At 72.1% G+C, this 55,330-nt stretch carries 52 protein-coding genes (1 of these 52 cut by a window edge); 23 read left to right on the top strand and 29 right to left on the bottom strand.

The window, feature by feature from the left end; translation table 11 throughout:
* Positions 1 to 17 precede the first annotated feature (17 nt).
* Entirely contained in the window at positions 18 to 806 is a 789-nt protein-coding gene (locus tag ACFULQ_RS14130; protein ID WP_383542755.1) for an SDR family oxidoreductase, read from the top strand.
* Between the two features lie 126 nt (positions 807 to 932).
* On the top strand, positions 933 to 2,513 hold the full coding sequence (locus ACFULQ_RS14125) for a sodium:solute symporter family protein (protein ID WP_383542753.1): 1,581 nt from the start codon (positions 933 to 935) through the stop codon (positions 2,511 to 2,513).
* Between the two features lie 59 nt (positions 2,514 to 2,572).
* On the opposite strand, the gene ACFULQ_RS14120 is transcribed toward ACFULQ_RS14125, so the two are convergent.
* Positions 2,573 to 3,691 carry an ADP-ribosylglycohydrolase family protein gene (locus tag ACFULQ_RS14120; RefSeq protein ID WP_383542750.1) on the bottom strand — a complete coding sequence of 373 codons (1,119 nt, stop codon included), beginning with the start codon at positions 3,689 to 3,691 and terminating at the stop codon, positions 2,573 to 2,575.
* A 692-nt stretch (positions 3,692 to 4,383) separates the two neighbouring features.
* Positions 4,384 to 5,208 carry an NAD(P)H-binding protein gene (locus ACFULQ_RS14115; protein WP_383542776.1) on the bottom strand — a complete coding sequence of 275 codons (825 nt, stop codon included), beginning with the start codon at positions 5,206 to 5,208 and terminating at the stop codon, positions 4,384 to 4,386.
* 99 nt (positions 5,209 to 5,307) lie between these two features.
* Here ACFULQ_RS14115 and ACFULQ_RS14110 point away from each other — a divergent pair, with 99 nt between their 5' ends.
* Positions 5,308 to 5,682, top strand: a complete 375-nt coding sequence (locus ACFULQ_RS14110; RefSeq protein ID WP_383542748.1) for a winged helix-turn-helix transcriptional regulator — start codon at positions 5,308 to 5,310, stop codon at positions 5,680 to 5,682.
* Between the two features lie 18 nt (positions 5,683 to 5,700).
* Here ACFULQ_RS14110 and ACFULQ_RS14105 read toward each other — a convergent pair whose 3' ends face one another.
* Entirely contained in the window at positions 5,701 to 8,211 is a 2,511-nt protein-coding gene (locus ACFULQ_RS14105; RefSeq protein ID WP_383542745.1) for a tetratricopeptide repeat protein, read from the bottom strand.
* Between the two features lie 60 nt (positions 8,212 to 8,271).
* On the opposite strand from ACFULQ_RS14105, the gene ACFULQ_RS14100 reads away from it, so the two are divergent.
* Positions 8,272 to 8,778: a DUF2165 domain-containing protein gene (locus ACFULQ_RS14100; RefSeq protein WP_383542742.1), complete on the top strand. Its 507-nt coding sequence runs from the start codon at positions 8,272 to 8,274 to the stop codon at positions 8,776 to 8,778.
* Here ACFULQ_RS14100 and ACFULQ_RS14095 read toward each other — a convergent pair.
* From ACFULQ_RS14095 to ACFULQ_RS14085, 3 genes are all read right to left on the bottom strand, one after another.
* Positions 8,771 to 9,331, bottom strand: a complete 561-nt coding sequence (locus ACFULQ_RS14095; RefSeq protein WP_383542740.1) for a hypothetical protein — start codon at positions 9,329 to 9,331, stop codon at positions 8,771 to 8,773. The two genes, ACFULQ_RS14100 and ACFULQ_RS14095, sit on opposite strands and share 8 nt — an antisense overlap.
* A 79-nt stretch (positions 9,332 to 9,410) precedes the next feature.
* Positions 9,411 to 12,023, bottom strand: a complete 2,613-nt coding sequence (locus tag ACFULQ_RS14090; RefSeq protein WP_383542737.1) for a bifunctional FO biosynthesis protein CofGH — start codon at positions 12,021 to 12,023, stop codon at positions 9,411 to 9,413.
* A gap of 58 nt (positions 12,024 to 12,081) precedes the next feature.
* On the bottom strand, positions 12,082 to 12,924 hold the full coding sequence (locus tag ACFULQ_RS14085) for an LLM class F420-dependent oxidoreductase (protein WP_383542734.1): 843 nt from the start codon (positions 12,922 to 12,924) through the stop codon (positions 12,082 to 12,084).
* A 232-nt stretch (positions 12,925 to 13,156) separates the two neighbouring features.
* Between ACFULQ_RS14085 and ACFULQ_RS14080 the strand changes: the two genes are divergently transcribed.
* A complete protein-coding gene (locus tag ACFULQ_RS14080; protein ID WP_383542731.1) occupies positions 13,157 to 14,320 on the top strand; it encodes an FAD-dependent oxidoreductase in 1,164 nt (387 codons plus the stop codon).
* 31 nt (positions 14,321 to 14,351) lie between these two features.
* Here the strand turns inward: ACFULQ_RS14080 and ACFULQ_RS14075 are convergent, their stop codons facing one another.
* Complete coding sequence (locus tag ACFULQ_RS14075; RefSeq protein ID WP_383542728.1) at positions 14,352 to 14,798, bottom strand: excalibur calcium-binding domain-containing protein; 447 nt, start codon at positions 14,796 to 14,798, stop codon at positions 14,352 to 14,354.
* Positions 14,799 to 15,211: 413 nt separating this feature from the next.
* Between ACFULQ_RS14075 and ACFULQ_RS14070 the strand changes: the two genes are divergently transcribed.
* Positions 15,212 to 15,715 carry a hypothetical protein gene (locus ACFULQ_RS14070; protein ID WP_383542725.1) on the top strand — a complete coding sequence of 168 codons (504 nt, stop codon included), beginning with the start codon at positions 15,212 to 15,214 and terminating at the stop codon, positions 15,713 to 15,715.
* A 13-nt stretch (positions 15,716 to 15,728) separates the two neighbouring features.
* On the opposite strand, the gene ACFULQ_RS14065 is transcribed toward ACFULQ_RS14070, so the two are convergent.
* From ACFULQ_RS14065 to ACFULQ_RS14055, 3 genes are read right to left on the bottom strand one after another with little or no spacing between them, the layout of a single operon-like run.
* Positions 15,729 to 16,010, bottom strand: coding sequence for a hypothetical protein (locus tag ACFULQ_RS14065; RefSeq protein ID WP_383542723.1), 282 nt, complete (start codon positions 16,008 to 16,010; stop codon positions 15,729 to 15,731).
* The gene (locus tag ACFULQ_RS14060) at positions 16,007 to 16,282 is read right to left on the bottom strand and encodes a hypothetical protein (RefSeq protein ID WP_123989945.1); all 276 of its coding nucleotides are present in this window, start codon (positions 16,280 to 16,282) and stop codon (positions 16,007 to 16,009) included. Before ACFULQ_RS14060 ends, ACFULQ_RS14065 begins: the two co-directional genes overlap by 4 nt.
* 50 nt (positions 16,283 to 16,332) lie before the next feature.
* Complete coding sequence (locus tag ACFULQ_RS14055) at positions 16,333 to 16,764, bottom strand: ATP-binding protein (protein ID WP_383542719.1); 432 nt, start codon at positions 16,762 to 16,764, stop codon at positions 16,333 to 16,335.
* Positions 16,765 to 16,967: 203 nt separating this feature from the next.
* Between ACFULQ_RS14055 and ACFULQ_RS14050 the strand changes: the two genes are divergently transcribed.
* Together ACFULQ_RS14050 and ACFULQ_RS14045 are read left to right on the top strand one after the other, a co-directional pair.
* The gene (locus tag ACFULQ_RS14050; RefSeq protein ID WP_383542717.1) at positions 16,968 to 17,822 is read left to right on the top strand and encodes a helix-turn-helix domain-containing protein; all 855 of its coding nucleotides are present in this window, start codon (positions 16,968 to 16,970) and stop codon (positions 17,820 to 17,822) included.
* A 10-nt stretch (positions 17,823 to 17,832) separates the two neighbouring features.
* A complete protein-coding gene (locus ACFULQ_RS14045) occupies positions 17,833 to 17,997 on the top strand; it encodes a DUF397 domain-containing protein (RefSeq protein ID WP_383542714.1) in 165 nt (54 codons plus the stop codon).
* A 4-nt stretch (positions 17,998 to 18,001) separates the two neighbouring features.
* On the opposite strand, the gene ACFULQ_RS14040 is transcribed toward ACFULQ_RS14045, so the two are convergent.
* Complete coding sequence (locus tag ACFULQ_RS14040; RefSeq protein ID WP_383542712.1) at positions 18,002 to 18,358, bottom strand: DoxX family protein; 357 nt, start codon at positions 18,356 to 18,358, stop codon at positions 18,002 to 18,004.
* 88 nt (positions 18,359 to 18,446) lie between these two features.
* Positions 18,447 to 19,265, bottom strand: coding sequence for an endonuclease/exonuclease/phosphatase family protein (locus ACFULQ_RS14035; protein ID WP_383542709.1), 819 nt, complete (start codon positions 19,263 to 19,265; stop codon positions 18,447 to 18,449).
* A 93-nt stretch (positions 19,266 to 19,358) separates the two neighbouring features.
* On the opposite strand from ACFULQ_RS14035, the gene ACFULQ_RS14030 reads away from it, so the two are divergent.
* On the top strand, positions 19,359 to 19,793 hold the full coding sequence (locus ACFULQ_RS14030; RefSeq protein WP_383542707.1) for a nitroreductase/quinone reductase family protein: 435 nt from the start codon (positions 19,359 to 19,361) through the stop codon (positions 19,791 to 19,793).
* A gap of 60 nt (positions 19,794 to 19,853) precedes the next feature.
* Here the strand turns inward: ACFULQ_RS14030 and ACFULQ_RS14025 are convergent, their stop codons facing one another.
* The 7 genes from ACFULQ_RS14025 to ACFULQ_RS13995 form a co-directional block, all read right to left on the bottom strand.
* Positions 19,854 to 20,390: a DUF3455 domain-containing protein gene (locus ACFULQ_RS14025; protein WP_383542705.1), complete on the bottom strand. Its 537-nt coding sequence runs from the start codon at positions 20,388 to 20,390 to the stop codon at positions 19,854 to 19,856.
* A gap of 136 nt (positions 20,391 to 20,526) precedes the next feature.
* Complete coding sequence (locus ACFULQ_RS14020) at positions 20,527 to 21,939, bottom strand: aldehyde dehydrogenase family protein (RefSeq protein WP_383542702.1); 1,413 nt, start codon at positions 21,937 to 21,939, stop codon at positions 20,527 to 20,529.
* A gap of 209 nt (positions 21,940 to 22,148) precedes the next feature.
* Positions 22,149 to 23,879 (bottom strand): amidohydrolase family protein, encoded by a 1,731-nt coding sequence (locus tag ACFULQ_RS14015; protein ID WP_383542700.1) that lies wholly within the window; start codon positions 23,877 to 23,879, stop codon positions 22,149 to 22,151.
* A 94-nt stretch (positions 23,880 to 23,973) separates the two neighbouring features.
* The gene (locus tag ACFULQ_RS14010; RefSeq protein ID WP_383542697.1) at positions 23,974 to 25,092 is read right to left on the bottom strand and encodes an LLM class flavin-dependent oxidoreductase; all 1,119 of its coding nucleotides are present in this window, start codon (positions 25,090 to 25,092) and stop codon (positions 23,974 to 23,976) included.
* A gap of 121 nt (positions 25,093 to 25,213) precedes the next feature.
* Positions 25,214 to 25,984: an SDR family NAD(P)-dependent oxidoreductase gene (locus ACFULQ_RS14005; protein WP_383542694.1), complete on the bottom strand. Its 771-nt coding sequence runs from the start codon at positions 25,982 to 25,984 to the stop codon at positions 25,214 to 25,216.
* An 11-nt stretch (positions 25,985 to 25,995) separates the two neighbouring features.
* Positions 25,996 to 26,910, bottom strand: a complete 915-nt coding sequence (locus ACFULQ_RS14000; protein ID WP_383542691.1) for an LLM class F420-dependent oxidoreductase — start codon at positions 26,908 to 26,910, stop codon at positions 25,996 to 25,998.
* Positions 26,907 to 28,136 carry an amidohydrolase family protein gene (locus ACFULQ_RS13995; RefSeq protein WP_383542688.1) on the bottom strand — a complete coding sequence of 410 codons (1,230 nt, stop codon included), beginning with the start codon at positions 28,134 to 28,136 and terminating at the stop codon, positions 26,907 to 26,909. The genes ACFULQ_RS14000 and ACFULQ_RS13995 overlap by 4 nt, the downstream gene beginning before the upstream one ends.
* A gap of 208 nt (positions 28,137 to 28,344) precedes the next feature.
* Here ACFULQ_RS13995 and ACFULQ_RS13990 point away from each other — a divergent pair, with 208 nt between their 5' ends.
* Positions 28,345 to 31,389 (top strand): BTAD domain-containing putative transcriptional regulator, encoded by a 3,045-nt coding sequence (locus tag ACFULQ_RS13990; protein ID WP_383542685.1) that lies wholly within the window; start codon positions 28,345 to 28,347, stop codon positions 31,387 to 31,389.
* Positions 31,390 to 31,603: 214 nt separating this feature from the next.
* A complete protein-coding gene (locus ACFULQ_RS13985; RefSeq protein WP_383542682.1) occupies positions 31,604 to 31,783 on the top strand; it encodes a hypothetical protein in 180 nt (59 codons plus the stop codon).
* 114 nt (positions 31,784 to 31,897) lie between these two features.
* Here the strand turns inward: ACFULQ_RS13985 and ACFULQ_RS13980 are convergent, their stop codons facing one another.
* On the bottom strand, positions 31,898 to 33,448 hold the full coding sequence (locus ACFULQ_RS13980) for a FadD3 family acyl-CoA ligase (protein WP_383542680.1): 1,551 nt from the start codon (positions 33,446 to 33,448) through the stop codon (positions 31,898 to 31,900).
* Positions 33,449 to 33,553: 105 nt separating this feature from the next.
* Between ACFULQ_RS13980 and ACFULQ_RS13975 the strand changes: the two genes are divergently transcribed.
* From ACFULQ_RS13975 to ACFULQ_RS13965, 3 genes are read left to right on the top strand one after another with little or no spacing between them, the layout of a single operon-like run.
* Positions 33,554 to 34,705 carry a lipid-transfer protein gene (locus ACFULQ_RS13975; protein WP_383542677.1) on the top strand — a complete coding sequence of 384 codons (1,152 nt, stop codon included), beginning with the start codon at positions 33,554 to 33,556 and terminating at the stop codon, positions 34,703 to 34,705.
* A gap of 1 nt (position 34,706) precedes the next feature.
* Entirely contained in the window at positions 34,707 to 35,114 is a 408-nt protein-coding gene (locus tag ACFULQ_RS13970; protein WP_383542674.1) for a Zn-ribbon domain-containing OB-fold protein, read from the top strand.
* Positions 35,099 to 35,884 (top strand): enoyl-CoA hydratase/isomerase family protein, encoded by a 786-nt coding sequence (locus ACFULQ_RS13965; RefSeq protein WP_383542671.1) that lies wholly within the window; start codon positions 35,099 to 35,101, stop codon positions 35,882 to 35,884. Before ACFULQ_RS13970 ends, ACFULQ_RS13965 begins: the two co-directional genes overlap by 16 nt.
* Before the next feature lie 24 nt (positions 35,885 to 35,908).
* On the opposite strand, the gene ACFULQ_RS13960 is transcribed toward ACFULQ_RS13965, so the two are convergent.
* Both ACFULQ_RS13960 and ACFULQ_RS13955 read right to left on the bottom strand, forming a co-directional pair.
* Positions 35,909 to 38,260, bottom strand: coding sequence for a PQQ-binding-like beta-propeller repeat protein (locus tag ACFULQ_RS13960; RefSeq protein WP_383542667.1), 2,352 nt, complete (start codon positions 38,258 to 38,260; stop codon positions 35,909 to 35,911).
* Between the two features lie 170 nt (positions 38,261 to 38,430).
* Positions 38,431 to 39,174: a VOC family protein gene (locus ACFULQ_RS13955; RefSeq protein WP_383542664.1), complete on the bottom strand. Its 744-nt coding sequence runs from the start codon at positions 39,172 to 39,174 to the stop codon at positions 38,431 to 38,433.
* A 135-nt stretch (positions 39,175 to 39,309) separates the two neighbouring features.
* On the opposite strand from ACFULQ_RS13955, the gene ACFULQ_RS13950 reads away from it, so the two are divergent.
* Entirely contained in the window at positions 39,310 to 39,945 is a 636-nt protein-coding gene (locus tag ACFULQ_RS13950) for a TetR/AcrR family transcriptional regulator (protein ID WP_123761448.1), read from the top strand.
* 57 nt (positions 39,946 to 40,002) lie between these two features.
* Here the strand turns inward: ACFULQ_RS13950 and ACFULQ_RS13945 are convergent, their stop codons facing one another.
* Positions 40,003 to 40,494: a nitroreductase/quinone reductase family protein gene (locus ACFULQ_RS13945; RefSeq protein ID WP_383542661.1), complete on the bottom strand. Its 492-nt coding sequence runs from the start codon at positions 40,492 to 40,494 to the stop codon at positions 40,003 to 40,005.
* Positions 40,491 to 41,912 carry an acyl-CoA dehydrogenase family protein gene (locus ACFULQ_RS13940; RefSeq protein ID WP_383542658.1) on the bottom strand — a complete coding sequence of 474 codons (1,422 nt, stop codon included), beginning with the start codon at positions 41,910 to 41,912 and terminating at the stop codon, positions 40,491 to 40,493. Before ACFULQ_RS13940 ends, ACFULQ_RS13945 begins: the two co-directional genes overlap by 4 nt.
* 82 nt (positions 41,913 to 41,994) lie before the next feature.
* Here ACFULQ_RS13940 and ACFULQ_RS13935 point away from each other — a divergent pair, with 82 nt between their 5' ends.
* From ACFULQ_RS13935 to ACFULQ_RS13925, 3 genes are all read left to right on the top strand, one after another.
* Positions 41,995 to 43,164, top strand: coding sequence for an acetyl-CoA acetyltransferase (locus ACFULQ_RS13935; protein WP_383542655.1), 1,170 nt, complete (start codon positions 41,995 to 41,997; stop codon positions 43,162 to 43,164).
* 118 nt (positions 43,165 to 43,282) lie between these two features.
* A complete protein-coding gene (locus tag ACFULQ_RS13930; RefSeq protein ID WP_383542653.1) occupies positions 43,283 to 43,705 on the top strand; it encodes a pyridoxamine 5'-phosphate oxidase family protein in 423 nt (140 codons plus the stop codon).
* Positions 43,706 to 43,708: 3 nt separating this feature from the next.
* Positions 43,709 to 44,374 (top strand): pyridoxal 5'-phosphate synthase, encoded by a 666-nt coding sequence (locus ACFULQ_RS13925; RefSeq protein WP_383542650.1) that lies wholly within the window; start codon positions 43,709 to 43,711, stop codon positions 44,372 to 44,374.
* 7 nt (positions 44,375 to 44,381) lie between these two features.
* Here ACFULQ_RS13925 and ACFULQ_RS13920 read toward each other — a convergent pair whose 3' ends face one another.
* From ACFULQ_RS13920 to ACFULQ_RS13900, 5 genes are all read right to left on the bottom strand, one after another.
* Complete coding sequence (locus ACFULQ_RS13920) at positions 44,382 to 45,242, bottom strand: GNAT family N-acetyltransferase (RefSeq protein ID WP_383542647.1); 861 nt, start codon at positions 45,240 to 45,242, stop codon at positions 44,382 to 44,384.
* 38 nt (positions 45,243 to 45,280) lie between these two features.
* Complete coding sequence (locus tag ACFULQ_RS13915) at positions 45,281 to 46,174, bottom strand: GNAT family N-acetyltransferase (protein ID WP_383542645.1); 894 nt, start codon at positions 46,172 to 46,174, stop codon at positions 45,281 to 45,283.
* 128 nt (positions 46,175 to 46,302) lie between these two features.
* Positions 46,303 to 46,899 (bottom strand): GNAT family N-acetyltransferase, encoded by a 597-nt coding sequence (locus ACFULQ_RS13910; RefSeq protein ID WP_383542642.1) that lies wholly within the window; start codon positions 46,897 to 46,899, stop codon positions 46,303 to 46,305.
* A gap of 8 nt (positions 46,900 to 46,907) precedes the next feature.
* Entirely contained in the window at positions 46,908 to 47,315 is a 408-nt protein-coding gene (locus ACFULQ_RS13905) for a Zn-ribbon domain-containing OB-fold protein (RefSeq protein WP_383542640.1), read from the bottom strand.
* Positions 47,315 to 47,761, bottom strand: a complete 447-nt coding sequence (locus ACFULQ_RS13900; protein WP_383542637.1) for a DoxX family membrane protein — start codon at positions 47,759 to 47,761, stop codon at positions 47,315 to 47,317. The genes ACFULQ_RS13905 and ACFULQ_RS13900 overlap by 1 nt, the downstream gene beginning before the upstream one ends.
* A gap of 192 nt (positions 47,762 to 47,953) precedes the next feature.
* Between ACFULQ_RS13900 and ACFULQ_RS13895 the strand changes: the two genes are divergently transcribed.
* From ACFULQ_RS13895 to ACFULQ_RS13875, 5 genes are all read left to right on the top strand, one after another.
* Complete coding sequence (locus ACFULQ_RS13895) at positions 47,954 to 49,579, top strand: subtype B tannase (RefSeq protein WP_383542772.1); 1,626 nt, start codon at positions 47,954 to 47,956, stop codon at positions 49,577 to 49,579.
* A gap of 233 nt (positions 49,580 to 49,812) precedes the next feature.
* Entirely contained in the window at positions 49,813 to 51,036 is a 1,224-nt protein-coding gene (locus ACFULQ_RS13890) for a flavin-containing monooxygenase (RefSeq protein WP_383542634.1), read from the top strand.
* A gap of 148 nt (positions 51,037 to 51,184) precedes the next feature.
* Complete coding sequence (locus tag ACFULQ_RS13885) at positions 51,185 to 52,684, top strand: flavin monoamine oxidase family protein (RefSeq protein WP_383542631.1); 1,500 nt, start codon at positions 51,185 to 51,187, stop codon at positions 52,682 to 52,684.
* 105 nt (positions 52,685 to 52,789) lie between these two features.
* Positions 52,790 to 55,015, top strand: a complete 2,226-nt coding sequence (locus ACFULQ_RS13880) for an acetate--CoA ligase family protein (protein WP_383542628.1) — start codon at positions 52,790 to 52,792, stop codon at positions 55,013 to 55,015.
* Positions 55,006 to 55,330: the 5' portion of an enoyl-CoA hydratase/isomerase family protein gene (locus ACFULQ_RS13875; protein WP_383542626.1), read on the top strand. Its footprint extends 506 nt past the window's final position; 325 of the gene's 831 nt are visible here — the first part of the coding sequence; the start codon lies at positions 55,006 to 55,008; its stop codon lies beyond the right edge, outside the window. Before ACFULQ_RS13880 ends, ACFULQ_RS13875 begins: the two co-directional genes overlap by 10 nt.

Genomic DNA, 55,330 nt, shown 5'->3' with positions numbered 1-55,330 from the left:
TCAGGGAGGCCGCGGGTATGTCACTTCTCTCCGGGAAGACCGTCGTGGTGTCGGGCGTCGGGGCCGGGCTCGGTCATCAGGTCGCCGCGGCCGTCGTACGGGACGGCGGGAACGCGGTGCTGGGCGCGCGTACCGAGGCGAACCTCGCGAAGAGCGCCGCCGAGATCGATCCGGACGGGGCGCACACGGCGTACCGGTCCACCGACATCACCGACGAGCAACAGTGCGTGGCCCTCGCGGAGTTGGCCCTGGAGCGGTTCGGGCGGCTGGACGCGGTGGTTCATGTCGCCGCGTGGGACAGCTACTTCGGCGGGCTGGAGGACGCGGACTTCGCGACCTGGCAGTCGGTCATCGACGTGAACCTGCTGGGGTCGCTGCGGATGACCCGGGCGTGCCTGGCCGGACTGAGGGCGGCGGGCGGGGGGGCGGTCGTGTTCATCGGGACGCAGTCGGCCGTCGCCTCTCCCTCGCAGGTGCGGCAGGCCGCTTACGCGGCGTCCAAGGGGGCGCTGACCAGCGCGATGTACTCGCTGGCGCGGGAGCTCGGGCCGGACCGGATCCGGGTCAACACCGTGCTGCCGGGCTGGATGTGGGGGCCGCCGGTGCAGGCGTACGTGCAGTTCACGGCGCATACCGAGAAGGTGCCGGAGGCGGACGTACTGGAGCGGCTGACCGAGCGGATGGCGCTGCCCGATCTCGCGACCGACTCGGACGTGGCGGACGCGGCGGTGTTCCTGGCCTCGGACCGGGCGCGGGCGATCACCGGACAATCGTTGCTGGTCAACGCCGGGGAGCTGATGCGGTGAGTTCATGTAGGTGAACGCAGGCCATCATCGCGAATATCTTTACCTCCCTTTGACCCGACGCCAGCTTGTCGTGTCCACGTAGTGGCGCCCACGATGAGCGCCGGGCTGATCCCTGGGAGGGCGCATATGAACGGTCTCGACTGGGCCGTGCTCATCGGCTATTTCGGCGTGATGGTGGCGATCGGCATCTGGTCCCACAAACGGGTGGACGACGTCAGCGACTTCTTCACCGCCGGGGGCAAGATGCCGTGGTGGCTGTCCGGCATCTCGCACCACATGTCGGGCTACAGCGCGGTGATGTTCACCGGGTACGCGGGCATCGCCTACACCTACGGCGTCACCTCGTTCGTCACCTGGTCCTTCCCCATCGCGCTCGGCATCGCCATCGGCTCGAAGCTGTTCGCGCCGCGGATCAACCGGCTGCGGTCACGGCTCCATGTGGCCTCCCCGCTCGAATACCTCAAGAACCGCTACGACTTGAAGACCCAGCAGGCGCTCGCCTGGTCGGGGATGCTGCTGAAGATCGTGGACGTGGGCGCCAAGTGGGCCGCCATCGCCACCCTGTTGTCCGTCTTCACCGGTATCTCGCTCAACCAGGGCATCCTCATCACCGGCTGCATCACGGCCGTCTACTGCACGATCGGCGGCCTGTGGGCCGACGCACTGACCGAGTTGGGCCAGTTCGTCATCCAACTCCTCGCCGGTATCGCGATGTTCGTCGCCGTGGTCCTCAAGCTCAACGACAAGGGCATCGGCTTCTTCGGCGCCTGGGACGAGCCGGAGCTCCAGGGCCACGGGGAGCCGCTGGTCGGGCCGTACGGCACGGTCTTCCTGCTCGCCTTCCTCTTCATCAAGCTCTTCGAGTACAACGGCGGCATGCTCAACCAGGCCCAGCGGTACATGGCCACGGCGAACGCGCACGAGGCCGAGCGCTCGGCACGGCTGTCGGCGGTCCTGTGGCTGGTGTGGCCGGTCGTCCTGTTCTTCCCGATGTGGATGTCGCCGCTGCTGGTCGAGTCGCAGAAGCCCGACGGCTCCGACTCCTACGGCCTGATGACCGAACAGCTGCTGCCGCACGGTCTGTTGGGTCTGGTCATCGTCGGCTTCTTCTCGCACACGATGGCCATGTGCTCCTCCGACGCCAACGCGATCGCGGCCGTCTTCACCCGGGACGCGGCGCCGGTGCTGTCCAAGCGGGCCCGGGAGTGGGGGCAGCGCACGGGCCTGATCGCGGCGCGGGTGACCACGGTGGTCTTCCTCGCCCTGTCGATGGCGGTGGCGACTCAGGTCAACTCCCCCGCCTTCAAGGACATCATCACGGTGGTCATCAAGTGGGTCGCCGGTCTGATGGGCCCGATCGCCATCCCGATGATGCTGGGCCTGCTCCGCCCGTTCCGCCGCTCCGGCCCCACGGCGGCGCTGACCAGCTGGTCGATGGGTCTGCTCGCCTTCTGGCTGGTCAACTACCCGATCAACTGGAACGTCGACGGCGGGGTCCCGCTCCAGTACCAGGTCTCGATCCCGCTGGCCGTCTCCCTGGTCCTCTACATCCTCATCGGCTTCATCAAGCCCGAGGACACCCCGGAACGCCTCGCGATCATCGAGAAGATCAACACCGACGGGGACGGCGACGGGGCGGCGGCCGCGGCGATCCCGGCTCCGGCGGGTGGGGTGGACGACGTGATCGGGACGTCGGCACGGGATTGACGGCCCGCGATGACGGCCCACGATTGACTGCCCGCGATTGACTGCCCGCGATTGACGGACTAGCCCCTCGGATAGCGGGCGAGCCAGCCCGGGGACGCGCCGGCCGGGCCGTGCAGGGCCGGGCCCTGGGTCATCTCCATCGCGAAGTCGTCGGCCAGCTCCAGCATCGTGGGACGGCCCTCCAGTTCGGCCAGCCAGGCCGGCGGGAGGGCCGTCTCGCCGTGCAGGGCGCCGAGCAGGCCGCCGGTGAGGGCGCCGGCCGCGGCGGAGGGGCCGTCGTGGTTGACGGCGAGGCACAGGCCGTGCCGTACGTCCTCGCCGACCAGGGCGCAGTACACGGCCGCCGACAGCAGCCCGTCCGCCGATCCGTCCGCGGCGAGCTCCTCCACCCGCGCCGGGGTGGGCATCCCCTGCCGTACCGCGCCCAGCGCGTGCTGGAGCGCGTCCGACACGGGTTCGTGCCCGGGCCGCGCGGCCAGCAGCGCGAGCGCCCGCTGCACGGCTCCGTCCAGACCGTCGCCGAGGGCCAGCGCGTGCACGATCACGGCGTACGCGCCCGCCGACAGATAGGCGACCGGGTGCCCGTGGGTCTGCGCCGCGCACTCCACGGCCAGCTGTACGACGAGCTGCGGCTCCCATCCGACGAGGAGCCCGAAGGGCGCGGACCGGGCGGTGGCCTCGGGCCCGAGTTCGTTCGGGTTCTTGGGCGACTCCAGCGTCCCCATGGTGTCGTCGCCGAACCCGATCAGCAGGGAGCGGGTCGGGTCGCGGCGGGCGTACAGCCACTCCTCGCGGGCCAGCCAGCCGTCGTCCTTGCGCCGCTCGTCGGGTCCCCAGTCGCGCTGGGTGGCGGCCCAGCGCAGATACGCCCGGTGCAGATCGGTGGGCGGATGCCAGGCGCCGGTGTCCCGGCGCACCTGGGCGCGGATGAGCCCGTCCACGGTGAACAGGCTGAGCTGGGTGAGGTGAGTGACCGCGCCGCGTCTGCCGTACCCGAACCCGAGGTCCACGAGCCCCTCGGCGCCGTACGCCTCCCGGATCTCGTCCAGCCCGAGCGCGTCCACGGGAGCGCCCAGCGCGTCACCGACGGCCACGCCGAGAAGTGTCCCGCGCACCCGGCTCCGAAAGTCCTGCTGCTCGGCTCGGCCCCACACGACGGCCCCGGCTGTCGCACCCACCAAGACCTCCCCGTGGCAACCGTCCGTATGTACGACGCTCAGCACTGTAATCGACGGGGGGTGCGGGGTTCAGGGGGCGTGTGAGGATGCACCGCTATTGACCGAAAGGCGCGGGCGGCCGTCGCGGAGGCCGCCGTCACGGAGGCCGCCGTCGCGGGGGCGTCGTCGCGGGGGCGTCGTCGCGGAAGCCGCGTCGCGGAAGCCGCGTCGTGGAGGCCGCCGTCGCCGAGCCGCGATCAGCGAAAGGTGGCGGCGTTGCGGGTCGCGCACTCCGCGCAGGAGCCGGGCGGGCGCCCCAGCACCGCGCCGCGATCAGCGAAAGGCGGCGGCGTTGCGAGCCGCGCACCCCGCGAAGGAGCCGAGCGGGCGCCCCAGCACCCCGCCGCGATCAGCGAAAGGCGGCGGCGTTGCGAGTCGCCCACTCCGCGAAGGAGCCGAGCGGGCGCCCCAGCACCCCGCCGCGATCAGCGAAAGGCGCAGGCGTTGCGAGTCGCGCACCCCGCGAAGGAGCCGGGCGGGCGCCCCAGCACCCCGCCGCGATCAACGAAAGGCGGCGGCGTTACGGGTCGCCCAGTCCGCCAAGGAGCCGGGCGGGCGCCCCAGCACCCCGCCGCGATCAGCGAAAAGCGGCGGCGTTGCGGGTCGCCCACTCCCCGAAGGAGCCGGGCGGGCGCCCCAGCGCCCCGCCGCGATCAGCGAAAGGCGGCGGCGTTGCGGGTCGCCCAGTCCGTGAAGGAGCGGGGTGGGCGGCCGAGGATCCGCTCGATGTCGGGGCGGACTCGCCGTAGTCCCTCCGGCGGGGCGCCGAGGATGTCGAGAGTGGCGTCCGCGACGGGCTCGGGCATGAACCGCGTCATCTCCGCCCTCGCCTCGGCCCGGCTCTGCTCGACGAACCGCACGGGCTCGCCCAGCGCGTCCCCGATCGCGGCGGCCTGCTGCCGCGGGGAGACCGGTACCGGACCGGTCAACTCATGGACCAGCCCGGCATGTTCGGCATCCCGCAGCGCCACGGCGGCCACCTCGGCGATGTCGTCCGGATCGACCGTCGGCAGCGCGACGTCCCCGAAGGGTGCCCTCACCGTCCGCTCGGCGCGCACCCCGCCGGCCCACTGGAGGGTGTTGGAGTGGAAGCCGCCGGGCCGCAGCATGGTCCAGCCGAGCCCTGACCGCCGTACGGCGTCCACCGGCGCGGAGGGGTGGTCGCCGGTGCCGACCCCGAGCGACGACAGCAGGACCACCCGCCGGACCCCCGCGGCACGGACCACTTCCAGGACCTGCCCGAGGTCACCGCCCGCCGCCATGAAGTCGCCGGAGGTCAGGAGGAACAGGGACTCCGCGCCGTCGAGGGCCGGTTTGAGGGTCTGGGGTGTTGCGAGGTCGGCCCGGTGATGCCGCACCCCCGCAGGGATCTCGCCGGGGCTTCGCCGGGACACGGCCGTGACCCTCTCCCCCGCCGCGAGCAGCGCCTTCACCAGCGGCCGTCCGACGTTCCCCGTAGCACCGGTCACCACGATCATGTTGCTCCCCTTTTCCGAGGTTCCTGTGGACACACGGCGACGCTACTGTCGGGAAGACAGTGAGTACCTAGAGGAAAGCAATGGACGAAAGGGACCCACGTGACGGAGATCACACCCGCGAACGCCTGTCCCATCGCCCCCGTGGTCGACATCGTCTTCAGCCGCTGGACCACACCGGTCCTGTGGACCCTGCACGAGTACGGCCGCCAGCGCTTCGTGGAGTTGCAGCGCCGCATCGCCACCATCACGCCCAAGGTCCTGACCCAGCGCCTGCGCCAACTGGAACGCGACGGCTTGGTCCACCGCACCTACCACGCGGAGGTCCCGCCCCGGGTGGAGTACGAGATCACCGAACTCGGCCGCAGCCTGGCCCCGTTGTTCGCGACGCTCGCACAGTGGTCACCGAATCTGGAGAGGGTGGAGGAGGCGCGGCGGGCCTATGACCTGAGGGGGACGGACGGGGACCGCGTCTGAGGAGCATCGCGGCAAGGATCAGGGCCGGGGCCGGGGTTCTCCGGCGGCCCGGCGCACCTGCTCCCGCACCGCACCCGCCCGCTCGTCGTCCGGGCTGAGTTCGCATGCGCGGTCCGCGTCGGTGAGGGCCAAGTCGATGGCGCCGAGGGCGAGATGGGCCTCGGCTCGACGGCACAGGGCCCAGGTGTAGGCGGGGTTGAGACGCACGGCGCGGTCGAGGGCGGTGACGGCCTCCTCGTGACGGCCGACGGCGGCCAGGGCGGCGCCCCGGCTCGCGTGGGCGGAGGCGTAGTCGGGGTCGAGGGCGAGGACGTGGTCGTAGTCGCGGAGGGACTCCTCGACGCGGCCGGCGTTGCGGAGCGCGTCGCCGCGTTCGCAGCGGCCCCAGGGCCAGTCCGGCTGGAGGGCGACCGCTCGGTCCAGGTCGGCCAGTTGGCGGACGGGGTCGCCCAGGCCCCGCCATACGCGGGCGCGGCGGACCAGGGCCCAGGTGTAGTCGGGGTTCAGGTCCAGTGAGCGGTCCAGGTCCGCCCGCGCGGCCTGGAGGTCGCCCCGGGTCAGGTGGACGGCGCCCCGGGACGCCCAGGCGAAGTGGTGGGCGGGGTCCAGCTCGATCCCCCGGTCCAGGTCCCGGAGCGCCTGGTCGGGGTGGTTCAGCACCCGGTGGTACTCGCCGCGGACCGAGTGGGCGGAGGGGCTGTCCGGCTCCAGCGCGAGGGCGTGGTCGAGGTCGTCGACCGCCGCCTCGTAGTCGCCGAGTTCGCCGCGGGCGTAGGAGCGGCCCCGGTAGGCGCGCGCGAGCCCGGTGTCGAGTGCCACCGCCCGGTCGTACTCGCGCAGTGCCTCCTCCAGCGCGCCGAGGCGGCGCAGCGCGGTGCCGCGTACCACTCGGGCGTGGGCCTGGGCCGGTGCGTCGAGGCCGGCGCGGGACAGCAGTCGGTCGAGGGCCGCGGGCACTCCGCCCTCGGTGAGCGCGCGGGACAGTTCGCTGCCCCACCGGGACACCGCCTCCGTGTCGCCGTCCCGGCCCGCGTCCAGCAGGACCCGTGCCCAGCGGGCGGCGGTGGCGTCGTCCGTGTCGCAGGCGGCGGTGAAGTCCCGCAGCACCTCGGGCAGGGCGGCGCGGGCCTGGGTGCACAGCAGGTGGTAGGACTCGGCGAGGCGCAGCTCCCGCCAGCTCTCGTCCGTCCACAACTCCCGCTCGCCTCGGCCGACTTCGCACTCCGCCCGCCACTCGCCGAACTTCCGTGCCAGGCCGCTGTGTTGCTGTGCCCAGCCGCGCGGGGAGCGGCCCCGCTGCATCCGCAGCATCGCGTCCCGTACCAGGTCGTGGTAGTGGAGCCGGTCGCCGCGGTCGACCACGAACGGCAGGGCCCGCAGCCAGGCGAAGAGCGCGTCCGCCTCGCCGTCCTGGCAGTCGACGGCCGCCCGGAACACGTCCATGTCGAGCTGGCGGGGCAGCGCGCACGCGAGGGCCGCGGATCGCCGTACGGGATCCTGCTCCCACCTCAGGAAGCGTTCCACGGCCGTGGCGCTGGGGTCGCCGATGTCGTCGGGGTCGGTGGGGCGCTGCTCGGCGAGGGTGGAGACCAGGACGGGCAGCCCGCCCGTGAGCCGCAGGACCTCCTCGACCACCGGCTCGGCGACGACCCCCTTGCCCGCCAGCAGCCCCCGCGCCTCCGCCTCGGTGAACGGTCCGAGGGGCACGTCCGTCATGAAGTCGGCGAAGGCGCCCCAGCGGGCGGTGTCGAAGGGGCGCTGGCCTGCCGTCACCACGACGACCGTGGCGGGGAGGGTGCCGTGACGGTCGCCGGTCATCACCTCGTGCAGCCAACCGTCGAGGAACGGGCCGGTCCGTTCGTAGGTGTCGAAGAACAGGACGATCCAGGGGGCCGTGGCCGCCGCGTCGGTGAGTTCGTTCAGCAGCACCGGAGTGAGCACCGACTCCGGCTGCATCACCAGGTGAACGTCTTCCTGGCTGCGCAGGCGCGCACTCAGCCGGGCCCGCAACCGGTCGGCGCCCTGGGCGAGTTGAGCTGCGTCAAGGACTCCCGCGAAGGCACCGGCCCCCGGCACCATCCCCAGCCCGGCCAGTCCCGCCCGCGCCACGACCATACTGCCCGCCGACGGTCCCTCCGGCTCCTCCTCAAGGCCGGCGACGGCGGCCTCCGCCTCATGCCGACGCTCCCGGTGAGCGGCGAGGAGCCGCTCCAGTTCCTTGAACCGGCATCCCTGGGCCCCGAGTTGCCGACTGATCGCCGCCATCGCCTCCAGCACACTGCCGACACTCTCGTCGACGTACGCCGTCAAGGCCCCCTTGTCCCGGGCCAGTTGCTCCATCTCCCGAACCAGAAAGGTCTTCCCGACCCCGGCGTTGCCGTGCACGTGGAACAGGAACCGGTGCCGCTCGTCCTCCGGCGGGAGGTCGAAGTTCGTGCGGAACGCGGCTCGTTCAGCGCCCCGGCCGACGAATCCGGCCCGCCTGCGCTGTGCGATCAGCTCCTGCATCGTCAGCCGTGCCCTCGTCATGGCCATCATTCTGTCTCACGGTCTGGATCACACCCTCGGATCCCGGGGAAGATGGCCCCCATGGCATCGACACCCCCACGCACCCCCCGCACCGCACTCCACCTCTCCGCCACCCTCCTCACCGCGAGTGTCGCGCTCTACACAGCGCTCGTCGCGTTCGGGAACATTACGGACTTCGGGACCAATCAGGCGTTTGTGCAGCATGTTCTTGCGATGGACACGACGTTCAAGGACGACGATCTGATGTGGAGAGCCGTCACCAGCAAGGGACTTCAGAACACGGCGTATGTGGCGATCATCGTCTGGGAGACGTTGGCCGCGCTGGTGCTGATCTACGGCACCTGGCTGTGGGTGCGGCGGGACGACCAGGCCGCCCGGCGGTTCTCCACCTACGGGCTGCTCATGCTCATGGTGCTGTTCGGCGCCGGGTTCATCGCGGTCGGCGGGGAGTGGTTCTCCATGTGGCAGTCGGACACCTGGAACGGGCTGGACGCGGCCCTGCGGGTGTTCGTGTTCAGCGGGATCGTCCTGCTGGTGGTCAACCTGCCCGACCGCAGCGCTAGTTGACGACGACGACCTTCGTCCCCGTCTCGCCGAACGTCCACAGTGCCGAGCCGTCCGCCGTCTTCATGCGGATGCCGCCGGTCTGTGTGCCGCCGGCGGGCGGGGGCGAGGAGCCGTCCACCGCGTTGGAGAAGGCGACGTTGACGCCGTCCACCGCCGTGAAGTAGACGATGTGCTCGATCCGCACGCCGTCGGAGCCGGTCGTCGGCTCGCCCCGGCGCAGGGAGACCGAGTAGGTGCCGGGGGCCGGGTCGACCGTCCCCGGCCACACCGCGAAGGTGCGCCGGGCCGCCTCGCTCGCGTCGACCAGCCACACCCGCTTCTCGCCGAGCGAGTAGACGATCCGGCGGCCGGTGCCGGAGGCGTCCGGGAGCGCGGTCGCGGACGGTTCGGGCCGCGGGGACGCGCTCGGGGACGCCGACACGCTGGGCCTGCTGGTGAGGGCCACGCTCGGCTTGGTTCCCTTGTCGGCCTGTACGGCCAGGACGACGACAGCGGCGACCGCCCCCACGGTCAGACCCGTCACCCAGACCTTCGGGGCTGGCACGGCACGCATCTCCTCGGCTAAGGATCCCCGTCGAACGGGGGTCGGATCATCGTACCGGCCCCCGTCTCGGCGCCTGTCCAGAGCGCTGTCAGTCCAGCAGCGGCAGCAGCTCCGGCAGGTGCCCGTCCGAGGCCCGGGCCGCCTGCTGCCGCTCCTCGGGCACCTCGCCGTACAGCGTCGTGCGCGGACGCGCGGGCCGACCCGCCGCCTCCGCCACCGCGATCAGGTCCCGCACCGACTTGTACGAGCCGTACGACGACCCCGCCATCCGCGAGATCGTCTCCTCCATCAGGGTGCCGCCCAGGTCGTTGGCGCCGGAGCGGAGCATCTCCGCCGCGCCCTCGGTGCCGAGCTTGACCCAGCTGGTCTGGATGTTCGGGACCCAGGGGTGCAGGAGCAGCCGGGCCATCGCCGTGACCGCCCTGTTGTCCCGCATCGACGGACCCGGCCGCGCGATGCCCGCCAGATACACCGGGGCGTTGGTGTGGATGAAGGGGAGCGTCACGAACTCCGTGAAGCCGCCCGTGCGTTGCTGGATGCCGGCCAGGGTGCGCAGGTGGCCCAGCCAGTGGCGGGGCTGGTCGACATGGCCGTACATCATCGTCGAGGTGGAGCGGAGGCCGACCTCGTGCGCGGTCTCGATCACCTCGATCCAGGTCGCCGTCGGCAGCTTGCCCTTGGTGAGGATCCAGCGGACCTCGTCGTCGAGGATCTCGGCCGCGGTGCCGGGTATGGAGTCGAGGCCCGCCTCCTTGGCCGCGGTCAGCCACTCCCGGATCGACATGCCTGTGCGGGTCGCGCCGTTGACGACCTCCATCGGTGAGAAGGCGTGCACATGCATCCCGGGCACCCGGGACTTGACCGCCTTCGCGATGTCGAAGTACGCCGTCCCCGGCAGGTCGGGATGGATGCCGCCCTGCATGCAGACCTCCACCGCGCCCACCTCCCAGGCCTGTTGGGCGCGGTCGGCGACCTGGTCGAGGGAGAGGGTGTAGGCGTCGGCGTCGGTGCGGCGCTGGGCGAAGGCGCAGAACCGGCAGCCGGTGTAGCAGACGTTGGTGAAGTTGATGTTCCGCGTGACGATGTACGTCACGTCGTCGCCGACCACCGACTTGCGTACGTCGTCGGCCACTTGACACAGCGCGTCCAGCGCGGACCCGTCCGCGTGCAGCAGCGCGAGGGCCTCCTCGTCGGTCAGCTTCGTGGGGTCGTCGGCGGCGGTCCGCAGCGCGTCCCGTACGTCCGTGTCGATGCGCTCCGGGACCATCCCGGGAGCGGCCGCCTCGCGCAGGGCGCCCCAGTCGCCGTAGACCTCGTCGAAGTCGTCGCGGCGGTCGGACGTACGGCCCTCGGTGTCGATCGTGGCGTGCAGATCCGTACGGCCGGACGGGACGAAGACCTCCTCGGGCTCCTGCCAGGGAAGGCCCTGCGGAAGCGCGTCGGGGCGCGCGAGTCCGGTGGCGGGGTCGGCGAGGGCCGCCACGTGAGGCCGCAGCCGGGGATCCAGCCACGGCTCGCCGCGCTGCACGAACTCCGGGTACACGCAGAGACGTTCCCGCAGTTCGAATCCGGCGGCGCGCGACCGCTCGGTGAGCTCCTCGATCTGCGGCCAGGGGCGCTCGGGGTTGACATGGTCGATGGTGAGCGGGCTGACCCCGCCCCAGTCGTCGATGCCCGCCCCGATCAGCCGCTCGTACTCGCTGTCGACGAGGTTCGGCGGGGCCTGGATGTTGGCGGCCGGTCCCATGATGAGCCGGGCGACGGCGACCGCGGCGACGAGTTCGTCCAGCTCCGCGTCCGGCATGCCGCGCATCGCGGTGTCCGGCTTGGCGCGGAAGTTCTGGATGATCAGCTCCTGGATGGAGTGGTACGACCGTGCCGTGCGCCGGAGCGCGAACAGGGACTCTGCGCGCTCCTCGTACGTCTCCCCGATCCCGATGAGGATGCCGGAGGTGAAGGGGACGGAGGAGCGGCCGGCGTCCTCCAGCACCCGCAGCCGTACGGCGGGCTCCTTGTCCGGGGAGCCGTGGTGGGGGCCGCCGGGCTCGGACCACAGCCGGGTGGCCGTGGTCTCCAGCATCATGCCCATGGAGGGCGCCACGGGCTTCAGCCGCTGGAAGTCGGTCCAGGAGAGCACGCCCGGGTTGAGATGCGGCAGGAGCCCGGTCTCCTCCAGGATGCGGATGGAGATGGCCCGCACGTACGCGATCGTGTCGTCGTAGCCGTGCGCGTCCAGCCACTCCCTGGCCTCCGGCCAGCGGTCCTCGGGCTTGTCGCCGAGGGTGATCAGGGCTTCCTTGCAGCCGAGCGCGGCGCCCTTGCGGGCCACGTCGAGGACCTCGTCCGGGGACATGAACATGCCGTGACCGGCCCGGCGGAGCTTGCCGGGCACGGTCACGAAGGTGCAGTAGTGGCACTTGTCCCGGCACAGCCGGGTGAGGGGGATGAAGACGCTCTTCGAGTACGTGATGACACCGGGGCGGCCGGCCTGTTCGAGGCCGGCGTCCCGGACACGGGCGGCGGAGGCGGTGAGGTCGGCGAGGGCCTCGCCGCGCGCTTGCAGCAGGACCGCCGCTTCTGTCACGTCCAGGGCGACGCCGTCCCGGGCACGTTTGAGAGCGCGACGCATGGAGTTCTCGGTGGGGCCGGTACCGCTGGGGCGGTCGGTGGAGCCGGTTCCGGAGGTCGCGGAGGTCGTCATCCTTCGAGCATACGAGCGGTGTGATCAGGACGGAGGGGCTGCCCGGAGGTGGGTGACGTCACACCCCATCACCGCCGTTCTCGACATAACGGGCATACTCGTCCAGCGCCTTCAGCACCTCGCCCTCCCCCGCCGGGGGCAGCTGCACCACGACCTCCTCGATGCCCAGGTCGGCGTAGTGCGCGAGCTTGCCGGGGTTCGGGAAGACGGCGTAGGGGACGACCTGGAGGGCGGCCGGGTCGCGGCCGGCGTCGGACCAGGCGGCGCGCAGCACGGGCAGGGACTCGGTGAGGCCGCGGCCGCCGATGGGGAGCCAGCCGTCGGCGTACTCGACGATGTGGGAGAACAGCTTGGGCCCGGCGGCGCCGCCCACGAGGGTCCGCCGCTGGATCGGCTTGGGGAAGGCGTGGCTGGCCCGGACGCTCCCGAACTGGCCCTCGTAGGCGGTCGGTTCGTCCGCCCACAGGGCCGCCATGAGCGCCATCCGGTCGCGGACCAGCTCCCTGCGGGTGCGCCACTCGACGCCGTGGTCGGCGGCTTCCTCGACGTTCCAGCCGAAGCCGAGGCCGAGGGTGAAACGGCCGCCGCTGAGGTGGTCCAGGGTCGCGATCTGCTTGGCGAGGTCGATCGGGTCGTGCTGGGCGACGAGCGTGATGCCGGTGCCGAGGCCGAGCGACTCGGTGACGGCGGCGGCCTGGCCGAGCGCGACGAAGGGGTCGAGGGTACGGCCGTACTCGCGCGGCAGGTCGCCGCCGGCGGGGTACGGCGTGGTGCGCTCGACGGGGATGTGGGTGTGCTCGGGCAGGTAGAGCCCGGCGAAGCCCCGCGCCTCCAGCTCACGGGCGAGCCGGGTCGGGGTGATGGTCTCGTCGGTGAGGAAGATGGTCACGGAGATTCGCATGGGTGCATCTGTACCGGGCGGGGGCCGGGATGTCCATACCGACTGGTCGGCATTACTGGTCGGGGGTGCGGTGTCGGGGTCGGTGTGGGTGGTCGGTCGGGGCTGTAGGTGTGGCGTCGGCGGTCTGTCGGGGCTGTGGGAGCGGTGTCGGTGGCCTGTCGACGGGGGCCCGGAACCTTGCTGGAGACGGCCGGCCGGAGATCACCGGGCGGCCCCTCCCGAAGGAGCCACCATGACGAACAGCCATGCCCTGAAGAGCCCCTTGAAGCGCCCCGTCACGATCATCGGCGCCGGACTCGGTGGCCTCACGCTCGCCCGCGTCCTGCACGTCCACGGCATTCCGTCCACCGTCTACGAGGCGGAGGCCTCCCCGTCGGCGCGGGCGCAGGGCGGAATGCTCGACATCCACGACTACAACGGTCGGCTCGCGCTGGAGGCGGCCGGGCTGGCGGACGAGTTCGCCGGCCTCGTGCTGGAGGGCCGCGAGGCGGCACGGCTGGTCGCCCCGGACGGGACCGTGCTGTTCGACCAGCCCGACGACGGCACGGGCGGCCGTCCCGAGGTGCAGCGCGGTGAGCTGCGGCAGCTGCTGCTGGACTCGCTGCCGGCCGGCACGGTCCGCTGGGGCCACAAGGTCAGCGGTACGCGTGCGCTCAGCGGGGGCCGCCACGAGGTGACCTTCGCGGACGGCTCCGCGGCCGTCACCGACCTCCTGGTCGGCGCGGACGGCGCGTGGTCGCGGGTCCGGCCGCTGCTCTCGGCCGTGGTGCCGGAGTACACCGGCATGTCCTGCGTCGAGGTCTACCTGCACGACGCCGACACCCGGCACCCGGCCGGCGCGAAGGTGGTCGGGGGTGAGGCGCTGTACGCACTCGCGCCGGGCAAGGGTTTCGTGACGCACCGGGAGAGGGGCGGCAACCTGCACACCTACGTGATGCTCGCGCGGCCGCGGGAGTGGTTCGCGGACATCGACTTCACGGACTCCGCGGCGGCCCTCGCGGGGATCGCGCGGGAGTTCGCCGGCTGGGCCCCGGAACTCACGGCGCTGATCACCGACGCCGACACCGCGCCGGTGCTGCGTCCCCTCGCCGCCCTGCCCGCCGAGCACCGGTGGGAGCGGGTCCCCGGAGTGACCCTGATAGGCGACGCCGCCCATGTCGCCGCCCCGAACGGCGAGGGCGCCAACCTCGCCATGCTCGACGGCGCCGAACTGGCCCGGTCCCTCGCGACCCACCCCGACGACATCGAGACCGCGCTCACGGCGTACGAAGAGCCCATGTTCCCCCGCAGCGCGGAAACGGCGGCCGAGGGCACGGAGCTGTACGCGCTCATGTTCGGCGAGAACACCCCGCACGCCTTGATCGACATGTTCACGGGCCAGAACCGGACCGACTGACCACTGCGCCCAACTCCGTCTCCCTGCGCGGTCAGGGCCCCGCATACGGCTCGCAGGCCACACCGTCACCGTCCCTGTCGAGATGCGGGCCATACCCGGGGTCGCCGCGGTGGAGCGGAGCAGCACCGGCGGCCCGGGCCTCGTCGCAGTTCTCGTAGTACACGTCAGGGGCGGGGGCCGTCGTTACCGCTTCGGGAGCTTCGGCCGTCTCCGTCACGGTCTTGGTGGGAGAGGGAGGGGGCGCGACGGTCACGGTCTCGGTGGCCGTGACCGTCGGAAGTTCGACGCGGTGCGTGGGGAGTCCGGTGGTGGAGACGCCGACTGCCGGAGTTGCGGAGGACACGGGGGAGCCGGGCTCACCGTCAGACGGATCGACGGCGCTGAGGATGCTCCCCAGGAGCACAAAGGCGGCGAACAACCCCAAGGCTACGGCCAGGATCCTGCCCAACAGGCCCGTGGAGGCCCACTTCCTTCGCATGCGCCACACGGGGCCACGTCGTCTGCCGTTGCCGGTCATCGCAACGTCCTGTGCTCGATCAGATCCGGTCTTCAGTTCAGCACCTGGCCCGTCGGACCGCATGTCGGAGCAGCCGTGACGCCGCTGACGCCGCTGACTCAGCCACCGCCCAACAGGCCCGGCGTGCGCGAACGGCCTGGCCGTCGGACGCTGAAGCCATGAACAGCCCGCCCCCCTCAGGCCCCCCTGAGGGACCACTGCGCACCCAAGCCCGCGACGATGCCGCTCATCCACCGCATCCCGCGCGCTCACGCAGAGGCGTCCTCACCCATGCGGGAGCGGCACTTACCGGCCTATTGGCCGGTGTTCTGATAGGTGTCACAGCGGACTCCGGTGCGGACAAGGCGGCTCCTTCGGCGACGGCCACGATGACAGTGACCAGCGCACAGACCGTCATCGCCACCCCCGGAGCAGACGAGGCGTCGGCCCCCGCACCTTCGGCACCGAAGCCGTTCGCCTTTGGAGACACCTGGAAGCTGAACAATGTCGACCCGGCCAAGCCTTTCGAAGGCAAGCTGACGGTGCTTGGCTACAAGCAGGGCTTCACGTCCGTCGGCAAGGCCGACGAAGAGGCCGGTGCGCCTGGGTATGTGTGGGCCTACACCGACCTCAAACTGTGTGGCGTCAAAGGCTCGTACACGGACAACACGACCAGTTGGACGCTGTACTACAGCGACGGCAGCCGCATCAGCCCGTCCGGCACCACCTACGGTGACTTCCCGAAGCCGGAGTTTCCGTTCGAAATCACGGTGACCGCCGGCAAGTGCGCCCGCGGAAAACTGGTGTTCCCCGTCCCCGGCGACAAGCGCCCTGAGTCCGTGCTGTACAAGCCGGAAGGCTTGGACGAACCGCGGGAGTGGACCGTCCCCAAGGCGTAGTGGGGCGAGTGCCTCAGTCCACCAGCTGTGGATCACGGAAGTAGTAGACGACGGTGATCCCCAGGCCCGGTGTGTGGGTGTAGACCACCGTGATCGCCTCCGCCGAGTCGGGGGCGAGGGGGGTGGTGTACGTGTACTCGACGGACGGAGGGCGCCAGCCGGGGATCTCGCGGCCCACCGCAGGGTCCCGGGCGATGGCGGTGAGTGCCTCGCGGACCCTGTCCCGCTCCCCGTCCGTCAGATCACCGAACGCCTTCCTCGCGGGCTCGGCCTCCTCCAGCGGGGTCTCGTTCACGTACGGCCGCCTCCGCCACGGGCGTCTTCCAGGGCCGTCATGATCTCGGAGGAGTTCCTGATCAGGACCCGGTGCCGGTAGGCGCGGACCACTGCCGCGGCGCCCGCGAAGTCGTTCGTCGGGGAGGCTCCTATGGCTGCCGCCAGTTCCTCCTCGAAGCGCTCGCGGTCACCGGGGAAGCCGTAGCGGCTGAGCGCGCTGCGCAGGTCATTCACGGTCCGGATCTCCGGGAGGGGCATCGCTCCCCAGCCGTGCTCGGGCTGTGCGCTCATGGTCGGCTCCTGGTGAACAGCGGTCGCTCCACCTCTCAGTATGGCCCGGCTCACCTCCCCGGCACCCCGCACTCCGCCCACAGCAGCTTGCCTCCTCTCGACGCGCCCAGTTCGCGCAGTACCGAGACGCCCGTCGTGTCCGCGCAGGCCCTCACCAGGTGCAGGCCCCTGCCGTGCTCTGCGTCCAAGGCGGCGGGGGGCTTGTCCGTCGTGAAGGCGGTCGGGACCCGGGGGTCCGTGTCCCAGACCGCCACCCTCACCCTGCCGGGGGACGGGGAGAGGAGGCGGAACGCGTAGGGGCCCTTCGTATGCAGATGCGCGTTCGTCAGGAGTTCCGCCGCGAGGAGCTCCGCGGTGGGGGTCAAGTCCGGGAGGTCGTGGGCGGCCAGGATCAGGCGCAGGGCGCCCCTCGCGATACCCGGTGCGCGTGGATCGTGCGGAAGATGCAGGGTGTAGTTCCAGGACGGGGATACGGTGGCCAACGGAAGTCTCCGATCACCGAGGGGAGTTGGACGGGTGCCTGGTGTCTCCGCCGTGGCGTCCCACGGTGCGCTTCCAGGTGGGGTGGCGCCTGCAATGACGATAGGGGGTTCGCAAAGGTGCTTTGCGGCACTTCGAAGGATCTCGGCCTCTTCTCCCTCGTGTGGGTGACAAACCCGCTGGACGCCCGGTGGGAGGAGATTCCATGACGCCACGCCCCGCGCCCACGGCCCGCCGTGTCCGGCTCGCCACGGAGCTGCGCAAACTCCGGGAGCGGGCCGGTCTGACCTCGACCGAGGCAGCCCAGTTGCTCGGCACGAGTTCGGGTCAACTCAGCAACGTCGAGTCCTCCCGGTTCGGCGTGAGTCCGGAGCGCGTGCGGGCGATGGCCGCCCTCTACTCGTGCACGAACCAGCCCTACGTCGACGCCCTGGCCGAGATGGCGGCCGAAAAGTCCCGAGGCTGGTGGTGGGAGGCATATCGCGAGGTACTGCCCTCGGGGCTCCTCTCGCTGGCCGAGCTGGAGCACCACGCGACGGCCCTGCGAACCGCGTTCACCGCCCACATCCCCGGCATGCTCCAGACGGCCGAGCACGCCCGGGAGATCTTCCGCCAGGCGATCCCGGCTCCCACGCCGCCGGAGGTCGAGCACCGCGTCTCGCACCGCATCAAGCGGCAGGACTTCGTCTTCCGGGCGGACCCGAATCCGTACAGCACGGTGATCCATGAGGCCGCCCTGCACATGCGGGTCGGCGGCCGGCGGGTGGCACGGGAGCAACTGCGGCATCTGATCGACATGAGCCTGCGGGAGCACATCACCCTTCGGGTGCTCCCCTTCGACGTCGGGGCGTTCCCCGGGTCGGGACAGTCCATCAACTACCTCTGCGGGCCCGTGCCACTGCTGGACACCGTGCAGTTGGACCAGTTCCACGGTCCGATGCTCATCGATGCCGAGGCCCATCTGGAGAAGTACCGGCGCCTCTTGGACGTCGTGGAGGCCCTGGCCCTCAGCCCGGCGAAGTCCCGCGACCTGATCCACTCCATCGACCAGAACCTGTGAAGGAGCCCAGATGACCACCGACACCTGGCGGAAGTCCTCCTACTGCCAAGAGGGCGAGGCCTGCGTCCACATATCCACCGACCCCCACGGAGTCCACATCACGGACTCCGACGCCGCCGAAACCGTCGTCACCGTCAGCCCCGCCGCCTTCGCCGCCCTCCTCAAGTCGCTCTGAGCTGTCACCACGGGCCGTGGTCGGCCAGGCCCAGAACCAGCACCGCCACCGCCGTGGCCAGGAACACGATCCCGCCCACGATGTCGCGGGAGCCCACCCGCACATGGGCGACGATCGCGCCGATGAAGTACAGGACGAGGCCGGTCGCGGCGAGCGTGCCCAGGAGGGGGACGGCGAGACCGGCCAGGAGACCCACCGTGCCCGCCGCCAGCAGCGTGCCCAGGACCGGGACGTACTTGCGGGGTATGCCCTTCATGTCCGCCTGGGTCTTCGGGTACTCGTGACCGATCAGGTAGGTGACGGCCGCGGCGCCGTTGAAGACCGCGCCGAGGAGGGTGACCGTGAGATAGGCGGCGAACACTGAGATCCCCGTTCTGTGGACGTAGACGTGGTACTGCCGCCAGGACGACGAGCGGGCGACGCGGTCTGTGACATCGCCCGGCCATCGCTCAGGCCCGCGTCGACGCCAGGTCCGCCACCACCGCCGCGTGGTCCGACGGCCACACCCCGTCCACGGGGCCGTCCCCCGCCCGCCGTACGCCCTGGACGTGGCCCAGCCCCCCGGGCCCCGGCGGACCCACGTGGATGTAGTCGATACGGACCGGCGGGTCCACGCGGATGTACGGATTCGCCGGGTCCCACGTGGCCGACGCGGCACCCGGGTCCGCGTACTCCCAGGCGTCCAGGAACAGTTGGTCCGGTGCGGCCGGGGCCGTCTTGTAGCCGCCGAACAGGCGGATCTCGTCGGAGTCGGGCCAGGCGTTGAAGTCGCCGGTGATCACCGGCGGGAAGTCCGTGCCCGAGCGGTGGGCGGCGACGAACTCCGCCAGCGCCGTGACCTGTTGGCAGCGGACCGCGGAGGCGGTCGGCGCCGAGGTGAGATGGGTGGTGAAGAAGGGGATCTCGTACGACGGTCCCGCGAGCCGGGCGTGGAAGGCCAGCCGGCCGTCGTCCAGGTCGGCGGGGACGGGGAGTTTGAGGACCGCCTGGTCCAGGACCGGCCAGCGGCTCAGTACCGCGTTGCCGACCTCCACCCCCGGCTCGCCGATCCGCCGCTGCCAGCGCTCCGAGGCCGGTGAGGGCGCCCACGCCCAGTGCAGGCCCAGTTCGCCGGCCAGCCACTCCGCGAGGTTCTCGGTGCCCGCCGACCACACCTCCTGGAGGCCCACCACATCCGGCCGCAGGTCCCGCAGCACCGCCAGGATCGCCTTCTGCCGCTGTTCCCACGGGCCGAAGCGCCACCACAGGTTCCAGGTCACCACACGCATCGCCGACTCCCCTTCGTCGCCCGGCCCGCACCCTGAGATCATCGAGGCCGCCGATCACCCTACGGAAGACGAGCGACGGGAGCCTCAACGACCATGTCCCGCACCCCCGAGCGCCCAGCCCCCGACCCCGAGGGCCGGTCCCGCGCCGCCGACCGCAAGTACCGGGCCGCCGCGGCCCTCCAGCGCCGGCTCAATCCGCTCATGCGGCGGCTGCCCCTCCAGACCGTCCTGGAGACCACCGGCCGCAGCTCGGGACTCCCGCGCCGGACCCCGGTGGGCGGCAAGCGGATCGGCGACTCCTTCTGGCTGGTCTCCGAGTTCGGGGAGCGCTCGCAGTACGTCCGCAACATCAAGGCCGACCCGCGGGTCAGGGTACGCATCCGGGGGCGGTGGCACCGGGGGACCGCGCATCTGATGCCGGACGACGACATCGCCGTACGACTGCGCTCGCTGCCCCTGGTGAACAGTGCGGCCGTACGGGCCATAGGGGCGGGGCAGTTGACCGTGCGGGTGGACCTGGAGGGATGAGAGGGGGTGGCCCGCCCCCATGGCGCCCGAGCCACCACCCCGTTCAGCGACTCACGCGTCTCACTTCGCCGGCTTGTAGAAGGCGTACGTCGCCGAGTAGGCCACGCTCACCTGGTCCGTGCCGGTGCAGGCGCCGGCCGGGGCCACGCCGCCCGCCGTGTTCAGGCGCTGTATGTAGGAGACGCCCCCGAAGACGCCCGCGCCCCGGGTGGCGGTGGCCTGGAGGAGGAGCTCGGGGATGGTGCCGGTCTTCGGGGAGTTGGCGATCGCGGTGGCGTTCACCGCGCTGCCGTCCACCGTGGACACCCAGACCGGGCCCCGGGAGTGCAGGGCGATCGCGCGGCCTCTCCTGTCGAACAGGGTGGCGGCAGGCTCGAGGAGCTTCCAGGCACCCTCGGTGCAGGTGCACGTCTGCACGCCCCGGGCGGCGTACACGGCGGTCAGCTTGTTGCCGTCGGGCACCTTGAGGGCCGCGGGGGCCTTCACGGGCTTGGGCGCGGGGTCCGAGGGGGTGGCGTAACCGGTGGCCGCACCCACGAGGGCGGTCGCGGCGGCGAGACCGGCGGTGGCCAGGGCAAAACGCTTGGTGAGCTTCAAGTCAGTTCTCCGGAACGGCATTTGACTGGTAGTCAGGGCGACGACATCGATGTCCGCCGCCCTTCGCTCCGGGACTCTACGGGCCCACGCCCTGGTTACCGGCCAGTTGGCCGAACTCCCTCCCCGGGAAGCCGGCTCACCCCGGCCACACGATCGACTGCACCTCGCTGTAGGCGTGCAGCGCGTACGATCCGCAGTCCCGCCCGACCCCGCTGCGCCGGAACCCTCCGAAGGGCGCCTCCATGTTGCGGCCGACCGTGTTGACCCCGACGCCCCCGGCCCGCAGCCGCCGGGCCACCCGGAAGGCGCGGGCGACATCGGAGGACCAGACGTAGTCGATCAGGCCGTAGTCGCTGTCGTTGGCGAGGGCGATCCCCTCCTCCTCGTCGTCGAAGGGGGTGACGGTCACCACGGGCCCGAAGATCTCCTCCCGGACCACCCGCATCTCCGCACCGCACTCGGCGAGCAGGGTCGGGGCGACGTAGAAACCCCGGTCCACGGAGGGACGTTCGCCGCCCACGACCACTGACGCGCCCTCCTTGCGGCCGAGTTCGACGTACGACTCCACCCGCTCCCGGTGCGCCGCCGAGATCAGGGGCCCGACCACCGTCCCGGTCTCCCGCGGGTCCCCCACCTTCAACCTCCGGGCGTAGGCGGCCAGTTGCTCGACCAGCCGCTCGTACACCGGCCGCTGTGCCAGCACGCGCGTCGGCGCCGTACAGATCTGTCCGCTGTAGAAGGAGAAGGTCGTGCCGATGCCCGCCACGGCCGAGGCGAGGTCGGCGTCGTCGAGGACGACCGCCGCGCCCTTCCCGCCCAGCTCCATCAACTGCCGCTTCATGGACCGTCCGCACACCTCGCCGATGCGCTGTCCGACCGCCGTGGAACCGGTGAAGCTGACCATGTCGACGTCGGGCGAGTCGACGGCGGCCTCGCCGACCTCCACCGCGCTCCCGCCGACCACGTTCACGACCCCGCGCGGCACGCCCGCGGCCTCCAGCGCCTCGGCCATGCGGAAGACCGACAGAGGGTCCTGTGGGGCGGGCTTCACGACCACGGTGTTGCCCATGGCGAGGGCGGGGGCGATCTTCCCGGCGGGGTTCGCCCAGGGGTTGTTGTAGGACGTGATGCAGGTGACGACCCCGACGGGCTGCCGGACCGCCAGCGCGCCCATCACCGCGGCTCTTCCCATCGGCCCGGCCTCGTTGATCTGCGGCGGGATCGCCCACTCGGCGGGCTCGACCTGCGCGTACCGCCGGAACCGGGCGGCCGCGACACCGACCTGCATTCCCCGGGCCGTGCCAGTGGTCGCCCCGGTCTCCGCCTGGGCGAGTTCGGCGTACGGCAGCAGGCGGGAGCGGATGAGGTCGGCGGCCCGGGCGAGGATCGCGGCGCGCTCCCCCGGTGCCGTGCGCGACCACGGCCCGAAGGCCTCGCGGGCCGCGGCACCGGCCGCGTGCACCTGATCCCGCGAGGCCTCCGGGGCCCACCCGACGGTCTCCTCGGTGGCCGGATCGACCACCGCGTAGTACCCGCCGTCGGGGGCCACCCACTCACCACCGACGAACAGCGGCTGGCCCTCCGTGGAGGCGGGGCCCGAGCCGGGGCCTGAGCCGGCCGAGGACCTGACCGAAGCCGGGCCCCGTGCCCCGCCCGCGGCACGTCCTGGCGACCCGCCCGCGGCGCCTTCTGGCGTCCCGCCCGAGGCCCGGCCCCGCGTCCCACCCCCGGATTCCGCCTCCGCGCTGTCCGGTGCGCTCACCTGGTGCTCACCGTCCGTGTGTCGCGTCCGGACCGCAGTACCCGGCCCGGCACGGCCCCGCTCACCACGTCGTCCCGGATCGCCTCGACCCCGTTGACCCACACGGCCCGTATCCCGATCGCCTTGGAGTCCAGCCGCGGACTGTCACCCGGCAGGTCGTGCACCAGGGTGGCCGTGCCCGCGGCGATCCGCTCCGGGTCGAAGAGCACGAGGTCCGCATGGAAGCCCTCCTCGATCCGGCCGCGCTCCCGCAGCCCGAAGAGCTGGGCGGGATCGTCGGTGAGCATCTTCACGGCCTGCTCCAGCGAGGTCAGTTTCCGGCCGCGCAGACAGTCCCCGAGGAAGCGGGTGGTGTACGGCGCCCCGCACATCCGGTCCAGATGCGCGCCGGCGTCGGACCCGCCGAGCAGCACGTCCTCGTGCTGCCAGGCCTCGGCGCGCATGGCCCAGGACGCCGGGTCGTTGTCGGTGGGCATGGGCCACAGGACCGTACGGAGGTCGTCGGCCGCGCAGATCTCGACGAGCGCGGCGAACGGCTCAAGGCCGCGCTCGGCCGCGATGTCCTCCACGACCCGCCCGCTGAGCCCGCGGTTCGTCTCGCTGTAGGTGTCGCCGATGACGTACCGCCCGAAGTTGGTCAGCCGCCGGAAGACCCCGGCCTCCTTGGCCTGGGAGTGCCGCAGCAGGTCCTTCTGTACGGCGGGGTCGCGCAGCCTCTCGATCCGCTCGGGGACGGGCAGCCCGAGCACCGGCCCCCACCCGGGGATCAGGTTCAGGGCGCAGAAGGTCCCCAGGGACATGTTCATCGGGGTGAGGATCGGCATGGTCAGGGCGACGACCCGGCCGCCCGCCTTGCGCGCCCGCTCACTCGCGAACAGCTGCCTCGGCACCCGTTCCGGGACGGCCGAGTCGATGGTCAGCACGTTCCAGTTGAGCGGCCGCCCCGCCGCCGCGCTCATCTCCACGAACAGGTCGATCTCGGCGTCACTGAACTGATCGAGACACCCGGCGACGATCGCCTCGATCTGCGTCCCCTCGTGCTCCCCCACGGCCCGGGAGAGGGCCAGCAGTTCGGCGGGCAGGGCGTGCCGGGAGGCGACCGGTTTCCCGTCCCCGTCGGAGTGCGTGGAGGACTGGGTGGTGGAGAAACCCCAGGCACCGGCGTCCATGGCCTCATGGAACAGCCGTAGCATCTCGGCGAGTTGCTCCTCGCTGGGCTGCCCGCCGACGGCCTCCGGCCCCATGACGTACCGGCGCAGAGCGCAATGCCCCACCATGAACCCGGCGTTGACGGCGATCCGCCCTTCGAGCGCGTCCAGGTACTCCCCGAAGGAGTTCCAGGACCAGGGCGCGCCCTCCTCCAGCGCGACCAGCGACATCCCCTCGACCTTGGACATCATGCGGCGGGTGTAGTCGGCGTCCTCGGGACGGGCGGGGTTGAGCGGCGCGAGCGTGAACCCACAGTTCCCGGCGGCGACGGTGGTCACGCCGTGGTTGAGGGAGGGGGTGGCGTACGGGTCCCAGAACAGCTGGGCGTCGTAGTGCGTGTGCGGATCGACGAACCCGGGCGCGAGGACGAGCCCGGAGGCGTCCTCGCTCGACCGGGCCTCTTCGGTGACGTGACCGATGACGGCGATCCGACCGTCCCTGACACCGACATCGGCGACAAAGGCAGGCGCACCGGTCCCATCGACAACGGCCGCACCTTTGATGACGTGATCGAGCATGGAGCTCACCTCCTGGCTCACGGTGGGACTACCTACCTAGGGGCGCGGGGAACTGCGCGACCAGCCACAACGCACCCGCACACCGCAACGGCGATTACGCGGCACCCCGGAACCGGGACGTCCGATGCACAGGATCCGTGTCGATCTTCGGAATCACGTGCTCCCCGATCAACCGGATCGTCTGCAGCGTCTCCTCCTTCGGAACCCCCACCGGCAGCCCGAAGCTCAACTGATCCGCCCCCGCCTGCTCCCACCGCTTGCACTGCCGGACCACCTCGTCCGGGTCCCCGCAGATCAACAGTTCCTCCTCGATGAGGACTTCGACGAACTCCGCGGTGTACTCGGGCAGCGTCTCCGGCCACACCGGGAACCCCTCGGGCCGCGGGAAGGTGTCGTGGTACCGGAACACCAGCGAGGGCAGATAGTGCAGCCCCCCGTTGACGGCGATCTCGATCGCCTCGTCGTGCGTCGGCGCACAGATCGCCGTCGTCGTCACCATCACGTTGTCGTTGACGAAGTCCCCGATCGGCTCGGCGTCCACCACCGCCGTCTTGTACTGCTCCAGCACCCACTCCATGTCGGAGACCTTCTGCACGCTGAAGCCCAGCACCCCGAGCCCCTTGCGGGCGGCCATCGCGTACGACGGCGGCGAGCCGGCGGCGTACCACATCGCGGGGTGCGACTTCCCGTACGGCTTGGGCAGGACCTTGCGCGGCGGCAGCTGCCAGTGCTTGCCCTGGAAGCCGACGTACTCGTCCTGGAGCCACATCTTGGGGAACTCGGCGATGGTCTCTTCCCAGATCTCCTTGGTGTAGTTCATGTCGGTGACGCCCGGTATGAACCCGAGGATCTCGTGCGACCCGGCCCCGCGCCCGCTGCCGAACTCGAAGCGGTTCTCGGTGAGATGGTCGAGCATGGCCACCTTCTCGGCGACCTTCACGGGGTGGTTGACCTGAGCGAGGGGGTTGAAGATCCCCGACCCGAGATGGATCCGCTCGGTGGCGTGCGCCAGATACCCGAGGAAGACATCGTTCGCGGAGAGGTGCGAGTACTCCTCCAGGAAGTGGTGCTCGGAGGCCCAGGCGTACTTGAAGCCGGACTTGTCCGCCTGGATGACGTACTCGGTCTCCTCCATCAGCGCCTTGTGCTCGGCCAGCGGGTCGGTCTCGGCACGCTTGCCCACGTATCCCTGTACAAAGAGCCCGAATTCCAAGGAGGTTCACCGTCCCCAGTTGTTTCTGACAGTCCGTCAGATTGCGAATCTGCCGCCGACTGTGGCACCGGCCGCACAAGGGGTCAATAGCTGATGGTCAGTCAGATGTGCTGCCACGGCTTCAGATGACGGAGACCCCGGCCAGCCAGCCCCCGTCGATCACGAACGGCTGCCCGGTGATGTACGAAGAGTCCGCCGAGGTCAGGAACAGCGCCAGCGCCGCCACCTCCTGCGGCCGCCCGATCCGGCCCAGCGGCACGACCTTGCGGTAGAACCGGTCGAGCCCCCGGGAGGCCTCCTCGCCGTCCGCCGACGGGTCCAGGACGGCCGGGTTGGACATCGCGGTGTCCACGGCCCCCGGGCACACGGCGTTGACCCTGATCCCGCGCGGCGCCAGCTCCAGCGCGGCGACCCTGGTGAGCCCGAGGACGGCGTGCTTGGAGGCGGCGTACGCGCCCACGCCCGCCATCCCGGTGACCCCGGTGTAGGAGGCGGTGTTCACGATCGTGCCCCCGTCGGACATGACCGGCCCCACGGTCTTCATGCCCAGGAAGCAGCCGACCTGGTTGACCTGCAACACCTGCATGAACTCCGCGAGAGGGGTGTCCAGCAGGGTGTTGAAGCGCAGGATCCCGGCGTTGTTGACCAGCCCGTCGATACGCCCGTACTCCTCGACGGCGGCCTGCACCGCCCGCCGCCAGTCGGCCTCCTGGCCCACGTCGAGGTGGAGGTAGAGCGCCCCGATCTCCTCGGCGAGCGCCTTGCCCTGCTCGTCCAGCACATCGGCCACGACGACCTCGGCGCCCTCCGCCCGGAACAGCCGGGCCTCCTGCTCCCCCTGCCCGCGCGCCGCCCCGGTGACGAGCACGACACGTCCGTCCAGCTTGCCCATGCGGTGACTCCTCAGAGGTGGGGTCCGATGTCGGCGCCGAACGCCGTGATCTGGTCGGTGAGTTCCTGCCGGTCACGGCTGCGGAACCGCACCTGGACCTGGTCCACGCCCATCGCGCGGTAGGCGCGCAGGGACTCGGCGAGTGCGTCGGGGGTGCCCTTCAGCGTCCGCCGGCCCACGTCCCACGCGGGCGTGCCGACGTACAACGGCTCGGCGATGGCCCCGACGACGAACGGCCCTTCCAGGCGCGCCTCTTCCCGCAGCCGCCGTATCCGCTCGATCTGCGCGGGCAGCCGGTCCCGGGGGTCGCCCTGGGGCAGCCAGCCGTCGCCCTTCAGGGCCGCCCGTCGTACGGCGGCCGGGGAGGAGCCGCCGACCCACAGCAGGACGTGGGACTGCGCGGGCCTCGGGCGCTGGCCGAGCCCCTCGAAGTCATAGAGCTTGCCGTGATGTTCGGGGAACTCCTCGGGGCCGAGGGCGCTGCGCAGGGCGTCGATCGACTCGTCGAGCACGGCTCCGCGGTGGGCGAAGTCGACGCCGAGCGCCTCGAACTCCTCCTGGACGTGCCCCGCGCCGACCCCGAGGACGAGCCGTCCGCCGCTGAGGTGGTCGAGGGTGGCGTACTGCTTGGCGGTGAGCAGGGGGTGGCGCAGGCCGACCACGGCCACGTGGCTGAGCAGCCGGACCCGTTCGGTCACGCCCGCCAGGTGGGCGAGGGTGGCGACCGGGTCGTACCAGACGGTGCTCATCGCGGGGGCGAGCCGGCGGGGGATCGCCACGTGGTCGCAGGCGGCGATGTAGTCGAACCCGGCGCGGTCGGCGGCGCGGGCGATCCCGACGAGGTCGGCGGGGGTCGCCTCGGCCTCCCAGGGCTCGGCGTAGATCGTGCTCTGGGACTGGATCGGGAGCTGGATGCCGTATCTCATGCACCGCTCCAGAGCCCCTCGGGGGTGAGCCCGAGCAGTTCGATGGCGTTGCCGCGGACGATGCGCTCCACCACGTCGGGAGCCAGGTGCCCCATCTGGGCCTCGCCGACCTCCCTCGACTTCGGCCAGGTGGAGTCGGAGTGGGGGTAGTCGGTCTCGTAGAGCACGTTGCCGACGCCGATCGCGTCGAGGTTCTTCAGGCCGAACGCGTCGTCGAAGAAGCAGCCGTAGACGTGGTCGGTGAAGAATTCGGACGGGGGGCGGTGGACCTTGTCGGCGACGCCGCCCCAGCCGCGGTTCTCCTCCCAGACCACGTCGGCGCGTTCCAGGATGTAGGGGATCCAGCCGATCTGGCCCTCGGCGTACATGACCTTGAGGTTCGGGAAGCGTTCGAACTTGCCGCTCATCAGCCAGTCGACCATGGAGAAGCAGCAGTTGGCGAAGGTGATGGTGGAGCCGACCGCGGGTGGGGCGTCGGCGGAGGTGGAGGGCATACGGCTGCTGGAGCCGATGTGCATCGCGACGACCGTGCCGGTCTCGTCGCAGGCGGCGAGGAAGGGGTCCCAGGCGTCGGTGTGGACGGAGGGCAGGCCCAGGTGCGGGGGTATCTCGGAGAAGGCGACGGCCCGTACGCCCCGGGCGGCGTTGCGGCGGACCTCGGCGGCGGCCAGCTCGGCGTCCCACAGCGGGATCAGGGTCAGGGGGATCAGGCGGCCCTCGGCCTTCGGGCCGCACCACTCCTCCACCATCCAGTCGTTGTACGCCTGCACGCACAGCAGGCCGAGTTCGTGGTCCTTGGCCTCGGTGAAGGTCTGGCCGCAGAAGCGGGGGAAGGTGGGGAAGCAGAGGGCGGACTGGACGTGGTTGACGTCCATGTCGGCGAGGCGGGCGGGGACGTCGTAGGAGCCGGGGCGCATCTGCTCGTAGGTGATGACCTCCAGCTTGATCTCGTCCCGGCTGTAGCCGACCGCGGTGTCGAGGCGGGTGAGGGGGCGGCGCAGGTCCTCGTAGAGCCACCAGTCGCCGAGCGGGCCGTCGTCGCCGGGGGCGCCCATGACGGGTTTGAAGCGGCCGCCGAGGAAGGACATCTCCTTCAGCGGGGCGCGGACCGTGCGGGGGCCGGTGTCCGCGTACTTCCTCGGGAGCCGGTTCTGCCAGACGTCGGAGGGCTCCACGGTGTGGTCGTCGACGGAGATGATCTTCGGAAGTGCCGTCGTGGTCTCCATGGCGCTCACGGTAGCGCCGATCTGACGGTCCGTCAGCTCTGCGGGCGGCGGCTGATGGCGGCGGTTCTTGTGCGGATGTGTGCGGAGAGTAGGTAAGAGGCTTGTGATATCCCGCGCGGCCTCCTGTGATCACGCTCTCCACAGCTGACGCGGCCGCCGTGGACAAGGCAGACTGACGGGGTTGTAAACAGGCCCTAGGGGGACGGCGATGGACGGTGCACCACGGGTGCCGAAGCAGTGGCGTCCGGGCTCCTCGGCGGGGGGCGGGGAGGACACGCCTGCCTCGGCGGGGGCCGTGGTCGATGAGGGTCCCGCGGCGGACGTCGTGATCGAGGCGGACCCCGGGACCGCGGTCCCGCCCTTGCGTTTCTCCGTGCTCGGGCCCGTGCGGGCCTGGCGGGGTGGGGAGCTGTTGAACACCGGGTCTCCTCAGCAGCGGGCTCTGCTGGCCGCCCTGTTGCTGCGGGAGGGGCGTACCGCCACCGCCGCGGAGTTGATCGACGCGCTGTGGGGCGAGGAGTCGCCGTCGCAGGCGCTGGCCGCCGTGCGGACGTACGCCTCGCGGCTGCGCAAGATCCTCGACCCCGGCATCCTGGTCAGCGAGTCCGGCGGGTACGCGATCCGCGGGCTCGGCGAGGACGCGCTGGACCTCGCCGCCGCCCAGGAACTCGCCACCGCGGCCGAGAAGGCCAAGGGCGCGGGCGACCTGTGCCAGGCGCGGGAGATCCTGAAGCGGGCGCTGGCCCTGTGGGACGGCGAGGTGCTGGCGGGCGTGCCGGGACCGTACGCCGAGGCACAGCGCGTGCGGCTGGAGGAGTGGCGGCTGCAACTCCTCGAATCCCGCCTCGACATGGACCTGGAGCAGGGCTGCCACGCCGAGGCCGTCTCCGAGCTCACCGCCCTCACCGCCGAGCACCCCCTGCGCGAGCGGTTCAGGGAACTCCTCATGCTCGCCCTGTACCGCAGCGGCCGCCAGGCCGAGGCCCTCGCGGTCTACGCCGACACCCGCCGCCTGCTCGCCGACGAACTCGGCGTCGACCCCCGCCCCGGCCTGCGCGAGCTCCAGCAGCGCATCCTCCAGGCCGACCCCGGCCTCGCGGAGCCCTCCTCCCCGCAGCCCGAACCGGTCGCCGCCCCGGTCCGCCCCGCCCAACTCCCGGCGACCGTCCCCGACTTCACCGGCCGCACCGCCTTCGTCACCGAACTCAGCGAGGTGCTCGCCTCCGGTTCCGAGGGCCGGGTGATGGCGGTCTCCGCGCTGGCCGGCATCGGCGGCGTCGGCAAGACCACGCTGGCCGTGCACGTGGCCCACCAGGCCCGCGCGGCCTTCCCCGACGGACAGCTCTACGTCGACCTCCAGGGCGCCGGCTCCCGCGCGGCCGACCCCGAGACCGTCCTCGGCGCCTTCCTCAGGGCCCTCGGCACCGCCGACTCCGCGATACCCGACTCCCTGGAGGAACGGGCCGCCCTGTACCGCTCGGTCCTCGACGGCCGCCGGGTCCTGGTGCTCCTGGACAACGCGCGCGACGCGGCCCAGGTACGGCCCCTGCTGCCGGGCACCGAGGGCTGCGCGGCCCTGGTCACCTCCCGGGTGCGGATGGTCGACCTCGCCGGGGCGCACCTGGTCGACCTGGACGTGATGGCCCCCGACGAGGCACTCCAGCTGTTCACCCGGATCGTCGGCGAGGAGCGCGTCGCCGCCGAGCGCGAGGCCGCCCTCGACGTGGTCGCCGCCTGCGGCTTCCTCCCCCTCGCCATCCGCATCGCCGCCTCCCGGCTCGCGTCCCGCCGCACCTGGACGGTCTCCGTCCTCGCCGCCAAGCTCGCCGACGAGCGCCGCCGCCTCGACGAACTCCAGGCCGGCGACCTCGCCGTCAAGGCCACCTTCGAGCTCGGCTACGGCCAGCTGGAGCCCGCCCAGGCCCGCGCCTTCCGGCTCCTCGGCCTCGCCGACGGCCCCGACATCTCGCTGGCCGCCGCCGCGGCCGTACTCGATCTGTCCGCCGAGGACACCGAGGACCTGCTGGAGGCGCTGGTCGACACCTCGCTGCTGGAGTCGGCGGCCCCGGGCCGGTACCGGTTCCACGACCTCGTACGCCTCTACGCGCGTGCGTGCGCCGAACGCGACGAGTGGCCGCCCAGCGAGCGCGAGGCCGCCATGTCCCGGCTGCTGGACTTCTACCTGGCCACCGTCGCGGGCGTGTACCTCATCGAACGGCCCGGAGACCGGCTGGTCGACCACCTCGCCACCCCGGAGTACCCGGGGCTGGTCTTCGCCGACCGGCACCGGGCGCAGGACTGGCTGTACGCGGAGGCGGTGTGCCTGCTGGCCTGCGTCCGCCAGTCCGCCGGCTCGGGCTTCCTGCGCCGCGCGGTCGACCTGCTGTGGGCCGCCGTGGACCTCGCGGAGTCCGGCACCAACTCCAAGGCGTACGAAGGGGTCGCCTCCGCCCTGCGCGAGGCCGCCCGGGAGGCCCGGGACCCGGCGGCGGAGGCCCGGGCACTGATCACGCTGGCCTACGCCCACAGCGTCACCGGCCGCTTCGACCTGGCCGACGAGGAGGCTGCCCGCGCCCACGAGCTGACCATCGCCTCCAGTGATCCGCTGGCGGGCAGCTGGGCGAACAACATCCTCGGGGTGATCGCGGTCTACCAGAGCCGCAACGACGACGGCGAGGCCCACCTCACCCGGGCCATCGAGGGCTTCCGCGCCTGTGACGACCCCACCGGCGAGGCGAGCGCCCTCTGCAACCTGTCGCGCATCCACCTGGCGGGCGGCCGCGTCGAGAGCGCGGTCTCGCTGGCCCGGCAGGGCATGGAGATGTACGACGCCATGGGCCACGCCCTCAAGGGCGCCAACGCCCGGTACGCGCTGGGCCTCGCGCTCACCCAGCACGGCCGGCTGCCCGAGGCGACCGCGCGTCTCCAGGAGGCCCTGACGGTGTTCCAGGACAGCCGTCAGCGCCTGTGGGAGGGCATGTCCCTGTTCCGTCTCGCCGAGGCCGACCTGGCCGCCCTGCGCCCCGCCCAGGCCGCCTCGAACGCCGAGACGGCCCTGACCGTGCTGCGCGGCATCGGCGGCGACTGGCGCCGGGCGGGCGTCCTGGTGGTTCTCGGCCACGGGCTCAGCGGCATCGGGCAGCCGGGGCGCGCACAGGTCTGCTGGCGGGAGGCACTGGAACTGTTCGAGGCCCTCGACGTACCGGAGGCCGAGTCGGTGCGGGCCCTTCTCCAGCCGCTGACGCTGGCGTAGCCGGTCGCCGCCGGCGGGCCCGTGGCGGACGTTCATCGTTCGTTTATCGCGGTCCGGCACTCTCGTCCTGTCGTCGCGTCGCGTCGGGGGGCAGACGGGACGACCTGGACCGTTGCACTACGGTGAGCGGTCACGCGGTCGGCCCGGTGATCCTCGGGGGAGTCTCCGGGCCGACCATCACCACAGGCATCCGAACTGTCAGGGGAGGCAGTCCATGAGCGACGACAACAGCACCGACAACATCCACGCCACCGACGTCGAGGACGAGACGTCCGTGGGCACGGACAACATCCACGCCACGAGCGAGCCGCTCAAGGCGGCCAAGCTCAAGACGGACGACAGCACGGCCGAGGCCGGCACGGACAACATCCACGCCACGGACGAGCCCGTCTGACAAGACTCCTTTCCCGCACGGGGATCGGCCGCGGCGGCGCGGAGGGGGAGCCGCCGCGGCCGAGGCGTGCCCGGGGGCGGTCGCCTCGACCAGCGCACTTCGCGGTCATCGGCCTCACAGCCGCCGCAGCTCCCCCTTCACCACCTTCCCGCTCGCGTTCCGCGGCAGTTCCGTCACGAACTCCACCGTTCTCGGCACCTTGTAGTTGGCCATCTCGCGGCGGGCCCAGGCGATCAGGTCGTCGGCGGTCAGGACCGAGGCCGGGCGGCGGACCACATACGCCTTGCCGACCTCGCCGAGACGCGGGTCGGGGACGCCGATGACCGCGACGTCGGCCACCGCCGGGTGCAGGCCGAGCAGTTGCTCTATCTCCGCCGGGTACGCGTTGAAGCCGCCGACGATGAACATGTCCTTCAGGCGGTCGGTGATGCGGAGGTTCCCGGAGGCGTCCAGGACGCCGACGTCCCCCGTGCGCAGCCAGCCGTCCGCCGTGACCGCCTCCGCGGTGGCCGCGTCGTCCTCGTAGTAGCCGCGCATCACGTTGAAGCCGCGGACCAGGATCTCGCCGGGCTGCCCGGGCGGCGCCTCGACGCGGACCTCGGTGCCGGGGATGGCCCGGCCCGACGTCGAGGCGATCACCGGGAGCGGGTCGCCGCGGCGGCACATCGTGACGATGCCGCTGGCCTCCGAGAGGCCGTAGGCGGTCAGGACGGTCTCCACGCCCAGTTCGCCGCGCAGTTGCTCGACCAGCCGGAGCGGGACCACCGCCGCGCCGGTCACCACCAGGCGCAGGGCGGACAGGTCGTGGGAGGCGCGGGCCGGGTGGCCCAGGAGGGACTGGTGGAGGGTGGGCGGGCCCGGGAGGACCGAGACCCGTTCCGCCGCGATGTTCGCCAGCACGGTGTCCACGTTGAACACCGGCTGCGGGATCATCGTCGCGCCCCGCATCAGACAGGCGATCACCCCGGCCTTGTAACCGAAGGTGTGGAAGAAGGGGTTGACGATGAGGTACCGGTCGCCCTGCCGCAACCCGGCCAGCTCGCACCAGACGTCGTACGCCCGCAGGGTCTGCTCGTGGGTGATCACCGCGCCCTTGGAGCGGCCGGTCGTCCCGGACGTGAAGACGATGTCCGAGGGCCAGTCCCCCTCGACGGCCCCGGCGCGCGCCCGCACCTCCGCCTCCCCCACCCGGTCCCCGCTCGCCAGGAAGTCCTTCCAGGTGCGGAAGTCCGCGGGGGCGTCGTCGGCGAGCACCACCACCTGGTCGAGGGCGGGCAGCCCCGGGCCCTCCGCGATCGCCCGCCGCAGCGAGGCCACGTAGGAGGTGCCCAGGAAGGTGCCGGTCACGAACAGCAGGCGGGACCCGCTCCTGCGCAGCACGTCCGCGGCCTCGGTGCCCTTGAAGCGGGTGTTGAGCGGCACCAGGACCGCGCCCGCCGACACCGCGCCCAGCGCCGCGACCATCCAGTCCAGGGAGTTGGGCGCCCAGACGGCCACCCGGTCGCCGGGCCGTACGTCGTTGGCGAGGCAGGCCGCCGCCGCGCGCTCCACCCGGGCGCCCAACTCGCCGTAGGTGACCCGGTTTCGGCCCTCCACGACCGCCTCCGCCGGGCCGTACCGCTGGGCCGCCCACCGGACCAGCTCCGGGATGCTGCGCCACTCCACATCGGCCTCCCCGAAAGCGGAAACGCGTTAGCTGACTACCCGTCAGATTAGCTGTAGCCTGACGGGCTGTCAGCAGGCCTCACAGTGTGCGGAGGTGCGTGCAGCGTGACCCTCAAGGACGCCACGGCGATCGTGGGCATCGGGCGGACCCGGTTCGCCAAGAACCTCGCCGAGGACGAGAGAACCCTGGCCTGCCGGGCCGTGCTCGCCGCCCTCGACGACGCCGGGATCGCCCCGGGTGAGGTCGACGCCCTCGCCTCGTACACCATGGAGGAGACGGACGAGGTCGAGCTCGCCAAGGCCGTCGGCCTCGGCGACCTCACCTTCTTCAGCAAGGCCGGCTACGGCGGCGGCGGTTCGTGCGCGACGGTCGCGCATCTCGCGGCGGCGATCGCGAGCGGACAGGCGAGCGTCGGGGTCGCCTGGCGATCGCGCAAGCGCGGCTCGGGCCCCCGCCCCTGGACCAACACCACCGTCCAACTCCCCACTCCGGCCCAGTGGACGCGCCCCTTCGGGCTGCTCCGGCCCGCCGACGAGATAGCCATGCTCACCCGCCGGTACATGCACGAGTACGGCGCCACCCGCGACCACCTCTTCAACGTCGCCCTCGCCTGCCGCAACCGCGCCAACCAGAACCCGGCCGCGATCATGTACGACCGCCCCCTGACCCGCGAGATGTACATGACCTCCCGCTGGATCAGCGAACCCCTGTGCCTCTTCGACAACTGCCTGGAGACCGACGGGGCGTTGGCGTGCGTGGTCGTCAGCAGGGAGCGCGCCCGGGACTGCCCGCACACCCCGGTCTACGTCCACTCCGCCGCCCAGGGCCTGCCCGCCCAGCACCACGGCATGGTCAACTACTGGAACGACGACCCGCTCACCGGACCCGCCTGGACCGCCGCCCGGCATCTGTGGAAGCACGCCGACTTCACCCCGCAGGACGTCGACGTGGCCCAGATCTACGACGCGTTCACCGCCCTCGTCCCGCTCTCCCTGGAGGGGTACGGCTTCTGCGGGCGCGGCGAGGGCGGCGCCTTCACCGAGGGCGGGGCGCTGGAGACCGGCGGGCGGCTGCCGATCAACACCGCCGGGGGCGGGCTGTCCGAGGCCTACGTGCACGGCTTCAACCTCATCGACGAGGGCGTACGGCAGCTGCGCGGGACCAGCACCGCGCAGGTGCCGGACGCCGCGACCTGCCTCGTCACCGCCGGGGAGGGCGTCCCCACCTCCGCCCTGCTGCTGACCAACAGGAGCTGACATGCTCGAACCGGTGAAGGACACCACGGGCGCCCCCTTCTGGGAGTACGCCGCCCGGGGCGAACTCCGCGTCCAGGCCTGCGCCGACTGCGGCGAACTCCGCTTCCCGCCCCGGCCCTGCTGCCCGCACTGCCAGTCCTTCGCGCAGGAGTGGCGTCCCGTCTCCGGGCGCGGCCGCGTCTGGTCCTACGTCGTCCCGCACCCGCCCCTCCTGCCCGACTACGCGGCGCAGGCGCCGTACAACGTGATCGTGGTCGAACTGGAGGAGGCGCCCCGGATCCGACTGGTGGGCAACCTGGTCCGCACCGCCGGAGCCGCGCTCGACTCCGTCGACCCGGGCCGGATACGAATCGGCACCCGAGTGCAGGTGGTCTTCTCGGAGGGGCTTCCGCAGTGGGTGCTCGCGTGAGCGGGCTGCGGGTGAGTGCCGACAAGGACACCGGGGTTGCCGTCGTCACCCTTGACCGGCCGCAGCGGCTCAACGCCATCGACCTCGGTCTGCGGGACGAAATCGTCGCGGCCTGGCGGGAGTTGCGGTTCGTGGACTCCGTGCGGGCGGTGGTCCTGACCGGTGCCGGGGAGCGGGCTTTCTGTACGGGCCTGGACCGGGACGCCGAGGTGCCGCAGCCCAACTCCCCCTATATGACCGACGATCCGCTCCTGCACGTCGGGCCGAAGTCCAACGACCTGTGGAAGCCGGTCATCGCCGCCGTCAACGGGATGGCCTGCGGCGGCGCCTTCTACCTCCTCGGCGAGTGCGACTTCCTCGTCGCCGACCCGGCCGCCACCTTCTTCGACCCGCACACCACCTACGGAATGGTCAGCGCCTACGAGTCGGTGCTCATGGCCCAGCTCATGCCGCACGGGGAGGCCGCCCGCACGGCACTCATGGGGACGGCGGAACGGCTCTCCGCCGAGCGCGCCCACACCATCGGGCTGGTCACCGAACTCACCGAGCCGGGCGGGGCGTTGGCCGCCGCGGTCGCGGCCGCCGAGGTCATCGCCGGGTATCCGCCCGAGGGCGTGCAGGGCACGGTCCGCGCGCTCTGGGCGGCGAAGGAGGGCGCCGTGCAGCAGGGGTTCGCGCAGGCGCCGCACCTGATCACGCTCGGGAATCTGCCACCGGACCGGCAGGCCGACCTGTTCCGTTCCCGACAGGCCGGATTCCGATTGCGTTAGCAATGTCGCACCCGGCAACGACGCTCAACTGCTCCGGGCCGTCCCCGTCCCCTTCTCCGCGTCCAGCGCGTACACGCAGCGGTCCTTGCTGCACGCGTACACCACGCCGTCCTTGACCACCGGCGATCCCGTGATCTCGCCGCCGGTCGCCAGCTTCCAGCGCAGGCGGCCGTCGTCGGCCTTCAGGGTGTACAGGAGGTGGTCGGTGGAGCCGAAGTGGATGCGGCCCTCGGCCACCGCGGGCGCCCCCACGATGTCGCCGCCCGCCTGGAACCGCCACTTGGGTGTACCGGTGACCGCGTCGAGGGTGTAGAGCCCCTTGCCGCTGCCCACGTGCACATGGCCCCCGGCCACCAGCACCGGCTCGACCGAGGCGCGGGCCTCGGTCGCGATGCGCCACCGGTCCCGGCCGTCCACCGCGTCGAGGGCGTACACCGTGCCGAGGTAGTCGGCGAGGTACACCCCGCCGCCGGCGACCGCGGCGCCCGGCACGAAGGTCGGCGGGCACAGGAAGGCGGCCGGGGCCTCGAAGTGCCAGCGGACGCGGCCGGTGGCGACCTCCAGGGCCATGACACGGGTCCCGGCCGAGACGTACACGTACCCGTCGTGGGCCTGCGCCACCCGGATGGGCACCCCGCCGCAGGAGGCCGCGTCGCCGATGGGGAACGCCCAGCGTTCGTCACCGGTACGGGCGTCCAGGGCGCGCAGCCGGCCCTCCTGCCAGACGTACACCGTGCCCTCGTGAAGCGCGGGGCCCGCCTCCGGGGACTCGAAGTCGGTCTGGCAGCCGCCGATCTCCCAGAGCCGCTGCCCGTTGGCCGCGTCCCAGGCCTGGACGCCACCGCCGCGGGTGCCGGTGATGACGGTGCCGCGCTCGGCCTTGAGGGAGTACACCCAGGCGTCGGTGCTCAGCCGCCACTGGTCGGCGCCCTCGCGGGCGTCCAGGGCGAAGAGGGTGGGGCCGTCGGAGGCGTGGATACGGCCGTCCGCGACCGCCATCGACCAGGCCACGTCCCTGGTCTTGAAGCGGCGGCGGCCGGTGCCGACGTCGAGGGCGTGCACCTCGAAGGAGGTGACGTAGACGAGGTCGCCGGCCACCGCCGGAGTGCCCCACACGTCGTTCGACATGCGGAAACGCCAGGGACGCCAGCCCGTCGCGGACTCCGGGGGCGCGGGCGGCGGGGACGGTACGGCGGGGCCCACGGCCGCGTCGGTGCCGTTGACGCCGGGGCGCGGCCGGGACCAGGAGGCGACCAGACCGGCCTCCGGCGGGGGCGCCTTCACGGCGGCGGCGCGGGCGTCGGCGACCCGTGGGCCGGGCCCGATGGGCACCTGGGCGCCGGCGAGCCGCACGGGGCCGGTGTCGGGGGCGCCGACGGGGACGGGCGCGGGCGGCACCGGGTCGTAGGAGGGCGGCGGCGGTACGACCGCGGGGCGGCCCCCTCCGCTGCGGGCACCGCCGGTCTGGGTGGGCGCCGGGCGGCCGCCGCGCCGGGACTCGATCAGGGCCACGGCCTTCTCGGGCAGCCACGCCGACGCCGTACCGCTGTCGTCCGAGCCGGAGCCGAAGAGGTGGGGGGCCAGCTGGGCCTGGAGGTCGGCCGGGTTGGGGCGGGCGGTGGCCTCCATCTGCATACAGGACTCGATGAGCGGGCGCAGCTCGTCCGGGAGGCCTTCGAGGTCGGGGCCCTCGCGGAGCAGCATGAAGACCGTCTCGACCGGGTTGGCGCCGTGGAAGGGCGGGTGGCCGGTGGCGGCGAAGACCAGCATGGAGCCGAGCGAGAAGACGTCGCTGGCGCCGGTGACGCTGCGGGAGTCCTTGGCCTGCTCGGGGGACATGTAGGCGGGGGTGCCGACGGCGACGTTCGTCATCGTCAAACGGGTGTTCGAAACGCCGGACGCGATGCCGAAGTCGATCACCCGGGGGCCGTCCTCCACGACGAGGACGTTGGAGGGCTTGAGGTCGCGGTGGACCAGTCCGGCGCCGTGGATGGACTGGAGGGCCTCGGCGACACCCGCCGCGAACCAGCGCACCGCCTGGGCCGGCAGCGGCCCGCACTCGTTCACTATCTCCTCGAGGGAGGGCGCGGGGACGTACGCGGTGGCGAGCCACGGCACGGCCGCGCGCGGGTCGGCGTCGACCACGGCCGCCGTGTAGAAGCCGGAGACCGCCCGGGCCGCCTCCACCTCACGGGTGAAGCGAACCCGGAAGAGCTGGTCCTCGGCGAGCTCCGTACGAACCGTCTTGATCGCCACCCGCCGGCCCGAAGCCGAGCGCGCGAGATAGACCAGCCCCATGCCGCCGGCACCCAGCCGGCCCAGCACCTCGAACGGCCCGATCCTGCGCGGATCGTGCTGCGTCAGCTGATCCACCACTCTGCCTGCCACCTCCCCGTACAAGCCGCGCCACCCACATATGTACGCGACCCCGTGCAGCGTCTCACCACCGCACCGCCATGGCGGCACGCAACCCTGATTCTTCCTGGCCGGAGGCCTGGTGGCGAACCCGGGGTCAAATGGGGTGTCTCACATCAAAGCGGTACGTTCTACCGCTCCGGCCGCTCCAGAACGGCGAACGACGCCCCTTGATTGTCGGTGACGACGGCCACTTTTCCGTACGACGTCTCGAATGGCGGCGCCTGGACCCGTCCGCCGAGCCGCCCGACCGCCCCGAGCGCGGCCTCGCAGTCCGCCACCCGGAAGTGGACGAGGAAGTGGGGCGGCATCTCGGCGGGGAACACGTCGGAGACGGAGGCCCGGCCGAAGTCGGGGTGGGCGCCGGGGCCGAAGAGGGCGTCGTGGAAGAGCCCGCCGTAGAAGGTGTTGGCGGCCTCGGTGTCCCGGGCGTACAGCTCCGCCCAGGCGAAGGCGCCGGGCTTGTGCCGGACCCCGAAGCCCCGGTGGCTGCCGGGCTCCCAGAGGGCGAAGACGGCCCCCTCCGGGTCCGTGACCAGCGCTGTCGTGCCGAGCTCGGCGACCGGCTCGGGCGCGGTGACGACCTGTCCGCCGGCCGCCCAGATCCGGTCGGCGAGGCCCTCGATGTCCGGGGTGGCGAAGTAGACCGTCCACACGGTGGGCATCCGCCCGTCGGTCTTGCGGGTGAGCCCCGCGACCGGCTCGCCCTCGCGAAGGGCCCACACCGAGCCGCCGGGCGCCTCCTCGAAGGTCCACCCGAAGAGCTCACCGTAGAACCGCTGCCCCGCGGCCACGTCGGGCAGCTGCACCTCCACCCAGCAGGGGACGCCCTCGCCGTATCCCGTTCCGTCTGCGGATGCCCTGTTTTCGGCCATACCGTCAAAGTAACGGCGACTCACGCACCCCGCAGGACCAGGCACACCCGCCTCCAGGGCCCCTCGCACCCCATTTGCAGTCGGCCGAATCGCGCTCCGATCACCCCTCGGTAAGCTGACGGCATGACAGGACAAGTGCGTACCGTCGACGGCCGCGTGGCCGGTCGGCGTGGGCAGGCGACCCGGCAGAAGCTGCTCGACTGCCTCAGCGAGATGCTCAGCTCCTCCCCTTACCGGGACGTCAAGGTCATCGATGTCGCCCGGAAGGCGGGCACTTCACCCGCGACCTTCTACCAGTACTTCCCGGACGTCGAGGGCGCCGTCCTGGAGATCGCCGAGCAAATGGCCACCGAGGGCGGCCAGTTGACCGCGCTGCTGGAAGGCCGGTCGTGGGTCGGCAAGGCGGGGTGGCAGACCGCGCAGGAACTCGTGGACGGTTTCCTGGAGTTCTGGCGCAAGAACGACGCCATCCTGCGCGTGGTCGACCTCGGGGCCGCCGAGGGCGACAAGCGCTTCTACAAACTCCGCATGAAGATCCTCAACTCGGTGAACAACTCCCTCGCGGACGCGGTCGCCGAGCTCCAGTCCAAGGGCAAGGTCGACAAGGACGTCAACCCGGCCGCGGTGGCGGGTTCCCTCGTCGCGATGCTCGCGGCGGTGGCCTCGCACCAGAAGGGCTTCCAGACGTGGGGCGTCAAGCAGGCTGAACTCAAGCCGAACCTGGCGCTGTTGGTGCACCTGGGTGTCACCGGGAAGAAGCCGACGAAGTAGCGCGTACCCCCTCTTACTCGGCTTCCCGGTTTCACGTCCTGTCAGGCAGGCGGCTGTTCACTCGGGTGGACGGCCGCCTGTCGTGCGTACGATCCGGAAGAGCCGTATCTCCCGCTCCACCCGCGCCTGGTAGGTGGCGTACGGCGGCCAGAACGCCAGCGCGGTCTTCCACACGGCCGCCCGCTCCTCCCCCGTCAGCAGGGTCGCTCGCACCGGGATGTCCGCGCCCTTCCAGCTGACCTCGGCGTCGGGGTGGGCGAGGAGGTTGGCGGTCCAGGCGGGGTGTCCGTCGCGGCCGAAGTTGGAGCCGATGAGGATCCAGGTACGCCCCTCCTCCTCGGGCATGCAGGCGAGCGGGGTCCGGCGGGCCAGCCCGCTTCTCGCTCCCGTCGAGGTGAGGATCACCCCCGGCAGCATCTGGGCGCTGAGCAGGACCTTCCCCCGGGTGAGCCGGTGCACGGCCCGGTCCAGCGCGGGGATCACATGCGGGGCCACCTTGGCGAAGCCGCGCGTGGACGACACCTTCTGGACGATCCGTTCGCCGATCACACCGTCACCTCCGTCCGCTCGAAGAGCCGTGCCGCGTCGGCGGCGTGCGCCCGCAGCCGGTGGGCGGGCCCGAAGAGCAGGTCGTCACCGGTGGCGCGCTTGAAGTAGAGATGCGCCTCGTGCTCCCAGGTGAACCCTATGCCGCCGTGCAGCTGGATGCCCTCGGCGGCGGCGGTGCGCAGCGCTTCGAGGGCCTGGGCGAGGGCGAGACCGCCGACCCGCTGGTCGCCCTGTCCTACGGCCCAGGCGGCGTAGTAGGCGGCCGAGCGGGCGGCCTGGAGCTGCACGTACACATCGGCGAGCCGGTGCTTCACGGCCTGGAAGGACCCGATCACCCGCCCGAACTGCTCGCGCTGCCCGACGTACTCGACGGTCCGCTCCAGCGCGCGGTCGGCGGCGCCGACGGCTTCGCACGCGAGGACGGCGGCCGCGGTGTCACCGAGCCGGGCCAGCTCCCCGAGCACGTCGGCCTTGTCATCACCACCCAGCAACTCGGCCTCCACATCCCGGAGTTGGACACGGGCCTGGGGCCGGGTGGCATCGAGGGCGGTCTGCCGGGTCCGGACGAGCCCGGGTGCGTCACCGGGGACCAGGAAGAGGAGAGTGCGGGACCGGGCGAACCCCCCGGCATGCGCGGCGACGAGCAGGAGACCGGCGATGTGCCCGTCGAGGACCTGATCGACCTGGCCGTAGAGCCGCCAGGCGGACTTGGTCGTGGCGGCACGGGGGGCTGCGCGCAGCGTGACGGCCGGTCCCGGGGCACCTCTTGCCCCACGGGGGACGGCGCCTGGAGCGGAGGGAGCGGCTCCCGGGTCGCGGGGAGCGGCGCCGGCCCCACCGGCAACGCCTCCGCCACCGGCCCCACCTCCGGACGAACCCGGCACCACCCCGCCACCCGCAGCACCCCCCGGTCGGCGCGACGCTGTGGAGGTGTCGCTGCCCGCGTCGAGTACGAGCCGTGCCTGGACGCCGCCCGCGCGGCCGCCCCCGGCCCACTCCCCCTCATTGCCGCAGGTGAGCGCGAGAGCCGTGCCCGGGGGGACTGCGAGGGTGGCGGTCAGGGTGCCGGAGGCGATGCGGGGCAGGAGGTCGGCGCGCTGCTCAGCCGTGCCGAGCGCCAGCAGCAGGGGGGCGGCTAGGACAGCCGTCGCCAGCAAGGGCGAGGGAGCCAGCACGCGGCCCGTCTCCTCGCAGGCCAGCGCCAGTTCGGTCGCCGTGCAGCCGACACCGCCGTACTCCTCGGGCAGGGCCAGCCCCGGCAGCCCCAGCTGTCCGGCGAGGGCCGACCACAGGGCCGGGTCGTGGCCGGCCGGGCTGTCGAGCGCGCTCCGCAGCTCCCGCGGACCGCAGCGCCTGCGCAGCAGCTCCCGCAACGCGCCCCGGATCTCGTCCTGTTCGGCGGTGAAGCGAGCGTCCATGGCTCTTCCTCTTCCCTCCGGATCTGACGGTCCGTCATATTAGGAGCGCCCGCACCAGTTGCCCAGAGGCAGGAGGCCCCTCATGCCCCCCGGGAGCCGGAAAGTCGCGATCACCGGCGTGGCCCTCGCGGACTGCGGCCGCGTGGACGGCACGACCCCCTACGCGCTGCACGCCCAGGCCGCCCGCCGCGCGCTGGCCGACGCGGGCCTGGACCGGTCCCTCGTCGACGGCCTGGCCTCCGCCGGCACCGGCACCCTCGCCCCCGCCGAGATCGCCGAGTACCTGGGCCTGCGCCCCACCTGGGTCGACTCGACCTCCGTCGGCGGCTCCACCTGGGAGGTCATGGCGGCGCACGCGGCCGACGCGATCGCCGCCGGACACGCGAACGCGGTCCTCCTGGTCTACGGTTCCACGGCCCGCGCCGACATCAAGGCGGGCCGCCGCACCGGCACGCTCTCCTTCGGCGCCCGCGGCCCGCTCCAGTTCGAGGTGCCCTACGGCCACACCCTGATCGCCAAGTACGCGATGGCCGCCCGCCGCCACATGATCGAACACGGCACGACGATCGAGCAGTTGGCGTCCGTCGCCGTGCAGGCACGGGCGAACGCGGCCCTGAACCCCGAGGCGATGTTCCGCGACCCGATCACCGTGGACGACGTCCTGGCGGGCCCGATGATCGCGGACCCCTTCACCAAGCTGCACTGCTGCATCCGCTCCGACGGCGGCGCGGCGGTGCTGCTGGTGGCCGAGGAGTACGTACGGGACTGCCGTACCGCCCCCGTCTGGGTGCTCGGCACCGGGGAGTACGTCTCGCACGTCAGCATGTCCGAGTGGCCCGACTTCACGGTGTCCCCGGCGGCGGTGAGCGGACGGCTGGCCTTCGAGCGGGCCGGGGTGCGGCCGGAGGAGGTCGAACTCGCCGAGATCTACGACGCGTTCACCTACATGACGCTGGTGACCCTGGAGGACCTCGGCTTCTGCGCGAAGGGCGAGGGCGGCTCCTTCGTGGAGAAGGGGCGGCTGCTGGTCGAGGGCGGGGATCTGCCGGTGAACACCGACGGGGGCGGACTCTCCGCCCAACACCCGGGCATGCGCGGCCTGTTCCTGCTGGTGGAGGCCGTACGGCAGCTGCGCGGGGAGGCGGGCGCACGGCAGGTACGACGCCGGGACGGGTCGGCGCCGGGGCTGGCGGTGGCGTCGGGGACGGGCGGGTGGTTCTGCTCGTCGGGGACGGTGGTGCTGGGGCGTTAGGGGGCGTCGCGGAGGCGGGAGGCGCGAGCAGGCGGGTGCCGGTGCTGCCCCCTGCCGTACCGGCCAGACGCATCACGGACGCCTCCCTCCCGCCGGCGGCCGACGTACCCTGCACTGCATGGCCCTGACTCGCGCGCAACGTGAACAGTTCCTGGCCGAGCCGCATGTCGCCGCGCTGGCGGTCGACGCGGGTGAGGGGCGCGGCCCGCTCACCGTGCCGATCTGGTACCAGTACGCACCGGGCGGCGACCTGTGGATCATGACCGGGGCCGGCTCCCGCAAGGAGAAGCTGATCCGGGCGGCCGGCCGCTTCTCCCTGCTGGTCGACCGCGTCGATCCCACCATCCGCTACGTGTCCGTCGAGGGACCGGTCCTCGACACCCGCCCGGCCACCCTCGAGGACCTCCAGGAGATCTCCGCCCGCTATCTGGCCGAGAAGGTGGAGGGCTACGTCGACTTCGCGTGGAAGAACCACGGCCCGCAGGTCGTCGTACGGATGCGGCCCGAACGGTGGCTGACGTCCGACCTCGGTACCGTCTGAGGCATGGCAACGGATCTTCACGAACTGCTCAGGTCACTGCGGGTGTGGGCCCCGGAGGTCACCACGCTGCCCGCCTTCGACCCCACCACCGCGCCCGCGACCCCGCTGGAGCTGTTCACCACCTGGTTCGCGGAGGCGGTGGCGGCCGGGCAGACCGAGCCGCACACCATGTCCCTCGCCACGGCGGACGCGGAGGGCCGGCCGGACGTCCGCACGGTGATGCTGCACGGCGCCGACGCGGACGGCTGGGCCTTCGCGAGCCACGCCCACAGCCGCAAGGGCGGGCATCTGGCGGTACGGCCGTACGCAGCGCTCGGCTTCTACTGGCCGGTGCTGGGCCGACAGGTACGGGTGCGGGGCCCGGTGACCGCGGCGCCCTCCGGGGAGGGCCAGGCGGATCTGCACGCCCGCTCCACCGGGGCGCTGGCGGCGGCGCTCACCGGACGGCAGAGCGAGGTCCTGGGCTCGCTGGAGGAGTTGGCGCGAGCCTCCGAGGAGTCCTGGGAGCGAGCACGCCGGGAGCCGGCCGCCCCCGTCCCGTCGTGGACCCTGTACCGACTCGCCCCCGAGGAGGTCGAGTTCTTCCAGGGGGACGAGCGCCGGCGTCATGTGCGGCTGGACTACCGGCGGGGGGACGGGGGTTGGGAGCGGGAGCTGCTGTGGCCGTGACACCGGGCTACGTGAAGGCGTACCCGGCCCAGTCGACGACCGGGACGTAACCGAGGCGCCGGTAGAGGGCGTTGCTGGTGGGGTTGGCCGCGTCCGTGAACAGGACGACGTCCGTGGCACCGGCGGCGAGCGCGGCCCGGCTGACCTCGACCGTGGCGGCGGCCGCGTAACCGTGGCCCCGCAGGGCGGCGGGGGTGTAGACGGGGTCCACCTGGCTGAGGCCGGCGACCATCGGGTTGAGGCCCGCCATGGAGACGGGGGTGCCGTCGGGGGTCTCCCAGAAGATGTAGCTCTTGTCGGCGAAACGGGTGCGGGGCCAGGTGCCGGCGTCGATGGTGACGGCCTCCCCCACGTCCGCGGCGAACCCCCGGCACAGGCTCATCAGTTGCTCCAGATCCCCCTCGCCCGCGAGCCGGCCCCGGCCCTCCGGGAACGGCCGCGGCGGGGTGAGCGTGCCGAGGCGGTGCAGGTGGAGCCGGACGCGGAGGGTCGCGGTGGCACCGGTGTGCCGCCGCCAGGCCTCGGCGAAGGCGGCTGCGGTGTCCTGGTCCGCGCTCACCCCGGGCAGGGTGTGTCCGAGGGCGGCCAGGCGGGCGGCGAGGCCCTCGGCCTGGTCGGGGGTGAGCGGGGTGAGGCTGATACCCCGGTCGGGCGAGAGCCGGTAGAAAGCGGCCCGCGCCTCGCCGTCCCGCTCCAGCACCCCGAAGACGGCGGCTTCGGCGCCGTAGGCGGCCGCTCCCCTGGACCGCAGTCTTCCGGTCCAGGTCAGCGGCATGATGTGCGCGACGGGACGGGAGCGCAGGAAGCCGCCGGCGCGGGTGAGGAAGTCGTCGAGGTCTTCGGTGAGGTGCCAGGTGTCGGGGCGCATGGTTCATGATCCCTGGAGGTGGGGCCGGGGACGGGCCATCAGGCCGGTTCCGTGAAGTCGTACGCCGCGAAGTCCGCCACCGGGCGGTAACCGAGGCGCTGGTAGAGGGCGTTGGTCGTCGGGTTGGCGAGGTCCGTGAAGAGCAGGGTCTGGGCGGCGCCTCGGTCGAGGGCCGTGCGGCTGACCGCTGCGGTGACGGCACCGGCGTAGCCGCGGCGGCGCAGGGGGGCCGGGGTGTAGACGGGTGCGACGCGGATCATGCCGGCGAGGAGGGGGCTGATGCCGGCCATGGCGACGGGGGCGCCGTCGGGGGTCTCCCAGAGGGTGAGGCCGCCGTACGCGAGCCGGGTGTCGGTCCACGCGGCGGCATCCCGCCCGCCGGGCTCCCCGATGGCCTCCTGGAACTCGCCGAACCAGCGCGCGAGCAGCTCCCGGTCCGCCTCCCCCGCGATCCGGGACCGTCCCGGTGGCAGCGGCTCCGGCGGGGTCAGGGTGCCGAGGCGGTAGAGGCGGGTGCCGTGCGGGTGGGGACCGAGCGTGGCCCCCGTACGCCGGCACCAGGCCTCGGCGAACGCGTCGGCGGTCTCGCGGACCGCGTTGACGCCGGAGACCGGGCGTCCGCGTGCGACGAGGTGGGCGGCGAGGGAGTCGGCCTGGGCGGGGGTGAGCGGGGTGGTCGTCAGCCGGTGCGGGGGCGTCCGGAAGCAGGCCGCCCGCACCTGCCCGTCCTCCTCCAGCACCCCGAACCAGGGCGCCTGCTCGCCGTACGTCCGCGCCCCGCCGGTCCGCAGCCCCTCGACCACGGTGAGCACGACGGTGTGCAGATCGGGGCGCGAGCGGAGGAAGTCACCGGCGCGGGAGAGGAAGGCGGCGAGGTCCTCGGTGACGGACCAGGAGTCGACAGCTGTGCGGGGCGGGGTGTCGGGACGCATGGTTCATGGTCCTGCGGGACGGAGGGTCGGCGCCCCCGAATAACCGCCCCCCGCCCCCCGCCCTCCCCCTCGCCCTCATTCCTCCGGATCCGTCGCCCCCGCCCTCACCCCTCCGCATGCCCCCGCCCTCACCCCTCCTCCGGATCCGTCGCCAGCCGTGCGTGCAGGTGGGCGTCGCGGAAGGCGTCGTGGCGGCCCGCCTCGAACATCGCTCCCCGCAGCGTGCCCTCGTAGCGGAAGCCGCAGCGTTCGGCTATGCGGCACGAGACGTCGTGGCCGATGCCGTGGTCCAACTCAAGGCGGTGCAGGGCGAGTTCGGTGTGGGCCCAGTGGGCGGCCAGGCGCAGGGCCCGGGTGGCCACGCCCCGGCCGCGGGCCTCGGGGAGCACCCAGTAGCCGACGCGGGCCGTGCTGAAGATGTGGTTGATGCCGTCGACTCCGACGTGTCCCAGGGTCGTACCGCTCGACTCGTCGGTGATCCGGTACGACGCGCTCGTGCCGTCCGCCGCCATGGCGGCCTTGCGGCGCAGCACCTCACGGGCGCCGGCGAGGTCGCCGATCAGGGTGAGCGGGGTGTTCCAGCGGGCGAACTCCGGGTCCGTGACGCCCCGCAGCCAGCTCTCGGCGTCGGCGTCGATGTCCGGGTCCCAGGATCGCAGCCGCAGTCCGTGGCCGTGCAGGTCCGGGAAGGGGTGTGGGGAGTGGGAATCGTCGACGTGGGCCATCGGGCCATTCAAGACCCTGCCGGTCCTCCCCGCGGCCTGAATTTCGGTACGCCGTCCGGGAAGACCGCCTCCAGCTCCAGCCCCGGCCGCAGTTCGCCGTGCGCGCAGTCCACGATCTCCGTCATCATCCGCGGGCCCTCGGCTAGGTCGACGACGGCGGCGGTGTACGGGGTGCGGTCCTTGAACGGCGGCAGGTCGTTGCGGTGGACGACCGACCAGGTGTGGAGCGTGGCCCGGCCGGTCGCCTCGAACCAGGAGACGTCCTCGCTCCAGCACCGCGGGCAGAACTCGCGCGGGTAGTGGTGGACTTGGGCGCAGGCCCCGCAGCGCCGGAGCAGCAGGACCCCCCGCCCGGCCGCGTCCCAGTAGGTGCGCGTGAAGGCGTCCGCCTCCGGCAGGTCGAACCGCGCGGTCATCAGAACCAGCCCAGCGCGGCGTCGAGCGACCAGGTCTGCCAGGACATCCCGAACAGGGCCACGAGCGAGATGAGGGCCATCATCGAGTTCTGCCCCTGCTCGGCCCAGTCGTGGATCATCAGGGTGAAGTAGAGGACGTTCAGGAGCAGGCCGCCGACCAGCGCGAGCGGGGTCAGCAGGCCGAGGATCAGGCCGACGCCCAGGGCGAGTTCGGCATACGCGACGACGTAGGCCATCGTCCTGGGCCGGGGCGCCACCACCACGTCGAAGCCGCTGCGGACCGGGGTCCAGCGGTGCTTGGCGGCGATGTCCGCGGCCCAGGTGATGCCGCCGCCCTCGAACCACGTCTTCTTGTCCTTGTGCCGCCAGCTCTCCAGCCACCACAGGCCGAGGCCTATGCGCAGGACGGCCAGCCACTCGGCCCCGCTGAGCCAGATCGTCTCCATGGAATCTGACGGTACGTCAGATATCGGGTTCCGGGAAGCCTGTGCGTCCGCCGTGAAACTGTGCATCCTCCATGAATGACGGCAGATTGTTGGCAATTTTGTCGGCACCTTGGCTAGCTTCGCAGACGTCAGCAGAGACCCCCGAGGGAGCGAACCGTGAAGCACAGGGCAGTCAAGCGCAGGAGCGTCGTCATGGGGATCGGCGCGACGGCGGGGGCCGCGGCGATCGGAGGCATCGCCCTGAACGCCAACGCGGCGTCGGACACCTCCGCGAAGACCTCCGCGACGAGCACCGGCCTCGTCTTCGACCCGGACGCCTACACCGAGCTGACGACGACGGTCACCGACACCTCTGGCGCCGAGCACAGCGTGACCTACCACTTCTGGAAGGCGATCACCTATGTCGCCAAGCCGGTCGACGCGACCTACCAGTCGCTGATCGTCAGCGCCCCGGTCGAGATCGACGGCACCGCGGTCGACGCGAGCAAGGCGCCGATCCTGCTCGCCAACTCCATCGGCGGTTACATGCCGTCGTCCGTGGCGGACGCCACCGGCGTCGGCGCCGGGGGCATGGGCGGCGGTGCACCCGGCGGCGCCCCCACCGGCAGCGCCGCACCGAGCGCCTCGGCCGCGACCACCTCGGCCGCCCCCAACGCCAACGAGAACACGAACGCGAACGGCGGCGCGACCAGCAGCAACCAGCTCCTCGCCCTCGCCGCCGGGTACGTCGTGATCGAGCCCGGCGCCCGCGGCCGTACCCTCAAGAACTCCTCGGGCGAGTACTACGGCACCGCCCCCGCCGCGATCGTCGACCTCAAGGCGGCCGTGCGGTACGTCAAGGCCAACAAGGGCCGCATCCCCGGTGACGTCGAGCGGATCGTCTCCGCCGGCACCAGCGCGGGCGGCGCCCTCTCCGCGCTGCTGGGCGCCTCCGGCGACAGCCCGGACTACGACAGGCTCCTGAAGGAGATCGGCGCGGCCGACGCCTCCGACGCGATCTTCGCGGTCGGCGCCTGGTGTCCGATCACCGACCTGGAGCACGCCGACGGCGCCTACGAGTGGAACTGGGGCGGCAACGCGCTGAGCACCGGCAAGCAGGTCGACCAGACGGTGTCGAAGGAGCTCCGGGCCCAGTTCGCGCAGTACCAGGCGGGGCTCAAGCTGCGCGGTCTGAACGGCTTCGGGACGCTGACCGCGCGCAACTACGACGCGTACCTGGTCGAGCAGTACCTGGAGCCCTCGGCGACCACCTACCTCGCCGCGCTCTCGGACGCCGACCGCGCGACCTATCTGGCCGCCAACACCTTCATCCGGTGGGACGGCAGGAGGGCCGCCTTCACCTGGGCCGACTTCCTCACCCACGTGGGCGCGCGCAAGAAGGACACCCCGGCCTTCGACGCCTTCGACCTGTCGGCCGGCGAGAACAACCTGTTCGGCGCGGGCACGACCGAGGCCCGCCACTTCACGGCGTACGGCGCGAAGAACGACACCACGGGCCTGACCGGCAGGCGCGTCGCCGCGGACATCCCCGAGAAGCTGCACCTGATGAACCCGATGTACTTCCTGGAGCGGAGGAACGCGGGCCGCTCGAAGCACTGGTGGATCCGCCTGGGCACCAAGGACTCCGACACCTCGCTGACGGTCTCCGCCAACCTCGCGGCCGCGGCGGCGGGCCTCGGCGACGACGTCGACCACCTCTACTACTGGGACCAGGGCCATGGCGCCAACACCGACCCCGGCGACTTCATCACCTGGATCGCCGAGGTGACCGGCTACAAGAAGGCCAAGAAGCCGAAGAAGGCCGAGCAGGCCGACTAGGCCGAGCAGCCCCCCGAACGCGGCCCCGGTTTCCCGTCGATCTCCGGCCGCCGCCCGCCACGGCGCCGAGCTCCGCCCCCGCGGATCCGGCGCCGTGGCCTTTTCCGTACGCACACAACCAGGTGACCTACGCCACAGGCCCCACCCACCGCTCCTACAGGCGTGATCGATCCGCAACCAATTCCCGGCTTGACCGAGACCTATCAACGTGCCGTCTGATTACGCTCGCGCTCATGGCCGACTCCGCACCCGACCCCGACTCCGCACCCGACCCCGCCCCCGCAGACCGCCCCGACCAGCCCGATCGCCCGGTGTACGTGGTCGGCGGCGGCCCGGCCGGCCTCTCCGTGGCGTACGCGCTGCGCGCCCGGGGCCTCCGCGCGGTCGTCCTGGAGAAGTCCGAGCAGGTCGGCGCGTCCTGGCGGCGCCACTACGACCGCCTGCACCTGCACACCACCCGCCGTCTGTCGGCCCTGCCCGGCCTGCCGATGCCCCGCCGCTTCGGCCGCTGGGTCGCCCGCGACGACGTGGTGCGCTACCTGGAGAAGTACGCGGAGCACCACGAGCTGGAGACCGTCACCGGGGTCGAGGTCTCCCGTATCGAGCGCACCCCCGACGGCACCGGCTGGCTGCTGCACGCCACCGGCGGCCGCGAACTGACCGGCGCCGCCGTGGTCGTGGCCACCGGCTGGAACCACACCCCGCTGCTGCCCGACTGGCCGGGCCGCGAGGAGTACAAGGGCGAGCTGCGGCACGCGGGCGAGTACCGCAACCCCGAGCCCTACGCCGGGCGGGACGTCCTGGTCGTCGGCGTCGGCAACACCGGCGCCGAGATCGCCGTCGACCTGGTCGAGGGCGGCGCCGCGCGGGTACGGCTGTCCGTGCGCACCGCCCCGCATATCGTGCGCCGCTCCACGGCCGGCTGGGCCGCCCAGTACACGGGCGTTCTCGTACGACGGCTGCCGGTCGGCCTGGTGGACCGGCTGGCCCGCCCCCTGGCGAAGCTCAGCGTCCCCGACCTCTCCGCGCATGGCCTGCCGCGCCCCGAGACCGGGCTCTACAGCCGGGTCAAGGAGGGCGCCATCCCGGTCCAGGACGTCGGCCTCATCGACGCGATCCGCAAGGGCCGGGTCGAGGTCGTGGCCGCCGTCGAGGGCTTCGAGGACGGCGAGGTGCTCCTCGCGGACGGCACCCGAGTCTCCCCGGACGCGGTGATCGCGGCGACGGGGTACACCCGCTCACTGGAGGACCTGGTCGGCGATCTGGACGTCCTCGACGGGCGCGGGGGGCCGGTGGTCAACGGCTCCCGCACGCCGGAGAACGCCCGTGGCCTCTACTTCACCGGTTTCGTCACCCCCATCAGCGGCACCTTCCGCGAGGTCGCGATCGACGCGGAGAAGATCGCGAAGGCCGTCGAGAAGGACGGCGCGGGACGCCTCTCCCGGCTGCCCGTCTGACGCGGAGATCCTCAACTCGCTTTGCCGGCGCTCCTGTTACATCTGCGAGAGATGTGACGGGAGCGTTGTCGTGTGGTGGCGCACGGGGCCAGAATGTGAACAACTCTCATGTTCTAGCTCCACACTCTCTCCACTACGGAGGACGCACGTGGCACGCGAAAGACAGCTCACCCCGCTCTCCCGGCGCTCCCTGCTCGGCGGTGCCGCCGCGGCGGCCGGTGCCGTCACCCTCGCCGGCACCGCCGCCTCTCCCGCATCCGCCGCCACGACCCGTGACGTGGACGTCGCGATCGTCGGCGGCGGTCTGGCCGGGCTCACCGCGGCCCGTGACCTGGTCGCGGGCGGAAAGACGGTCGCCGTCCTGGAGGCCCGGGACCGCGTCGGCGGCCGGGTCCTGAACCTGAAGCTGGCGAACGGCGGGGTCACCGAGGGCGGCGGCGAGTTCATCGGCCCCACCCAGGACCGCATCAAGGCACTCGCCGACTCGCTCGGGGTGGCCACCTTCCCCACCTACAACACCGGCAACAACCTCCTCTACAAGGACGGCAAGAGGACGCCGTACGCCACCGACGGCCTCCTCGGCTCGGTCCCGCCGATCGACGTGGCAGGGCTCGCCAACGCGGCGATCGTCCAGTCCTCCCTCGACGACATGGCCAAGACGATCCCGCTGGACGCCCCCTGGACCGCCGCGAAGGCCGACGAGTGGGACCGGCAGACCTTCGAGACCTGGCTGCGCGCCAACGCGGTCATCCCGTCGGCCAAGTTCCTCCTGGACGTGGCCTGCACCTCGATCTTCTCCGCCGAACCCCGTGAACTCTCCCTGCTGTTCGTGCTGTTCTACATAGCCGCGGCCGGCAACGAGACCACTCCCGGCACCCTGGAGCGGCTCACCGAGACCGCGGGCGGCGCCCAGGAACTGCGCTTCGTCGGCGGCTCCCAGCTCGTGCCGATCAAGCTCGCCGCCACCCTGGGCGACCGGGTGGTCCTGAACGCCCCGGTGCGCACGATCGCCAAGTCCGGCTCGAAGTACGTCGTCACGGCCGACGGGGTCACCGTCACCGCCAAGCGGGTCGTGGTCGCCGTACCGCCGCCGCTCGCGGCCCGCATCACCTACGACCCGCTGCTGCCCGCCGCCCGCGACCAGCTCACCCAGCGGCTGCCGATGGCCTCGGTCGGCAAGGCGATCGCCATCTACGACACCCCGTTCTGGCGGGCCGACGGCCTCAACGGCCAGGTGGTCAGCGACAGCGGCGTGATCAGCTCGACCTTCGACAACTCCCCGCCGGACGCCTCCTACGGCGCGCTGATGGGCTTCATCGAGGCCGACGAGGCCCGCAAGTTCGACGGCGCGAGCGAGGCGGACGTCAAGGCGGCCGTCCTCAAGGACTACGTGAACTACTTCGGCTCGAAAGCGGCCTCCCCGACCTCCTTCGTCCTGCAACGCTGGAACAACGAGGCCTTCACCCGCGGCGGCCCGGTCTCGATCGCCGCGCCCGGCGTGCTCACCCAGTACGGCCCCGCGCTGCGCACCCCGGTGGGCGGTATCCACTGGGCGGGCACGGAGACCTCGCTGCACTGGAACGGCTTCATGGACGGAGCCGTCCGCTCCGGTGAGCGGGTGGCCAAGGAGGTTCTCGCGGTCCTGTAGTCCGCTCGTCAACTTTGCGTGCACGCCCGTTCCTGACACAGCGTCAGTTCTGTAATCTGACACTGCGTCAGTTATTCACGCTGTCACACAGGAGCGGGCGGACCGATGCTTGGATCAACCCACGGCACCCTCACCACCGACTCCCGCCGGGCCCGGGTCATCGCGTGCGGCGAGCAACCCGGCCCCGCCGTCCACGGCAGGCCCGCCGACGTCGACGACCTCGACGTCGGCGGCCGTCCGCTGTATACGGACGTCCCCGACCTGGACCGTTTCTTCCGGCCGGAATCGGTCGCCGTGATCGGCGCCTCGGACGCCGAGGGCCGCCCGAACACCGGTGTCACCCGGCAGTTGATCGACTGGGCGGGACGGGTGGGAGCCCGGCTGCACCCGGTGCACCCCACCCGCCCTGCCGTCTTCGGCATCCCCTGCGTGACCTCCGTGGCCGACCTGCCCGAACAGGTCGACCTGGCCGTCCTGCTGGTCGCCGACCCGCTGCCGGTCATCGAGGAACTCGCCGAGGCCAAGGTGAGGTTCGCGGTCGTCTTCGCCTCCGGTTTCGCCGAGACCGGCGAGGAGGGGGCGGCGGCACAGGAGCGGCTCGCCGCCGCCGTGGCGGAGTCCGGGATGCGACTGCTGGGCCCCAACACCAATCTGAACGCCTTCTCCTCCTTCCGCGAGGACCTCGAAGGCCCCGGCATCGCCCTGATCACCCAGTCCGGCCACCAGGGGCGGCCGGTGTACGCCCTCCAGGAACTCGGCATCCGCCTCACCCACTGGGCGCCCACCGGCAACGAGGCCGACCTGGAGAGCGCCGACTTCCTCTCCTGGTTCGCCGAGCGGCCCGAGGTCGGCGCGATCGCCTGCTATCTGGAGGGCCTGAAGGACGGCCGCTCCTTCCTGCTCGCCGCCGACCGGGCCGCCCGCCGCAAGGTGCCGGTGGTCGCGGTCAAGGTGGGCCGCACCGAGACCGGCGCCCGCACGGCCGCCTCCCACACCGGCAAGCTCACCGGCGCCGACGCGGTGGTGGACGCGGCGATGCGCCAGTACGGCGTGATCCGCGTCGACGGCCTGGACGAACTCCAGGACACCGCCGCCCTGTTGGCCCGCGCGAGGCCGCCGCGCGCCGAAGGGGTGGTGGTGTACTCGATCTCGGGCGGCACCGGCGCCCACTTCGCCGACCTGGCGACGGAGGCGGGGCTGAGGCTGCCCGCCCTCTCCGAGGCCAAGCAGGCCGAACTGCACCAGTGGATACCGGAGTTCCTGAGCGTGGCCAACCCCGTCGACAACGGCGGGCACCCGGTCGGCGACTGGCGCGGCCGGAAGATCATCGACGCGATCCTCGCCGACCCGTCCGTCGGGGTGCTGATCTGCCCGGTGACCGGCCCCTTCCCACCCCTGAGCGACCGGCTGGTGCAGGACCTGGTGGACGCGGCCGAGCAGACCGACAAGCTGGTGTGCGTGGTGTGGGGCTCGCCCGTCGGTACCGAACCCGCCTACCGCGAGGTGCTGCTCGGCTCCTCCCGGGTGGCGACCTTCCGCACGGTCGGCAACTGCATCACCGCGGTCCGCGCCTACCTCGACCACCACCGCTTCGTCAGCGGCTACCGCTCCCCCTTCGACGAGGCCCCCCGCACCCCTTCTCCGTCCTTCCGCAAGGCACAGGCGCTGATGCGCCCGGGCCAGCAGCTCAGCGAGCACGCGGCGAAGCAGCTGCTGCGGGCGTACGGGATCCGGGTGCCGCGCGAGCAGCTGGTGACCAGCGCGGCGGCGGCCGTACGGGCGGCCGGTCAGGTCGGCTACCCGGTCGTGATGAAGGCGTCCGGCGGGCGGATCGCCCACAAGACCGAGCTCGGCCTGGTGAAGGTCGGCCTGACCTCGGCCAGCCAAGTACGGGACGCCTACCGTGAGTTGACGGACATCGCCCGCTACGAGGACGTCTCCCTGGACGGCGTGCTGGTCTGCCAGATGGTCGAGCGGGGTGTCGAGATGGTCGTCGGGGCCACGCACGACGAGCTGTTCGGGCCGACGGTGACGGTCGGGCTCGGCGGGGTCCTGGTCGAGGTGCTGCGCGACACCGCCGTACGGGTGCCGCCCTTCGGTGAGGAGCAGGCCCGGGACATGCTGGCGGACCTGCGCGGGCGGGCGCTCCTGGACGGGGTCAGGGGGCGGCCCCCGGCGGATCTGGACGCGCTCGTGGAGGTCGTGCTGCGGGTGCAGCGCATGGTGGTGGAGCTCGGGGACGAGGTGGCGGAGCTCGACGTCAACCCGCTGATGGTGCTGCCCAGGGGGCAGGGGGCGGTGGCGCTGGACGCGTTGGTGGTGTGCCGGTGAGCGAGGTGCTGCATGTCATCGAGGGCCAGGTCGCACATCTCACCCTCAATCGGCCCGAGGCGCTGAACGCCCTCACCCCCGACCAGCGCGACCGTCTGATCCGGCTGCTCGGCGAGGCGTCCGCTGACCCCGAGGTCCGGGCCGTGGTCCTCACCGGCACCGGGCGGGGGTTCTGCGCGGGGGCGGACCTGCGGGGCGGGGCGGTGGCCTCACACGGGTCGACCGCGTCCACAGGCACCACCGGGCCCGGCGAGCGGGTGGCCGGTGACGTGGCCCGGGTGATCCGTGACGGCGCCCAGCGCCTGATCGCCGCCG

Origin of the sequence: Streptomyces sp. NPDC057253 (genome assembly GCF_042669125.1) — a bacterium.
Classification (GTDB): Bacteria; Actinomycetota; Actinomycetes; order Streptomycetales; family Streptomycetaceae; genus Streptomyces.
Note: the sequence above shows the minus strand (reverse complement) of the source record. Positions and strands in the feature narration are given on the sequence as shown.

What these genes read in the sequence shown, in the direction of transcription:
- ACFULQ_RS13990 (WP_383542685.1), top strand. Translation starts at nt 28,345, where the DNA reads ATGGACGGTGCACCACGGGTGCCGAAGCAGTGGCGTCCGGGCTCCTCG.
- ACFULQ_RS13935 (WP_383542655.1), top strand. Translation starts at nt 41,995, where the DNA reads ATGCCCCCCGGGAGCCGGAAAGTCGCGATCACCGGCGTGGCCCTCGCG.
- ACFULQ_RS14105 (WP_383542745.1), bottom strand. Translation starts at nt 8,211, where the DNA reads ATGACGAGGGCACGGCTGACGATGCAGGAGCTGATCGCACAGCGCAGG.
- ACFULQ_RS13910 (WP_383542642.1), bottom strand. Translation starts at nt 46,899, where the DNA reads ATGGCCCACGTCGACGATTCCCACTCCCCACACCCCTTCCCGGACCTG.
- ACFULQ_RS13925 (WP_383542650.1), top strand. Translation starts at nt 43,709, where the DNA reads ATGGCAACGGATCTTCACGAACTGCTCAGGTCACTGCGGGTGTGGGCC.
- ACFULQ_RS13890 (WP_383542634.1), top strand. Translation starts at nt 49,813, where the DNA reads ATGGCCGACTCCGCACCCGACCCCGACTCCGCACCCGACCCCGCCCCC.
- ACFULQ_RS13940 (WP_383542658.1), bottom strand. Translation starts at nt 41,912, where the DNA reads ATGGACGCTCGCTTCACCGCCGAACAGGACGAGATCCGGGGCGCGTTG.
- ACFULQ_RS14125 (WP_383542753.1), top strand. Translation starts at nt 933, where the DNA reads ATGAACGGTCTCGACTGGGCCGTGCTCATCGGCTATTTCGGCGTGATG.
- ACFULQ_RS14035 (WP_383542709.1), bottom strand. Translation starts at nt 19,265, where the DNA reads ATGCGTGTGGTGACCTGGAACCTGTGGTGGCGCTTCGGCCCGTGGGAA.
- ACFULQ_RS14005 (WP_383542694.1), bottom strand. Translation starts at nt 25,984, where the DNA reads ATGGGCAAGCTGGACGGACGTGTCGTGCTCGTCACCGGGGCGGCGCGC.
- ACFULQ_RS13995 (WP_383542688.1), bottom strand. Translation starts at nt 28,136, where the DNA reads ATGGAGACCACGACGGCACTTCCGAAGATCATCTCCGTCGACGACCAC.
- ACFULQ_RS13920 (WP_383542647.1), bottom strand. Translation starts at nt 45,242, where the DNA reads ATGCGCCCCGACACCTGGCACCTCACCGAAGACCTCGACGACTTCCTC.
- ACFULQ_RS14100 (WP_383542742.1), top strand. Translation starts at nt 8,272, where the DNA reads ATGGCATCGACACCCCCACGCACCCCCCGCACCGCACTCCACCTCTCC.
- ACFULQ_RS14115 (WP_383542776.1), bottom strand. Translation starts at nt 5,208, where the DNA reads ATGATCGTGGTGACCGGTGCTACGGGGAACGTCGGACGGCCGCTGGTG.
- ACFULQ_RS14085 (WP_383542734.1), bottom strand. Translation starts at nt 12,924, where the DNA reads ATGCGAATCTCCGTGACCATCTTCCTCACCGACGAGACCATCACCCCG.
- ACFULQ_RS13930 (WP_383542653.1), top strand. Translation starts at nt 43,283, where the DNA reads ATGGCCCTGACTCGCGCGCAACGTGAACAGTTCCTGGCCGAGCCGCAT.
- ACFULQ_RS14095 (WP_383542740.1), bottom strand. Translation starts at nt 9,331, where the DNA reads ATGCGTGCCGTGCCAGCCCCGAAGGTCTGGGTGACGGGTCTGACCGTG.
- ACFULQ_RS13900 (WP_383542637.1), bottom strand. Translation starts at nt 47,761, where the DNA reads ATGGAGACGATCTGGCTCAGCGGGGCCGAGTGGCTGGCCGTCCTGCGC.
- ACFULQ_RS14050 (WP_383542717.1), top strand. Translation starts at nt 16,968, where the DNA reads ATGACGCCACGCCCCGCGCCCACGGCCCGCCGTGTCCGGCTCGCCACG.
- ACFULQ_RS14130 (WP_383542755.1), top strand. Translation starts at nt 18, where the DNA reads ATGTCACTTCTCTCCGGGAAGACCGTCGTGGTGTCGGGCGTCGGGGCC.
- ACFULQ_RS13970 (WP_383542674.1), top strand. Translation starts at nt 34,707, where the DNA reads ATGCTCGAACCGGTGAAGGACACCACGGGCGCCCCCTTCTGGGAGTAC.
- ACFULQ_RS14000 (WP_383542691.1), bottom strand. Translation starts at nt 26,910, where the DNA reads ATGAGATACGGCATCCAGCTCCCGATCCAGTCCCAGAGCACGATCTAC.
- ACFULQ_RS14075 (WP_383542728.1), bottom strand. Translation starts at nt 14,798, where the DNA reads ATGCGAAGGAAGTGGGCCTCCACGGGCCTGTTGGGCAGGATCCTGGCC.
- ACFULQ_RS13905 (WP_383542640.1), bottom strand. Translation starts at nt 47,315, where the DNA reads ATGACCGCGCGGTTCGACCTGCCGGAGGCGGACGCCTTCACGCGCACC.
- ACFULQ_RS14045 (WP_383542714.1), top strand. Translation starts at nt 17,833, where the DNA reads ATGACCACCGACACCTGGCGGAAGTCCTCCTACTGCCAAGAGGGCGAG.
- ACFULQ_RS13895 (WP_383542772.1), top strand. Translation starts at nt 47,954, where the DNA reads ATGGGGATCGGCGCGACGGCGGGGGCCGCGGCGATCGGAGGCATCGCC.
- ACFULQ_RS14030 (WP_383542707.1), top strand. Translation starts at nt 19,359, where the DNA reads ATGTCCCGCACCCCCGAGCGCCCAGCCCCCGACCCCGAGGGCCGGTCC.
- ACFULQ_RS13985 (WP_383542682.1), top strand. Translation starts at nt 31,604, where the DNA reads ATGAGCGACGACAACAGCACCGACAACATCCACGCCACCGACGTCGAG.
- ACFULQ_RS14015 (WP_383542700.1), bottom strand. Translation starts at nt 23,879, where the DNA reads ATGCTCGATCACGTCATCAAAGGTGCGGCCGTTGTCGATGGGACCGGT.
- ACFULQ_RS14060 (WP_123989945.1), bottom strand. Translation starts at nt 16,282, where the DNA reads ATGAGCGCACAGCCCGAGCACGGCTGGGGAGCGATGCCCCTCCCGGAG.
- ACFULQ_RS13880 (WP_383542628.1), top strand. Translation starts at nt 52,790, where the DNA reads ATGCTTGGATCAACCCACGGCACCCTCACCACCGACTCCCGCCGGGCC.
- ACFULQ_RS13955 (WP_383542664.1), bottom strand. Translation starts at nt 39,174, where the DNA reads ATGGCCGAAAACAGGGCATCCGCAGACGGAACGGGATACGGCGAGGGC.
- ACFULQ_RS14080 (WP_383542731.1), top strand. Translation starts at nt 13,157, where the DNA reads ATGACGAACAGCCATGCCCTGAAGAGCCCCTTGAAGCGCCCCGTCACG.
- ACFULQ_RS13915 (WP_383542645.1), bottom strand. Translation starts at nt 46,174, where the DNA reads ATGCGTCCCGACACCCCGCCCCGCACAGCTGTCGACTCCTGGTCCGTC.
- ACFULQ_RS14090 (WP_383542737.1), bottom strand. Translation starts at nt 12,023, where the DNA reads ATGACGACCTCCGCGACCTCCGGAACCGGCTCCACCGACCGCCCCAGC.